Origin of the sequence: Streptomyces tricolor, from assembly GCF_002155905.1 — a bacterium.
Taxonomy (GTDB): domain Bacteria; phylum Actinomycetota; class Actinomycetes; order Streptomycetales; family Streptomycetaceae; genus Streptomyces; species Streptomyces tricolor.
In genome coordinates, this window is sequence record NZ_MUMF01000093.1 from 1 (window position 1) to 54571 (window position 54571).

Below are 54571 nucleotides of genomic sequence, written 5' to 3' on the forward strand. Positions count from 1 at the left end.
CCCCCCGCCCCCTCCGGTTAGGCTCTGGCCAGAACGCCGAAAGATCCGAGGGGAGACCACGGACATGACGCCGGGCCGCACGAGCAGCACCTTCACCCGTCTGCTGCGACACGGCTTCACCGACCCCTCCGCCGCCGAACGCCTCCTGGACGGCCCCGAACTCACGGCCGTCCGCAACGACCCCGTCCTCCTGGAAGCCCTGGGCGCCACCGCCGACCCCGACCTGGCGCTGCACGGCCTGGTCCGCCTCCTGGAGGCCCAGCCCAGCCCCACCACCCGCCGCGAACTGCTGGACACCCTCATCGCGGCCAAACCCCTGCGCGACCGCCTCCTGGGCGTCCTCGGCGCCTCCGCCGCCCTCGCCGACCACCTCGCCCGCCACCCCGGCGACTGGCGCGCCCTGGTCACCTACGAACCCCACGACCTCCACCCGGGCGTCACCGAGTTCGAACAGTGCCTCGCCGACGCCACCGACCCGGTCTCCCTCCGCGTCGCCTACCGCCGCTGCCTGCTCTCCATCGCCGCCCGGGACGTCTGCGGCACCACGGACGTCGCCGAGACCGCCGCGGAACTCGCCGACCTGGCCACCGCCACCCTCCGCACGGCCCTGTCCCTGGCCGAACGCGCGGCCCCCGAGGACGCCGCCGCCTGCCGCCTCGCGGTGATCGCGATGGGCAAGTGCGGCGGCCACGAACTGAACTACGTCTCCGACGTCGACGTGATCTTCGTGGCGGAACCCGCCGAGGACACCCCCGAACACACAGCGCTCAGATCCGCCACCAAACTCGCCTCCCACCTCATGCGGATCTGCTCCGAGACGACCGTCGAGGGCTCCATCTGGCCGGTGGACGCCAACCTCCGCCCCGAGGGCCGCAACGGCCCCCTCGTCCGCACCCTCAGCAGCCACCTCGCCTACTACCAGCGCTGGGCCAAGACCTGGGAGTTCCAGGCCCTCCTCAAGGCCCGCCCGGTAGCCGGCGACACCGCCCTCGGCGAGGCGTACGTCGACGCGCTCGGCCCCCTCGTCTGGCAGGCGGCCGAACGCGAGAACTTCGTCCCCGACGTCCAGAAGATGCGCCGCCGCGTCGTGGAGAACATCCCCGCGGCCGAGATCGACCGCGAACTCAAACTGGGCCCCGGCGGCCTCCGCGACGTCGAATTCGCCGTCCAGCTGCTCCAGCTGGTGCACGGCCGCACGGACCCCGCCCTGCGCAGCGGCACCACCCTGGACGCCCTCCAGGCCCTCGCCGCCGGCGGCTACGTCGGCCGAGAGGACGCCGCCCGCCTGGACGAGGCGTACCGCTTCCTGCGCTCGATGGAGCACCGCATCCAGCTGTACCGCCTGCGCCGCACCCATCTCGTCCCCGAGGCGGAACCGGACCAGCGCCGCCTCGGCCGCTCCCTCGGCCTGCGCACCGACCCGGTGGCCGAGCTGAACCGCGAGTGGAAGCGGCACACCGGCGTCGTACGCCGCCTGCACGAGAAGCTCTTCTACCGCCCGCTGCTCGACGCGGTCGCCCAGCTCGCCCCCGGCGAGGCCCGCCTCAGGCCGGAGGCGGCCCGCGCACGCCTGGAGGCGCTCGGCTACGCCGACCCGGCCGCCGCGCTGCGCCACCTGGAGGCCCTGGCCTCCGGCGTGACCCGCAAGGCGGCGATCCAGCGCACCCTGCTGCCGGTCCTGCTCGGCTGGTTCGCCGACTCCGCCGACCCCGATGCCGGCCTGCTGAACTTCCGCAAGGTCTCCGACGCGCTCGGCAAGACCCCCTGGTACCTGCGGCTGCTGCGCGACGAGGGCGCGGCGGCGGAGAACCTGGCCCGCGTCCTGTCGGCCGGCCGCCTCGCCCCCGACCTGCTGATGCGGGCCCCGGAGGCGGTCGCCCTCCTCGGCGACGGCGACGGCGGCGGCCTCGCCCCGCGGCAGCGCGCCGCCCTGGAGCAGGAGATCCTGGCGGCCGTGGGCCGCGCGGACAACGCCGCGCAGGGCGTCACCGCGGCCCGTGGCGTCCGCCGCCGCGAGCTGTTCCGCATCGCCGCCGCCGACATCGTCGGCTCCTACGGCACCGAGGCCAGCCCCGCCGAGGCCGACCAGGGCGCCCTGGTGGACCGGGTCGGCGCGGCCGTCTCCGACCTGACCGCGGCCACCCTCGCCGGCACCCTGCGCGCGGTCGTCCGGGACGGCTGGGGCGACACCCTGCCCACCCGGTTCGCGATCATCGGGATGGGCCGCTTCGGCGGGCACGAGCTGGGCTACGGCTCCGACGCCGACGTCCTGTTCGTCCACGAACCCCAGGACGGCGTGGACGAGCACGAGGCGTCCGCCGCCGCGAACAAGGTCGTCGCCGAGATGCGCCGGCTGCTCCAGCTGCCCAGCGCCGACCCGCCGCTGCTCATCGACGCCGACCTGCGCCCGGAGGGCAAGTCGGGCCCGCTGGTGCGCACCCTGAAGTCGTACGAGGCGTACTACCGCCGCTGGTCCCTGGTCTGGGAGTCACAGGCGCTGCTGCGGGCCGAGCCGGTCGCCGGCGACGAGGACCTGGGCCGGCGCTTCACGGAACTGATCGACCCGCTGCGCTACCCCCGGCAGGGCCTGCCGGAGGACGCCGTCCGCGAGATCCGCCGGCTGAAGGCCCGGATGGAGTCCGAGCGGCTGCCGCGCGGCGCCGATCCCCGGCTGCACACCAAGCTCGGCCCCGGCGGCCTGTCCGACGTCGAGTGGACCGTCCAGCTGCTCCAGCTGCGCCACGGCCACCGCGTGCCCGGTCTGCGCACCACCCGCACCCGCCAGGCGCTGGCCGCGGCCCGCGAGGCCGGGCTGCTGACCGGCGAGGACACGGAGATCCTGGACGAGGCGTGGGTGCTGGCCACCCGGGTGCGCAACGCGGTCATGCTGGTCCGCGGCCGGGCCGGGGACACCTTCCCCACCGCCCCGCGCGAGCTGGCCGCCGTCGGCCGCTACCTGGGCTACGGCGCCGGACACGCCGGCGACATGCTGGACGCGTACCGTCGTACCACCCGCCGGGCGCGCACGGTGGTCGAGGAGCTGTTCTACGCGGACTGAGACGGCCCCGGAGGAACGGCCCCGGAACGGACGAGCGGCTACGCGGACCGGACGGCCCCGAGCCGGTCGCCCCGGGGCCCCGGCACCACCCGCGGCAGCGCGTACGGCAGGCTGCCGTACCAGGCCCGGGTCACCGCGTATCCGAAGGCCAGGCACAGCAGCCCGCCCACCGCGTCGAGCCAGAAGTGGTTGGCGGTGGCGACGATCACCAGCAGGGTGAGCGTGGGGTACAGCAGCCCCAGCACCCGCACCCACGGCACCGACGCCAGCGCGAAGATCGTCAGCCCGCACCACAGCGACCAGCCGATGTGCATCGACGGCATCGCCGCGTACTGGTTCGACATGTGCTTGAGGTCGCCGGAGGCCATCGAGCCCCAGGTGTGGTGCACCATCACGGTGTCCACGAAGTGCCCGCCGCGCATCAGCCGGGGCGGCGCGAGCGGGAACAGGTAGTAGCCCACCAGGGCCACACCCGTGGTCGCGAACAGCACCAGCCGGGTCGCCGCGTACCGGCCGGGATGCCACCGGTACAGCCACACCAGCACCCCGAGCGTGACGGCGAAGTGCAGCGTGGCGTAGTAGTAGTTCATTCCGACGACCAGCCAAGTCACCGAGTCGACGGCGCGGTTGACGGACTGCTCGACGGCGATGCCCAGGGCGTGCTCGGTGCGCCAGATCCAGTCCGCGTTGCGCAGCGCCGCGGCCCGCTGCTCCGGCACGGCGTTGCGGATGAGCGAGTACGTCCAGTAACTCACCCCGATCAGAAGGATCTCGAACCACAGCCGGGGCCGGCGCGGGCGGCGCAGCCGGCTCGGCGGAGCCTGTCGGTCCTCGCCCGTGACGGCCCGCGGAACGGCCACCTCCTCGCGACCTTCCGGCTGCGTCACGGTCGAGTCACTCATAGGCACAGAGTCTGCCAGAAAAGGCCTCCTCGGCCGATCATCCCAAGGTTGGTTCCGCAGCGCACCTTCTACGACGTACGGAGGACATGCGGGGCCGATGCGGTCGAACCGCGCACCACCAGTTCCGGCATGAACACGAACTCACTGTGCGGCGCCGGTGTCCCGCCGATCTCCTCCAGCAGCGTGCGCACCGCCGCCTGGCCCATCGCGGGGACCGGCTTGCGGACCGTGGTGAGCGGCGGGTCGGTGAAGGCGATCAGCGGGGAGTCGTCGAAGCCGACCACGGACACGTCCCGGGGGACCTCCAGGCCGCGCTGCCGGGCCGCCCGTATCGCGCCCAGCGCCATCATGTCGCTGGCGCAGACCACCGCCGTGCAGTTCCGCTCGATCAGCGCGGTCGCCGCCGCCTGGCCGCCCTCCAGCGTGTACAGGGAGTGCTGGACGAGTTCCGTCTCGACGGTCTGCGCGGCGAGCCCGAGCTGCTCGTGCATCGCCCGGACGAAGCCCTCGATCTTGCGCTGCACGGGCACGAACCGCTTCGGCCCCAGGGCGAGCCCGATCCGGGTGTGCCCCAGCGACGCCAGATGCGTCACCGCGAGCGTCATGGCCGCCCGGTCGTCGGGGGAGATGAACGGCGCCTGCACCTTCGGCGAGAACCCGTCCACCAGGACGAACGGCACGCCCTGTGCGCGCAGCCGCTCGTAGCGCTGCATGTCGGCGGTGGTGTCCGCGTGCAACCCGGAGACGTAGATGATCCCGGCGACCCCGCGGTCCACCAGCATCTCGGTCAGCTCGTCCTCGGTCGACCCGCCCGGGGTCTGCGTGGCGAGCACCGGCGTGTAGCCCTGGCGGGTCAGCGCCTGGCCGATGACCTGGGCCAGGGCCGGGAATATCGGGTTCTCCAGCTCCGGCGTGATCAGGCCCACCAGGCCCTCGCTGCGCTGCCGCAGCCGCACCGGGCGCTCGTAGCCCAGCACGTCGAGCGCGGCCAGCACGGACTGGCGGGTGGTGGCGGCGACGCCCGGTTTCCCGTTGAGGACCCGGCTGACGGTCGCTTCGCTCACCCCCGCCTGCGCAGCGATGTCCGCAAGCCGTGTGGTCACGCCACTGGACTGTACCGGTCGTATCTCCCCTTGCACACCGGCCGGACGCCGGGCGCGGGCGGGCGCACGGCCTGCCGTGGGTTGCTGCGTCATCGCGCTCCCTCGGAATGATGGTGGCAAGAGCTTGCAGAGTCTTGCACAAGTGTCGTCCCCGCCGCTCAGCCCGTCCAGCGCCGGGTTGCGGCGCGGTCGACGGCGGGTCACGGCCGGGTAACCATCGTGTCCTCTTGCACTTTTTTTCTGCAAGGTCTTTCGCAACGCTTACATCGCTGTTACGTTCCGAGTCGCCCGGCCGCGGCAACGGCGCAGTCGGCAAGTCGCAGAGGCGGACGGGACCGCGCTCTGTACCACTCGGGCTTAACCCTCAAGGAGAACTCATGCGGCGTGGCATAGCGGCCTCCGCGCTGGTGGCGTCCCTCGCCCTGACGGCGACGGCGTGCGGCGGGAGCGACAGCGACAGCGGGAAGTCGGACGGCCCGGTCACCATCACCTGGTGGGACACCTCCAACGCCACCAATGAGGCGCCGACGTACAAGGCCCTGGTCCAGCAGTTCGAGGCCGCGAACAAGGACATCAAGGTCAAGTACGTCAACGTCCCCTTCGACCAGGCGCAGAACAAGTTCGACACCGCGGCCGGCGCCACGGGCGCCCCGGACGTGCTGCGCTCGGAGGTGGGCTGGACCCCCGCCTTCGCCAAGAAGAGCTTCTTCCTGCCGCTGGACGGCACCGAGGCCCTCGCCGACCAGGACAAGTTCCAGCCGAACCTGATCAAGCAGGCCCAGTACGAGGGCAAGACCTACGGCGTGCCGTTCGTCACCGACACCCTCGCGCTGGTCTACAACAAGGCCCTGTTCAAGAAGGCCGGCATCACCGAGGCCCCCAAGACCTGGGACGAGCTGAAGTCCGCCGCCGCCAAGATCAAGGACAAGACCGGGGTCGACGGCTACTGGGGCTCCACCCAGGCCTACTACGCCCAGGCCTTCCTCTACGGCGAGGGCACCGACACCGTCGACGTCGACGCCAAGAAGATCACCGTCAACTCGCCGGCCGCCAAGAAGGCCTACGGCACCTGGCTGAGCCTGTTCTCCGGCAAGGGCCTGCACAAGGCCGACGCCACCGCCGACGCGTACGCCCACATCCAGGACGCGTTCGTCAACGGCAAGGTCGCCGCGATCGTCCAGGGCCCCTGGGAGATCACGAACTTCTACAAGGGCAGCGCCTTCAAGGACAAGTCCAACCTCGGCATCGCCCCCGTCCCGGCCGGCTCCACCGGCAAGGCGGGTGCCCCGACCGGCGGCCACAACCTCTCGGTGTACGCCGGCTCGGACAAGGCCCACCAGGAAGCGGCCCTGAAGTTCGTGAAGTTCATGACCTCGGCGCAGGCCCAGGAGACCATCGCGCTGAAGAACTCCACGCTGCCCACCCGCTCCGACGCCTACACCGCGAAGGTCAAGACCGACCCGGGCATCGCCGGCTACCAGGGCGTCCTGTCCGCCGCGCAGCCCCGCCCGGCGCTGCCCGAGTACAGCTCCCTGTGGGGCCCGCTCGACACCGAGCTGCCCAAGGTCGCCAGCGGCAAGGAGTCGCTGGACAAGGGCCTGAGCAACGCCGAGCTGGCCATCTCCAAGCTGGTCGACGGCTACAGCAAGTGAGTCCGCGTGGCCGCCGGATCCTCCCCGCCGCACGGACGGGGACGGGGATCCGGCGGCCACCGCCCTGTGCCCAGCCCAACCCCTTGATCGTTTGAAGGTGTCGAACCATGACAGTCGCCATCGACCGCGCGACCGGCAAGCGCCGCGGTGACCGCGCGCCTCGTCCCGGGCTGGGGCAGCGCGTCCGAAACGGCCTCCAGAAGTACTGGTACGCCTACGCGATGATCGCCCCGGTGGTCGTCGTGCTCGGCGTCCTCGTGGGCTACCCGCTGGCGCGGGGCTTCTACCTCACCCTCACCGACGCCAACAGCCTCAACTCGGCGCGCACGATCGGCGTCAACCACATCGACGCCACCTACGAGTTCATCGGCCTGGACAACTACCAGGACATCCTGTTCGGCCCGACGGCGTACGACCGGTTCTGGTCGCACTTCCTGTGGACCGTCTTCTGGACGGTCGCCTGTGTGGCCCTGCACTACGGCATCGGGCTCGGCCTCGCGCTCATGCTCAACCAGAAGCTGCGCGGCCGTACCGTCTACCGGCTGCTGCTCGTCCTGCCCTGGGCCGTGCCGACCTTCGTCACCGTCTTCTCCTGGCGGATCATGCTCGCCGACTCCGGTGTGCTCAACCAGGTCCTCGGCGCCCTCCACCTGCCCCAGCCCGCGTGGCTGGAGGACACCTTCTGGCAGCGGTTCGCCGCGATCATGGTCAACACCTGGTGCGGTGTGCCGTTCATGATGCTGTCCCTGCTCGGCGGCCTCCAGTCGATCGACTCCTCGCTCTACGAGGCCGCGGAGATGGACGGCGCCACCGCCTGGCAGCGGTTCCGGCACGTCACCCTGCCCGGGCTGCGCTCGGTCAGCTCCACCGTCGTGCTGCTCGGCATCATCTGGACGTTCAACCAGTTCGTCATCATCTTCCTGCTGTTCGGCAAGAACTCCGCCCCGGACGCCCAGATCCTCGTCACCTGGGCCTACCAGCTGGGCTTCGGCCAGCAGCCGCGCGACTTCGCCCAGTCCGCCGCGTACGGCGTGCTGCTGCTGTCGATCCTGACCGTCTTCACCTCCTTCTACTTCCGCTGGCTGAAGCGCAATGACCAGCTCGCCGTCTGACGCCGCAGGAGCCGCCGCCATGAGCACCACCACCCTGGACAAGACCGAGACCGCCCCGGCCCCCGCACCCGCGCCCCGGCGCCGGGCCCGCCGGCGCGGCGAGCGCGGCCCGGCCGGCGCCGCCCTGCTGCACGGCGGCCTCGTCGTGGCGAGCCTGATCGCCGTGGCCCCGGTGGCCTGGCTGTTCTACCTGTCCCTCGGCCCGGACAAGGAGGACTACCTGCACCCGGGCGGCATCGTGGACAAGATGACCCTCTCCAACTACAGCTTCGTGCTGGAGAACACCGGGTTCTTCGACTGGTTCAAGTCGACGATGATCGTGGCGCTCGGCACCACCCTCATCGGCGTCCTGGTCGCCGCCACCACCGGCTACGCGGTCTCCCGCATGCGCTTCCCCGGCTACAAGCAGCTGATGTGGGTCCTGCTGCTGACGCAGGCCTTCCCGATCGCCATCCTGATCGTGCCGATGTACGAGATCTTCAGCGAACTCGGCCTCATCGACACCTACGGGGCGCTCATCGCCGTCAACTGCACCACCGCCGTGCCGTACAGCGCCTGGCTGCTCAAGGGGTACTTCGACACCATCCCCTTCGAGATCGACGAGGCCGGACGGGTGGACGGACTCACCCCCTTCGGCACCTTCTTCCGGCTCATCCTCCCGCTGGCCCGCCCGGGCCTGGCGGTGGCCGCCTTCTACAACTTCATCACCGCCGTCGGCGAGGTCGCCTTCGCCACCACCTTCCTGCTGGACGACTCCAAGTACACCTTCGCCGTCGGCCTGCAGACCTTCGTCAGCGAGCACGACGCCCAGTGGAACTACATGGCCGCCACCGCGGTGCTGATCGCGATACCCGTGACCGTGTTCTTCTACCTCGTGCAGAAGAACCTCGTCACCGGTCTCACCGCCGGCGGCACCAAGGGCTGACGCCCACACCGACCGGGCGGGCCGCGGTGTCGATCCGACCCCGCTGTCACCGCGGCCCGCCTCGCACTCACGGCCCCCGCCCACGCCGCCATGACCCGAACTCCCTTACGCATCAAGGACGCCATGAGCCAGCAGCACCCTGCCGCACCGGCCCGCCACTCCGCCGTCGCCACCGTCGCCGACCGCCGCGACTGGTGGCGGGACGCGGTCATCTACCAGGTCTATCCGCGCAGCTTCGCCGACAGCAACGGCGACGGCATGGGCGACCTGGAGGGCGTACGCTCCCGTCTGCCCTATCTGCGTGACCTCGGCGTCGACGCCGTGTGGCTCAGCCCCTTCTACGCCTCCCCGCAGGCCGACGCCGGCTACGACGTCGCCGACTACCGTGCCGTCGACCCGATGTTCGGCTCCCTGCTGGACGCCGACGCGCTGATCCGCGACGCCCACGCGCACGGCCTGCGCATCATCGTGGACCTCGTCCCCAACCACTCCTCCGACCAGCACGAGTGGTTCAAGCGCGCCCTCGCCGAGGGCCCCGGCTCCCCGCTGCGCGAGCGCTACCACTTCCGCCCCGGCAAGGGGAAGGACGGCGAACTCCCGCCCAACGACTGGGAGTCCATCTTCGGCGGCCCGGCCTGGACGAGGATCACCGAGCCCGACGGCACCCCCGGTGAGTGGTACCTGCACCTCTTCGCCCCCGAGCAGCCCGACTTCAACTGGGACCACCCGGCCGTCGGCGACGAGTTCCGCTCCATCCTGCGCTTCTGGCTGGACATGGGCGTCGACGGCTTCCGCATCGACGTCGCCCACGGCCTGGTCAAGGCGGACGGCCTGCCCGACCTCGGCGCCCACGACCAGCTGAAACTGCTGGGCAACGATGTCATGCCGTTCTTCGACCAGGACGGCGTGCACGCCATCTACCGCCAGTGGCGCACCATCCTCGACGAGTACTCCCCCAAGCACTCCGTGCAGGGGGTACCCCCAGAGCGGATCTTCGTCGCGGAGGCCTGGACCCCGACCGTCGAGCGCACCGCCAACTACGTCCGCCCCGACGAACTCCACCAGGCCTTCAACTTCCAGTACCTGTCGACGGAGTGGGACGCCGAGGAGCTGCGTACGGTCATCGACCGCACCCTGGAGGCCATGCGCCCCGTCGGCGCCCCCGCCACCTGGGTGCTGTCCAACCACGACGTCACCCGGCACGCCACCCGGTTCGCCAACCCGCCCGGCCTCGGCACCCAGATCCGCACCGCGGGCGACCGCGCCCTGGGCCTGCGCCGCGCCCGGGCGGCCACCCTGCTGATGCTGGCCCTGCCCGGCTCGGCCTACATCTACCAGGGCGAGGAGCTGGGCCTGCCGGACGTCGTGGACCTGCCCGACGAGGTGCGCCAGGACCCGGCGTACTTCCGGGGCGCCGGCCAGGACGGCTTCCGCGACGGCTGCCGGGTGCCGATCCCGTGGACCCGCGAGGGCTCCTCGTACGGCTTCGGCAGCGGCGGCAGCTGGCTGCCCCAGCCGCCGGTCTGGGGCGAGCTGAGCGTGGAGGCGCAGACCGGGGTGCCCGGCTCGACGCTGGAGCTGTACCGCGCGGCGCTGCGCCTGCGCCGGTCCCGGCCGGACCTGGGCGCGGGCGACGCCGTGGAGTGGCTGCGCGCGCCCGAGGGCGTCCTGGCCTTCCGCCGGGGCGAGTTCGTGTGCGTCGCGAACACCACGGGCGAGTCGGTGACCACCCCGTCCTACGGCCGTGTGCTGCTGGCCAGCGGTGAGGTGACCGAGGCGGACGGCGAGACGAAGGTGCCCGCCGACACCACCGTGTGGTGGACCGCGGCGGACTGACGCCCGTGCGGACGGGCCGGACTGACGGCCCGTCTGAAAGTTCTTGCATCAAGTTCACAACGGCCCGCTGCCTTTCGGCCAGCGGGCCTTTAGCATCTGCGTCACCGCGAGTTTGCTGAAAGATTTCAGCAAGCGTCTTCAGCGGTCCTTGCCGCCTTCAACGTCGAAGGACCCCACACATGGCACGCAGAACACTCCCCACGGCGGTCGCCCTCACGGCCGCCGCTCTGATTGGCATGACCCCGACGACCGCCGCGGCCTCCCCGCCCGGCACCAAGGACGTCACCGCCGTCCTGTTCGAGTGGAACTACGCCTCGGTGGCCAAGGAGTGCACCAGCACCCTCGGCCCCGCAGGCTACGGCTACGTCCAGGTCTCCCCGCCCGCCGAGCACATACAGGGCGCGCAGTGGTGGACGTCGTACCAGCCGGTGTCGTACAAGATCGCGGGCCGCCTCGGCGACCGCGCGGCGTTCCAGAACATGGTGAACACCTGCCACGCGGCCGGGGTGAAGGTCGTCGTCGACACCGTGATCAACCACATGGCGGCGGGCTCCGGCACCGGCACCGGCGGCTCGTCGTACACGAAGTACGCCTACCCGGGCCTGTACTCGGCCTACGACTTCGACGACTGCACCTCCCAGATAGTGAACTACGCCGACCGCTGGAACGTGCAGCACTGCGAACTCGTCGGCCTGGCCGACCTCGACACCGGCGAGGAGTACGTCCGCAAGGCGATCGCCGGCTATATGAACGACCTGCTCGGCCTCGGTGTCGACGGCTTCCGCATCGACGCCGCCAAGCACATGCCCGCCGCGGACCTGGCGAACATCAAGAGCCGCCTGACCAACCCCGGCGCCTACTGGAAGCAGGAGGTCATCTACGGGTCCGGCGAGGCCGTCCAGCCCTCCGAGTACACCGGCAACGGAGACGTCCAGGAGTTCCGCTACGCCTACGACCTCAAGCGCGTCTTCACCAGCGAGAAGCTGGCCTACCTGAACAACTACGGCGAGGGCTGGGGCTACCTGAGCGGCTCGGCCGCCGGCGTCTTCGTGGACAACCACGACACCGAGCGCAACGGCAGCACCCTGAACTACAAGAACGGCGCCGACTACACCCTGGCCAACGTCTTCATGCTCGCCTGGCCCTACGGCGCCCCCGACGTCCACTCCGGCTACGAGTGGTCGGACGCCGACGCCGGTCCGCCGAGCGGCGGCCAGGTCGGCGCCTGCTGGCAGAACGGCTGGAAGTGCCAGCACGCCTGGCCGGAGATCAAGTCCATGGTCGCCTTCCGTAACGCGACCCGCGGCCAGGCGGTCACCAACTGGTGGGACAACGGCAACGACGCCATCGCGTTCGGCCGGGGCAGCAAGGGCTACGTGGCGATCAACCACGAGTCCTCGTCCCTGACCCGCACCTACCAGACGTCCCTGCCCGCCGGCACCTACTGCAACGTCCAGAACAACACCACGGTGAGCGTGAACTCCAGCGGACAGTTCACCGCCACCCTCGGCTCGAACACGGCCCTGGCGCTCTACGCCGGCAAGTCGAGCTGCTGAACCGCCGCCTGACGGAGCGTGAAACCTCTTGCCGGAGGTTTCACGCGTCTTGCTGCAACTGTCAGCCGAATCCCTAGGAGTCACGACCCGTGATACCGAGATGGCCGGCGCCGCGCACGCGCCGAACGCCGTATCGCAGAAGGGCCGCCGCCGTCACCGGCCTGGCCCTCGCCGCAGCCCTGGTCCAGGCACCGGCCGCCCGGGCCGCCACCCCGCCCGCACCCCCCTCGGACGCGCAGCTCGCCGCCGTACCCGCCCGGCACGACGACACCCGCGAGCAGTTCTACTTCGTCCTGCCGGACCGGTTCGCCAACGGAGACACGTCCAACGACCGGGGCGGCCTGACCGGTACCCGGCTCAGCACCGGCTACGACCCCACCGACAAGGGCTTCTACCAAGGCGGTGACCTCAAGGGCCTGACCAAGAAGCTCGACTACATCAAGGGCCTCGGCACCACCGCCCTCTGGCTCGCCCCGATCTTCAAGAACCGCCCGGTGCAGGGCACCGGCAGCAACGCCTCGGCCGGCTACCACGGCTACTGGATCACCGACTTCACCCGGGTCGACCCGCACTTCGGCACCAACGACGACCTCAAGGCCCTCATCTCCAAGGCGCACGCCAAGGGCATGAAGGTCTTCTTCGACGTCATCACCAACCACACCGCCGACGTCGTGGACTACGAGGAGAAGTCCTACGACTACCTGTCCAAGGGCGCCTTCCCGTACCTCACGAAGGACGGCGAGCCCTTCGACGACGCCGACTACGCGGACGGCGGCAGGACGTTCCCGGCCGTCTCCGGCGCCTCCTTCCCGTACACCCCGAGGGCCACCGGCAAGGGCAAGGTCCCGGCCTGGCTCAACGACCCCACGATGTATCACAACCGGGGCGACTCCACCTACGCCGGCGAGTCCACGACCTACGGCGACTTCTCCGGCCTGGACGACCTGTGGACCGAGCGTCCCGAGGTCGTCCGCGGCATGGAGAAGATCTACCAGCGGTGGGTGAAGGACTTCGCCGTCGACGGCTTCCGGATCGACACCGTCAAGCACGTCAACATGGAGTTCTGGACCCAGTGGGCGACCGCGCTGGACCGGTACGCGGCGGAACGCGGACGGAAGAACTTCTTCATGTTCGGCGAGGTCTACTCCGCCGACACCTCCGTCACCGCCCCGTACGTCACCCAGGGCCGGCTCGACGCCACCCTCGACTTCCCCTTCCAGGAAGCCGCCCGCGCCTACGCCTCCCAGGGCGGCAGCGCGCGGAAGCTGGCGAACGTCTTCGGTGACGACTACAAGTACACGACCGACAAGGCCAACGCCTACGAGCAGGTCACCTTCCTCGGCAACCACGACATGGGCCGCATCGGGACCTTCCTGAAGCAGGACAACCCGAAGGCGACCGACGCCGAGATCCTGGCGAAGGACAAGCTCGCCAACGAGCTGATGTTCCTCAGCCGGGGCAACCCGGTCGTCTACTACGGCGACGAACAGGGCTTCACCGGCTCCGGCGGCGACAAGGACGCCCGCCAGACCATGTTCGCCTCCAAGGTCGCCGACTACCTGGACGACGACGAGATCGGCACCGACCGCACCCACGCGAGCGCCGCCTACGACACCCGGGCCCCGCTGTACCGGCAGATCGCCGCGCTCGCGAAGCTCCGCAAGGCCAACCCTGCCCTGACCGACGGCGTGCAGGAGGAGCGGTACGCGGCCGACGGGCCCGGCGTCTACGCCTTCACGCGCACCGACGCCCGCACGGGCCAGGAGTACGTCGTCGCCTTCAACAACGCCGGCTCCGCGCGGACGGCGACCTTCGCGACCGGCTCCGCGGACATGGCGTACCGCGCCCTGTACGGGACCACCGGCTCGGTGCGCTCCGACGGCGAGCGCAAGGTCACCGTCACCGTCCCGGCCGGCTCCGCCGTCGTCTACAAGGCCGCCGGCCCCCTCGCCGCACCCACCGCCGAGCCGGCGATCACCCTGAAGGCCCCGGCCGGCGGAGCCACCGGGACCGTCACCGTCACCGCCGACGTCGACGGCGGACAGCTCAACCGGGTCGTCTTCGCCGCACAGACGGCAGGCGGCAAGTGGCGGGTCCTCGGCTCCGCCGACCACGCCCCCTACCAGGTCACCCAGACCCTCGGCAGGGACCTGCCCGCCGGTACCGCCCTGCGCTACAAGGCCGTCGTCGTCGACTCGGCCGGGCGCACCGCGAGCGCCCTGGCGAGCAGCACCACCGGCACCCCGCCCGCGCCCGAGGTCCCCACGGCCTCCTCCCGGGACTACGCGATCGTCCACTACAAGCGCACCGACGGCGACTACGCCGACTGGGGCCTGTACGCCTGGGGCGACCTCGCCGACGGCGAGGCCACGAACTGGCCGGACAGCCACCCCTTCACCGGCCGGGACGCCTACGGCGCCTTCGCCTACGTCAAGCTCCGGCCCGGCGCCTCGAACGTCGGCTTCCTGGTCATCGACAAGGACGGCGACAAGGACGTCTCCGCCGACCGGACGATCGACGTCACCCGGACGGGCGAGGTGTGGATCGAGCAGGGCAAGGCGGACGTACGGACCGAACGGCCCGACTACCCGGCCCAGGACAGGACCAAGGCGGTCCTGCACTACCACCGCGCCGACGGCAGCTACGACGGCTGGGGCCTGCACGTCTGGACGGGTGCCGCGCACCCCACCGACTGGTCGAACCCGCTGAAGCCGGTGAAGACTGATGCCTATGGCGCGGTCTTCGAGGTGCCGCTCACCGAGGGTGCCACCAGCCTCAGCTACATCATCCACAAGGGCGACGAGAAGGATCTCCCGGCCGACCAGTCCCTGGACCTCAAGGCCCAGGGCCATGAGGTGTGGCTGTTGAGCGGGCAGCAGAAGTACCTGCTGCCGCAGCCGGCCGGCAGTGCCGCCGCCCTCGACCTGACCACCTCCAAGGCGGTCTGGCTCGACCGGGACACCCTCGCCTGGAACGGCGTCGACGGCGCCGCCTCCACCCAGCTGCTCTCCTCCCGCAACGGCTCGATCGCCGTCAAGGACGCCACGCTGACCAGCGACGACGAGCGCTGGATCCGCCTGGAGAAGACGGCACTGACCGACGCGCAGAAGGCGAGGTTCCCGCACCTGAAGGACTACACCGCCTGGTCCGTGGACCCGCGCGACCGGGACCGGGTCCGCGAGGCGCTCCGCGGCCAGCTCGTGGCCTCGCAGCGCGCCGCCAACGGCGCCGTGCTGGCCGCGACCGGCGTGCAGACCGCCGGCGTGCTGGACGACCTCCACCCCGGCGCCACCCGGGCGAAGCTCGGCCCGGTCTTCCACGACGGCAGGCCCACGCTCTCCGTGTGGGCGCCGACGGCCCAGTCCGTGCACCTCGATCTCGACGGCAAGGCCGTGAGGATGCACCGGAACGCCGCCACCGGCGTCTGGTCCGTCACCGGGCCCGCGTCCTGGAAGGGCAAGCCCTACCGGTACGTCGTGAAGGTGTGGGCGCCCAGCGTCCGCAAGGTGGTCGTCAACAAGGTCACCGACCCCTACTCGGTCGCGCTCACCTCGAACTCCGAGCGCAGCCTGGTCGTGGACCTCGGCGACAGGTCCCTCGCGCCGGCCGGCTGGTCGACGCTGCGCAAGCCGAAGGCCGTACCGCTGAAGGACGCGCAGATCCAGGAGCTGCACATCCGGGACTTCTCCGTCGAGGACCGCACCGCCCGGCACCCGGGCACCTACCTGGCGTTCACCGACAAGAACAGCGACGGCTCCCGGCACCTGCGGGCGCTCGCCGCGGCCGGGACGTCGTACGTGCACCTCCTGCCCGCCTTCGACATCGCCACCATCCCCGAGAAGAAGGCCGACCAGGCGACCCCGGACTGCGACCTGGCCTCCTACCCGGCCGACTCCGACCGGCAGCAGGAGTGCGTGGCGAAGACCGCCGCGAAGGACGCCTACAACTGGGGCTACGACCCGTACCACTACACGGTCCCCGAGGGCTCCTACGCCACCGACCCCGACGGCACCGCCCGTACCGTCCAGTTCCGGAAGATGGTGCAGGCGCTGAACCAGGACGGCCTCAGGGTCGTCATGGACGTCGTCTACAACCACACCGCCGCGAGCGGCCAGGCGGACACCAGCGTCCTGGACCGGATCGTGCCCGGCTACTACCAGCGGCTCCTCGCCGACGGCTCGGTGGCCGACAGCACCTGCTGCGCCAACACCGCGCCGGAGAACGCGATGATGGGCAAGCTGGTGGTGGACTCCCTCGTCACCTGGGCGAAGCAGTACAAGGTCGACGGGTTCCGCTTCGACCTCATGGGCCACCACCCGAAGGCCAACATCCTGGCCGTCCGCAAGGCCCTGGACGCGCTGACCGTCGAGAAGGACGGCGTCGACGGCAAGAAGATCATCCTGTACGGCGAGGGCTGGAACTTCGGCGAGGTCGCGGACGACGCCCGGTTCGTGCAGGCCACCCAGGCGAACATGGCCGGCACCGGCATCGCCACCTTCTCCGACCGCGCCCGTGACGCGGTGCGCGGCGGCGGCCCCTTCGACGAGGACCCCCGCGTCCAGGGCTTCGCGTCCGGGCTGTACACCGACCCCAACACGTCCACGGCCAACGGCTCCAAGGAGGAGCAGAAGGCGCGCCTGCTGCACTACCAGGACCTGATCAAGGTCGGCCTGACCGGCAACCTCGCGAAGTTCCGCTTCACGGACACCGCCGGCAAGGAGGTGACGGGCGCCGAGGTCGACTACAACGGCGCGCCCGCCGGGTACGCGGACGCGCCCGGCGACGCCCTCGCCTACGTGGATGCCCACGACAACGAGTCGCTGTTCGACGCGCTGGCCTACAAGCTGCCCAAGGACACCTCCGCGGCCGACCGGGCCCGGATGCAGGTCCTCGCCATGGCCACGGCCGCCCTCTCCCAGGGCCCGGCCCTCTCCCAGGCCGGCACCGACCTGCTGCGCTCCAAGTCCCTGGACCGCAACTCCTACGACAGCGGGGACTGGTTCAACGCGATCCACTGGAACTGCGCCGACGGCAACGGCTTCGGACGCGGGCTGCCCCCGGCGGCCGACAACCGGTCCAAGTGGGACTACGCCAAGCCGCTGCTGAGCACGGTGAAGGTCGGCTGCCCGCAGATCACCGGGGCCTCGGCCGCCTACCGGGACCTGCTGCGGATCCGCACCACCGAGCAGGCGTTCTCGCTGGGCACGGCCGCCCGGGTGCAGGAGCGGCTCTCCTTCCCGCTGTCCGGCAAGGACGAGACGCCCGGGGTGATCACCATGACCCTCGGTGACCTGGTCGTCGTCTTCAACGCCACGCCCGAGCGGCAGGAGCAGCGGATCCCGGCGCTGGCCGGGGAGCGCTACCGGCTGCACCCGGTGCAGGCGGCCGGTGCCGACGAGGTGGTGAAGACCGCCGCCTACGCGGCCGGGCCGGGCACGTTCACCGTGCCGGCGCGGACCGTGGCGGTGTTCACCCGGGCGGGGAACTAGGGTGAGGCCGTTGCCGTAGAACAGGAGTGCGCATGCCGCAGATCACCATCGACTACTCCGACATCATGGCGGACGCCTTCGACCGCGAGGGCTTCGCCCGGGCGCTGCACCGGGCGACCGTGGAGATCGCGGCGGCGAAGCCGGAGGCCTGCAAGACGCAGTTCCGGCCGAGCGCGTACACCGTGTTCGGGTACGAGGATCCCGGGGCGCGCGGGCACGCCGTCGTGCACGTGACGATCGGGCTCCTCGCCGGCCGCAGCGCCGAGACGAAGGCGCGGCTGACGGAGACGGCCCTGGAGCTGCTCCGCAAGCACGTGGCGGACACGGCGTTCGCCCTGCACGCCTCCGCCGAGGTGCAGGACCTCGACCCGTCGTACCGGAAGTCCGACCGCTAGCGGACGCTCAGGAACCGAGGGCGATGAGCCGGCCGACCAGCTCCGCGAAGGGGCCGTCGGCCGGCTCTTCCTTCACCATCTTGCGCAGCAGCTCGGCCATGTCCTCGTCGTGGGCGGCGCCGACGGCGGCCAGCGCGGCGAAGTCGTGCACGAGCTGGATCTCCAGCTCGGCGCGCGGGATGCGCCGGCCGTCCAGCCAGATCAGCGCCGTGGACTCGGCGAGCGAGATCCAGGAGCGCACCACCAGCTCCAGGCGCGGGGAGGCGTCGGTCACGCCCAGATGGGACAGGATCTGGTCGTAGGCGGCCTGCCGTACGGAGTCGATGAGCGCGTGGGTGGCCGAGACGTGCTCCTTCGAGCGAACTCCGTCCACGGGCACGGCCGGGCCGCCGCGCATCAGCGCCGAGAAACCGGGGCCGTGCTCGTCCACGAAGTCGAAGAAGCGGCCCATCACCCGCAGCAGCCGGGCGCCGAGCGGGCCGTCGTGCGGCTCGGCGAAACGGCTCGCGAGATCCTCCGAGGCGCGCTGCAACGCGGCCTCGTACAGGCTGAGTTTCCCCGGGAAGTAGTGGTAGACGAGCGGGCGTGAGATGCCCGCCGCCGTGGCTATCTCGTCGATCGAGACCTCGTCGGGCGAGCGTCGGCTGAACAGGTCGAGAGCGACACCGATCAGCTGTTGCCGACGCTCCTCGACGCCCATTCTGCGGCGAACCCCGGTAGTCATGCGAACACTTTACCGATCGGTTCCGGCCGCACGGGTTCACATGTCGAGCACCAGACGATCGCTCCGGGCCCGGGACACGCAGATCAGCATCGAGTCGCGCCGCTCCGCGTCCGTCAGCAGCTCGTCCCGGTGATCGATCTCTCCGTCCAGCACCCGCTGTTGGCAGGTCCCGCAGAATCCCTGCTCACAGGAGTAGGCGGTGTCCGGCAGCTCCCGGCGCACGGCGGCCAGCACCGTCGAGTCGGCGGGCACCGTCAGGGTCCGCCCGCTGCGGCGCAGTTCCAGCTCGAACGCGGTGTCCGGGCCCGCCGCCGTACGCGGCGCGAACCGCTCCAGGTGCAGGGCGGCCCCCGCGGGCAGCGCCTCCTCCACCGCCGCCGTCAGGCCCTCCGGACCGCAGCAGTACACCGCCGTGCCCTCGGGGGTGTCCGCGAACAGCGCGGCCAGGTCCGGCCGCCCGTCCTCGTCCTCGGCGACGACCGTCAACCGGTCTCCGGCAAGCTTGCCCACCTCCTCCAGGAACGGCATCGACGCCCGCGTCCGCCCGCCGTACAGCAGCCGCCACTCGGTGCCCTCCGGCAGGGCCCGCAGCATCGGCAGGACCGGGGTGATGCCGATGCCGCCGGCGACGAAGACGTACGCCGGTGCCGCGACCAGGGGGAAACGATTCCTCGGTCCGCGCACCTCCAGCTCCATGCCCTCGGTGAGCTGCTCGTGCACCTCCCGGGAGCCGCCCCGGCCGTCCGCCACCAGCCGGGCGGCGACCGTGTAGGAGGAGGTGTCCTCGGGGTCACCGCACAGGGAGTACTGCCGCACCAGCCCCGACGGCAGCACCAGGTCGAGATGGGCCCCCGGCTCCCAGCGCGGCAGGCCGGAACCCTCCAGGCGGAGCTGTACGACCCCGTCGGCGATCGTCTCGTGCGCGGTGAGCAGCAGCCGCAGGGCCCGCTCGCGCGGCCGACCGGAGACCGGCGGGTCCAGGGCGGGCAGCGGCCACAGCGGGGAGGACCGGACCCGGCGGCGCAGGGCCCGCCGGGTGAGCAGGGCGGCGCCCGCGACGAGCGCGACGGTGAGCGGCTTCGGCATCACGCGGCCCTCCGCTCCGCCGCCGTCGCCGCGGGGGAGGCGGCCAGATAGGCCACGGCCTGGGCGGTGGAGCACTCCTGGGAGGGGTGGTAGGAGCGGCTGAGGTAGCGCGGGACGGACCTCAGCATGTCCCCGGTGCTGGGCAGGGTGCCCTGCCGGCCGCGCACATGGAACTCCCTGAAGGACGCCTTGCCGCCGGTGAGCGTCGGGTCGTTCTCCAGGAAGAAGCGGACCCCGCGCTGCCACAGGAACACCAGCGCCGAGAAGGCCGTCGCCCAGGTCCGCACCCGGCGCCGGTAGCCGCCGTCGACGTGCTGGTACAGGTCGAAGGCGACCGAGCGGTGCTCCACCTCCTCCGCGCCGTGCCAGCGCAGCAGGTCCAGCATGGTCGGGTCGGCGCCGCGCCGGTCCAGCTCGGCCGCGTTCAGCACCCAGTCGCCGAGGAACGCGGTGTAGTGCTCGATGGCCGCGATGAGGGCCACCCGTTCCAGCAGCCACCAGTGGCGGGCCCGGCCCGGCGGCAGGGTGCGGTCGCCGAGCAGCTTCTCGAAGAACCAGTCCACCTGCGCGGTGTACGGCGTGGGGTCGAGGCCCTGCTCGCGCAGGTGCGGCAGCACCTCGTCGTGGGCCTGGGAGTGCATCGCCTCCTGCCCGATGAACCCGACGACGTCCTCGCGGAGCCGGTCGTCCCGGATCAGCGGCAGCGCCTGCTTGTACACGTGCACGAACCACCGCTCACCGGCGGGCAGCAGCAGGTGCAGCACGTTGATGGTGTGCGTGGTGAACGGGTCGCCGGGCACCCAGTGCAGCGGTGTGCCCTCCCACGAGAAGGACACGTTGCGGGCCTTGAGAGGCACGCGCTCGGACTCCACCGGCCGGGCCTGCTTGTGAGACATGGCGTCAATGTACTGACGGGTAGGGCGTCTGAGAAGCCCTGCGCCGCACCTTGTTGACGCTGATGTCAGCTAGTGCAGTCCGCTGATCTCCCGCCCGTCCGCCAGCGTCCCCGTCAAGTCCGCCCGCGCGCCCCGCTCCGCCTTCGCCGCCAGCAACGGCCCCTGCCCGGACGCGGTGACCCCGCCCGTCGCCGAGATCGACGCCGTGCCCTTGCTGCCCGCCGCCAGCAGATACCAGCTCCCGGCCGCCGACTTCCACAGCACCCCGGCCAGCACATGCGGATCCCGCGGCCCGCAGGCCGGCACGTCCGTGCCCTTGGCGACGACCGCCCCGGCCGCCCCGCCCGGGGTACGGAACTGGGCCAGCGCGGCCGTGCCGTCGCCGCGCCAGGTCTCCGCCCGGGTGCACACCCACGCCGCGGACCCGCTGCCGTCGGGCAGCGGCTGCTCGGCGTACGCCCACGCGTTGACGCTGCGGATCCCCGCCGAGCGCTCGGCCGCCAGCGAGCAGGCGAACGGCGCCCAGGTGCGCAGCCCCTCCGGGCCCGACACCTCGGCGGGGGAGCCGGGCCGGCCGGCCGTGAGATGGGCCGGGACCAGCTCACCGAGATCGGTGGTGAGCTGCGTGCCGGAGGCGTCGGTCAGCTGGAGCACGGTCCACGAGGTGCAGCTGCCGGGCCGCAGGGCGGGGCTGGCCAGCGGCGCGGTGACACCGCCGGCGAGGGTGAGCGGCGTCGCCGCCGCGTCCGGCTTCGTCAGGTCCCGCTGGGCGGCCTTCGTCACCCAGGGGGCGGTGAGATAGCGGACGTTGCCGTCGGCGCGGCCCAGCACCAGCGCGCTCGCCCCGGCACCGGTCGCGCCGTCGACCCGGGCGAAATCCAGGGCCGCGCCCTGGGTGCCGCTCTTCGGCTCGGCGTAGCGGGCGACGCGCAGGCCGTCGTAGAGCAGCACCACACGGGCGGCGTCGACCTCGCCCGCGTACAGCAGCTGGGGCGGGCCCGCCGGGCCGCCGGTCTGGGTGCCGGGGGTCGCCGAGACCCGGACCCTCTCCCCGGGGCGGGCCCAGACCGCGAGGGCGCGGCGCAGCAGCGCCTGGTCCCCGGCGAGCGGGCCGCGCGCGGGCCAGACGGAGAAGTCGGTCCGGGCCGAGGTGCGCCAGGCGGTGGGGGAGACCCGGGTCAGCCTGCCGGGGTCGAGGGCGGCCTCGGCGGCGGGGTTCTCGGCGTAGACGGGGGCGGCGGCGCCGTCCGGGCCCCAGCCGCCGCCCGGCAGGGCGACCAGCGTGCCGCACACCGCGAGGGCCGCGGCGGCGGCGAGGACGGCCTTGGTGTGCTGGCGGCGGCGCATCAGATCGGTGGGCCGGGCCTGAAGCGAGCACGGGTCGAACTCGGGGGAGGAGAGCAGCCCCGGCTGCGCGGGGACACCGTTCGCCGAGGCCAGCGCGCCGCCCGGGTCGGCCACCCCGGCGGCCTTCAGCAGCTCGCGGACGTCCGGGTCGGGCAGCTGCTCCAGGCCGCGCAGGACGTAGGCGGCGCGGGCCGGGCCGGACAGCGTGGACAGCCGCTGGTCCAGGGCGAGTTCGTCGGCACCGCCGGAGCGCGGGAACAGCCTGAGGCCCCACACCTGCGGCAGCAGCGGCGGCAGCTGGGAGAGCCGGGGCAGGCCCTTGCGGGGGCGGGCCGCCTCCAGGGCCGCCCGCAGGACCCGCTCGCGCAGACAGGCGTACCCGGGGTCGTCCTCCCGGCCCGAGGTCTGCGCCGGGAGCACCGAGGGCCGCTTGCGGCTCCGGGGCAGGGCGCGCTGGGCGAGGGCGTGTGCGGTCAGTACACGGCGGCTGCGGCCGAGGCCCGGCGGCAGCACCAGGTAGGCGAGCCGGACCAGGCGGGGGTAGTGCTCGACGAGCGCGGCCTCGGCCTGCTCGACGTCGACCGGGCCGGTGCCGCCGGCCGAGGCCGGCGTGTGACGCGGGGATACATCCTGTGACTGCACGTCCCGGAGAACGAGTGAGCCGGTGGTTGGTCACCGCCGGACGAGTGATTCACCCTTCGGGTTCGACCAGGGCGCGTGCGTAGTTCGCCATCGACCGCTGGTAGCGGGGCAGATGCGGGGCGAGCGCGCCGAGTACGAGGGACAGGCCCTCGCGGTCCCGGCCGAGGCTGGACAGGCACAGCGCGAGGGTGGCCCGCACCGCGTCGTCCAACTCGTCCGACGGCGCGTCCAGTTCGGGGGTGAGAAGCTTGACGCCCTCCTCCGGCTGCCCGATGTTCCGCAGCGAGCTGGACAGCTGGATCCTGGCCCGGCGCCCCTTGTATCCGGTCAGGCCGCGGGCCAGTGCCTCCCGGTACAGCGGCACCGCCCGGTCGGAGTGCCCGGTGGAGTCCCAGGCGCAGGCCTGCTCGAAGGGGCCGAGGGGGCTGTCGTCCGGCAGCTCGGCCACGAGCGCGTCGATCAGCGCGCGGAACTCGTGCGCCCGCTCCTGCGGGTAGTCGTCGAAGGAGGCCCAGGCGGCGGCCACGCGGTCTTCCCAGTGCTGGTTCACCGTGCCACCTTCGCACACCCGTGCGCGGCCGGTCACCGGATTTGAGCGCACCGCGCGCGGGAGCCGTATCCGAAGGCGCTGGGGCATGCTCGGCACACCAGGACCGGAGGAACAGATGAGGTTGACAGGACTGCTGCTCGGCGCCGCGGCCGTGGTGACGCTGGCGGGGTGCGGCTCGGGCGGGCACGCCGACACGGTGCCGCCCACCGCGACCGGCAGCCTGGAGCGTCTGGCGGCCGAGGTGAAGTGCAAGCCGAACCTGCAGACCGACGCCGACGAGATCCGCCAGGCCATCTGCCGCAACGGCGACGGCAGGTTCATCCTCGCCACCTTCGCCACCGACCGCGGCCAGCGCGAGTGGATCAACGACGCGAAGGACTACGGCGGTCACTACCTGGTCGGCCGCAAGTGGGTCGCCGTCGGCGACGACGGGGTGGTCAAGGCGCTGCGCGGCACGCTCGGCGGCGACCTGGAGGAAGGCGTCGACCACCACGCGCACACCGGCTGAGCCACGTGCCGGGGCATGACGAAGGCCGGTGACGGGAGGGGGGAGTCGTCACCGGCCTTCTGTCCTGAGCCCGTTACGGGGTCATGCGCAGTTCTGACCGCGGTTGATGCAGTTGGCGATCTTGTTGGCCAGACCGTTCTTCGTGACGTTGATGAAGTCGTCGTGGTCCGTGGCCGCCTTGTGCAGCTGCTCGGGGAAGCCGTCCACCGCGTAGGCGTTCTTCACCTGGCCGTTCTCGATGGTGGGCGGGTCGATGTCGTAGACGAGCCGCATGGTCAGCTGCGGGATCGCCTTGAACCCGTTCGGGCAGACACCGCTCGCCGGGTCGGCGAAGGCCACGTGCGTGCGGTGGTTGGCGCTGTCGATGTTCTGCCCGTCCCAGCAGCTCTGGAAGGCGAACGACCGCACCACCTTGCTGCCCTGCGGGCAGATCGGGTACTGCTCGGTCAGCTGCACCTTGTTCTCGAAGCCGGTGCAGCTCCAGTGCGCGTTGGCGTTGGCGAGGCCGTTGGTGGTGGTCTTGGCGTCACCGGTGATGATGCGCAGGAACTGCGGCATCGGGACCACCTTGCTCGCCGGGCTGCCCACGTACTTGATCTGCGCCTGGACCGGGGTCAGGATCCGGCCCACGTTGCCTTCCTTGCCGCCGCCGTCCCGGTTCTGGTCGAACTCCTGGGTGCCGTCCTGGATGCGGACCACCGGCCAGTAGTACGACGACAGGTCGTTGCGGTTCTGGCAGCTGGTGCCGCCCTGGAGGAACGTGTTGTTGCTGGAGAACGCGTTGATCTTCTGGTTGCCGACGTAGTCGTGCAGGTGGTGCGCGCCGTTGGTGACGCCGGGCGCCACGATCACGTTGTCGGTGTTGAAGTTCTTGTTGGCGTTCACGCCGCAGCGCGAGGTGAACGTACCCGTCGAGGCGTTGCCGGTCCGGCGCGGCTTGCCCTGGACGTTCGGCGCGACCTTGGTGATGTCGACGAAGTCCGCCGCGACCGGGCCGTTGCCGGCCTGCCCGCCGATGTTCCCCTGCTGCCCGTTCTGGCCCTGCTGGCCGCCCTGCTGCTGACCGCCGCCCTGCTGCTGACCGCCGTTCTGCTGCTGGCCGCCGTTCTGCTCGCCGCCGGCGTTCGTCTGGTTGGCGGTGCGCGTCGTGCAGGAGGCGAGCTGCTTGAGCGCGTTGTCGAAGGAACCGCCGGACCGCTGGATGGTGATCCGGATCCGGTCGATCGTCGCCGCCCGCTTCTCCTTGAGGGGGCCGACGATCGCGTTCTGCACGAAGCTCGCGTCCCTCGCCTGGGCGTTCCTGGTGGAGGCGAGCCGGTTGTAGGCCTCGGTGATCTGCTTGTCGAGGTTCGCCAGCTCCGTCGCCACGCCCTGGCGGGCCCGGTTCGGCACGTTCGTCAGCTTCTGGCCGACGTCCGGGCAGGAGATCGTCGCGACCTGCGCCGTCGAGGCCTTGGTCTGGTTGCCTCCCCAGGTCTGGTTGCTCGACTCGTGCGCCGAGGCGTAGAAGTTCGCCCAGATCAGCCCGCCCCCACCGAGCGCTAGGGCCGCCGATGCGGCTATGGCCTTGGTGGCCAGCGGCGTACGGCGTTTTCGTGTGTTGCGTCCCATGGAACTCCTCTGACTTCCTTGCGGGGCAGCATCGAGGCGCCCGACAGGAGTGAAGCGGCGCCCCTACATACGGACGCCGCCCCAGAGGTGTTCACCGGCCTCACAAATTCCAGCCGGAACAAGGGAGTTGGCAGGCCGGCGGTCCCGGCCCGGAGACGCGAGCACGGCCGGCACCCGCCGGTCGTCGTCGTCCGGCAGCCGGTCCCGCCGACCCCTCGGCCCGGTCACCGGGGCGAGGCCCCCCGTCAGGGGGTGGTGCCGGGCGCACCCCCGGTCCGCGCCAGCACCGCCGCCTCCACCTCGGGGTCCAGGCCCTCGGCGGTCCGGTCCGGCCGCCGGGGCGCGCTGCCGTCGAGCGCCGTCAGCCACCGCCAGGTGTCGGCGACGGTCTCGTCCACCGGCCGGCACACCAGCCCCGTGGCGACCGCCCGCGACACGTCCGCGCCGTGCACGGCGTCGTACATCTCGCTGCCCGGCGGCACCCACACCGGCAGCTGGGTCCACGGTTCGATCCCGGCCTGAAGGATCGGCTCGGGGTCGGTCCAGCGCAGCTCCGCGTCCGCGCCGGTGACCCGCAGGCAGGCCTGGAGCAGCTCGCCCATGGTGGTGTGGCCGGGCGGGCTCACCAGGTCGTACGGCCCGGACAGGCCGCGTTCCAGCGCGCCGAGCAGCCACGCGGCGAGGTCCCGCACGTCGACGTACTGCAACGGCAGGTCCCGGGGGCCGGGGGCCAGGACCGGGCCGCCGCGGGCGATCCGGGTCAGCCACCAGGGCAGCCGGCCCACGTTCTCGTACGGGCCGAGGATCAGCCCGGCCCGGACCAGCAGCGAGTCCGCCGCGCCGAAGGCGTCGACGGCGGCCAGTTCGCCGCCGCGCTTGTCCGCCGCGTAGTTCGTCGCCCCGGCGTCCGCGGCGCCCTCGACCAACGGGGCGTCCTCCGTTCCCCCGCGCGGCCAGGGCCAGACGTACACCGAGCGGCTGGAGACGTACGCGTACCGCCCGGCCCGGCCGCGCAGCAGCCGGGCCGCCTCCTGCACGGCACGCGGGGCGGCCGACCAGGTGTCGACCACCGCGTCCCAGCCGGCGCCGCGGTCCGCCGCGAGCGCGGCGAGACCGTCGGGCGCGGTGCGGTCGCCGTGCAGCGACCGCACCCCGTCCGGGGCCGGGTGCCGTCCCCGGTGGAAGACGGTCACCTCCCAGCCGCGTCCGAGCGCGGCCTCCACCACGGCCCGCCCCACGAACTCCGTACCGCCCAGCACCAGAAGTCTCATGCCGGTGATCCTGCCCGGTCCGGGGCCGGAACGGCGGCGTCCTCTGCCGAGGGCAGAACGGTCAGCGGCCGGCCGGCGGGGTGTACTTGTAGCCCACCCGGCGCACCGTCTGGATCGCCTGGCGGTGCCGGTCGCCCAGCTTGCGGCGCAGCCGGGCGATGTGCACGTCGACGGTGCGGCCGTCGCCGACATGGCCGTACCCCCACACCGTGGTGACCAGCTGGTCGCGGGTGTGCACCCGGTGCGGGTGCGCCACCAGGTGCGCGAGCAGCTCGAACTCCAGGTAGGTCAGGTCGAGTTCGCGGCCGTCGACGCTGGCGGTGCGCCGCACGGTGTCGATCCGCACCAGCGCGTCGCCGGCGGACTCCGCCGCGGTCTCCGGCTGGTCCGGGACCGCGACCGGCAGGAACGGGGGCCGCTGGTCGGCGGGGACCAGCACCAGGTAGCCGACCATCGGCGGCCGGCCCGGCAGGGTGGGCAGGGTGTGCTGCGGCGCGGGCAGCCATGTGGCGCCCGGCGGCAGGAAGTCCGCGACGTCGACCACCTCGTCCCGGTCGACGGCGCGCAGCCGGTGCCGGGCGCCGTTCGGGGCGGGGGTGGCGAGGGTGGCGGTGGAGACGGGACGGGAGGTCGCCATGAGAGGTCAGCTCTTTCGCGCGAGAGGTTCGTCGGGAGAAGCGACGGCCGCGACTCGTGGTCGGGCGCGCCGGAGGACGTACGTCGTGTCGCGCTGGCCGAAGGCCGGGGGTTACGGCTTTAGAGGGCCCGCGCGTTCCTCGCGCGGCAACACACACGGTCGAAGTCGTGGTGCTGACGGGAAGGCCAGAACGGCTCAAGGTCGTCGTAGCGACCCGTCGCGGTGATCTGCTGGAAGCTGGCCATGGGCCCATTGAAGCAGAGGCGTGCGCCGGGCAGGACCCTCCTCTCACTGCTTGGACGCTTCCTTGGCGTGAACTTGACGCTGCGTATTCCCGGAATCCCGGCTTTCGGCGCTGCTCAGCGGGGTGTCACGGCCCGGCCGACGGCCGGATCGCCGTCTCACTCCTCGGACAGCGGCACTGGCAGCCGCCCCGGCCCGCGTCCCGCACACGGCATGCGCGAGGGGCGCCCGCCGGCACGGCGGGCGCCCCTCGGTGGAACCGGGCGGATCAGACCTGGCCGGCCTTCTCCAGAGCGGTGCAGCAGGTGTCCACCAGCAGGCGGGTCACCACGTACGGGTCGACGTTGGCGTTCGGGCGGCGGTCCTCGATGTAGCCCTTGCCGTCCTTCTCGACCTGCCACGGGATGCGGACCGAGGCGCCGCGGTCGGAGACGCCGTAGGAGAACTTGTCCCAGGGAGCGGTCTCGTGCAGACCCGTCAGGCGCTCGTCGATGCCGGCGCCGTAGTTCTTCACGTGGTCCAGCGGCTTGGAGCCCTCGCCGAGCGACTCGCACGCGGTGATGATGGCGTCGTAGCCCTCGCGCATCGCCTTGGTGGAGAAGTTGGTGTGCGCGCCCGCGCCGTTCCAGTCGCCCTTGACCGGCTTCGGGTCCAGGGTCGCGGAGATGCCGAAGTCCTCGGCGGTGCGGTACAGCAGCCAGCGGGCCACCCACAGCTGGTCGGAGACCTCCAGCGGGGCGAGCGGGCCGACCTGGAACTCCCACTGGCCGGGCATGACCTCGGCGTTGATGCCGGAGACGCCGAGACCGGCCTTCAGGCAGTTCTCCAGGTGGGCCTCGACGATCTCCCGGCCGAAGATCTCGTCGGCGCCGACACCGCAGTAGTAGCCGCCCTGCGGGGCCGGGAAGCCGCCCTCGGGGAAGCCCAGCGGGCGGGAGCCGTCGAAGAAGGTGTACTCCTGCTCGATGCCGAAGATCGGCTCCTGCGCGGCGAACCGCTCGGCGACCTCGGCCAGCGCGGCACGCGTGTTGGAGGGGTGCGGGGCCATGTCGGTGTCGAGGACCTCGCACAGCACCAGGACGTCGTCGCCGCCGCGGATCGGGTCCGGGCAGGTGAAGACCGGCTTGAGCACGCAGTCCGAGGAGTGGCCCTCGGCCTGGTTGGTGGAGGAGCCGTCGAAGCCCCAGACGGGCAGCGCGTCGAGACCGGCCGGGGCACCCGTGATGATCTTCGTCTTGGAACGCAGCTTGGCCGTCGGCGCGGTGCCGTCGATCCAGATGTACTCAGCCTTGAAGGTCACGGGGCCACATCCTTCGGGGGTGGGTCGGGCGCACTCGCGGGTGCTGCGGCGCTGCGGCACCGGGCGCCGCTCGATCTGCCGGGCAGCCTGTCAACAGGCCGTTTCCCGGCCATTGCTCGCATGTGAACCCCGTGTTACCTGGTGGTTCTGTGGCCGGGCTCACGCGGTGAGGCGCCGTCGCACCGGGCAGGGCGCGCTCACGCGCCGCGGCCAGCCGCTCCCCCGTCCCCGGCGGCGGCCTCCCGCACGCCGGTGAGGAAGCCCCGGATCGCCGCCATCTGGTGTGCGTCGTAGCCCCGCAGCAGCTCCACCGACCGGTCGATCAGCGGACCGAAGAAGGACCGGCCGAGGGCCATGGCGCGCTCCTCCAGCTCCACGACGACCGTCCGCCGGTCCTGCCGCCCGCGCGCCCGGCGCACCAGCCCGGCCCGCTCCAGCCGGTCGACGAGCGCGGTGGCACCCGCCGAATTCAGCCCCAGTACGGCCCCCAGCCGTCCGGCGCTCAGCTCCTGCCGCGCGCGCCGGGCGTCCATGAGCGCGATCAGGGCGCGTACGTCCGTCGGGTGCATGCCGTTGCGCTGCGCGAACCGGGCGCTGTGCAGCCCCAGCTCGACGGTGGTCGCGCGCAACAGGTGGACGATCTCCAGCTCGGGCCCCTGGGCGGGGTCGGAGGAGGTGGACACGAGGGCCCTCCCGGCTATCATCTCGCTCGGCGAATATCTTGCTCAGCGAGATAATAGGGGGCGGTGCCATGACCGGACACGACAGCGACGCGTTCCGGGTTGCGTACGACAGGGTCCTGGCGAAGTGGCCGGCCGGCCGCGAGGCGCTCACGGTCCCCACCCCCTTCGGCGAGACCCGGGTCAACGCCTGCGGCCCGCGCGACGCGCCCCCGCTGCTCCTGCTCCCGGGCGGCGGCGGGGCGACCTCGGCCTCCTGGTACGCCCAGGCCGCCGCCCTCGCCCGGATCCGCCGGGTCCTGGCCGTGGACCTGCCCGGCGCCCCGGGACTGAGCCGGGCCGGCGACCGCCACCCCCGTACGGTCGCCGACCTGGCCGGCTGGCTGGACGCCGTCCTGGCCGGCCTCGGCGTCGCCGCGGCCGACGTCGGCGGGCACTCCTACGGCGCGTGGATCGCCCTGCACCACGCGCTGCGCGCGCCCGCCCGGGTGCGCCGCCTGTTCCTCCTGGACCCGACGCAGTGCTTCGCCGGGTTCAAGGCGGCGTACCTGCTCCGCGCCCTGCCGATGCTGCTGCGGCCCGCGCCCCGCCGGGTCCGCGCCTTCCTGGAGTGGGAGACCGGGGGAGCACGCCTGGATCCCGACTGGCTGCGCCTCCAGGAGGCGGCCGCCGGCTTCCCGTCCGCGCGGCCGGTGACCGGTCCGCGCCCGGCACCAAAGGCGCTGCGCGCCCTGCGGGTGCCGGTCCTGCTGCTCGTGGCCGCGAACAGCAGGACCCATGACCCTCAGGAGGTGAGGGGCAGGGCCGGTGCGCTGCTGCCGCACGCGGAGACCGCCGTGCTGCCGGGCGTGTCCCACCACGCGCTGCCGCAGGCCGGACCCGAGACCCTGACCCGCCACCTCACGGATTTCCTGTCAGCTCCCTAGCCTCACCCCACCTTCTCGATCACGGCACGGCGGATGAGGAACTTGCCCGGCTCGCGGACCTGTTCGAAGGCCGCGTTGTTGAGCAGGACGCAGCTGCCGGAGACGGACGTCACCTTCACCGTCGTCGACTTGTTGTTGTCCAGGTTGGTGACCTTCAGGGTCGTGCCCGCCGGGAACTGGTTGCTGGACGCGGCCGGGGCGCCGCCCTCGCCGGAGAGGGTCACGGTGGAGCCCTTGCAGACCTGCTCGCCGGCGGCCTGCTGACCGCCGCCCTGCTGGGCACCCCCGGCCTGCTCGCCGCCGCCCTGCTGAGCGCCCCCGGCCTGCTGGCCGTTGCCCTGCTGGCCGGCACCCTGCTCCTGGCCGGCACCCTGCTCCTGGCCGGCACCCTGCCCGGCGTTGCCGCCCTGCCCCGCCTGGGAGTCCTGAGCCGACTCCCCAACGGTGCAGCCCGCCGCCTTCTGCTGGACCTTGATCTGCTCGATCACCTTCTCGCGGTTGGCGATCCGGGCCGCCGACTGCGCGTCCGGCTTCGCCTTCTGGTCCGCGATGAACTTCTCGTTGTTGCCGAGGGCCGTGGCCAGCCCCTGGCAGGTGGTCGAGTTCCCGGCCGACAGCGTCTCGGCCTTCTGCGGGCTCTGCGAGGCGTTCGAGGTGGACGCCAGGGCGAAGGCCCCACCGCCCGCCACCGCCGCGGCGCTGACGAGCAGCGCGATCTTCTTCTTCGTGCCGAGAGTTCTCCTGCGCGACATGCGCGCCTCCTGAAGAGGTAGGGGAGCGTACGCCGCTATGTACGAGATACCGAACGGGGTTGCTCAGCCGTTGCGGGAGTCGGCCAAGTAACCTGCGTCACAGGAGACTTGAGTCAATGTCAGCTCTTGCCGCGCGCGAGGGCCTCCCGTACGGCCTCCTCGGTGCGGGCCACCACCGCCGTCCCGTCGTCCGCGGTGATGATCGGGCGCTGGATGAGCTTGGGGTGCTCGGCGAGCGCGGTGATCCACCGGTCCCGCGCGCCCGCGTCCCGCGGCCACTCCTTGAGCCCCAGCTCCTTGGCGACCGCCTCCTGGGTGCGGGTGATGTCCCACGGCTCCAGGTTCAGCCGCTCCAGCACGGCCCTGATCTCGTCCTCGCCCGGCACGTCCTCCAGGTAGCGGCGGACGGTGTAGTCGGCCTGCTCGGCGTCGAGCAGGCTGAGCGCGCTCCGGCACTTGGAACAGGCCGGATTGATCCAGATCTCCATGGGCAACACGGTACTCGGCAGCGGCTCTGTTCGATTTTGCGACACCTCGGCAGCCCCACCGCCACCGCCCGTGACAGCCCCTCAATTCCAGGCGCTACCTGCACCTTTGCCTGCTCCCGCGCACCCCCGATTGTCAGTGCCCGCCGGTAGACTGGAAGCAGTGTTCGAGGACGTCACCGGAACCCCGGGGACTGCCTGACCGCGACAGGAGGATGCCTGTGCCCGCTGCCGCTCTGAAGCCGAAGCCGTTGCCGACCCAGTCCACCGCCCAGCGTTCCGTGCTGTTCGACTCGCCCTACGAGCCCGTGGCGAAGCGACCGCTGCCGGCCGGACGGCCGCGCGAGTGGTACGTCACGCACAACCGGCGCCTGAAGGCCATGCGCCTCGCCATAGCCCTGCTCGACTCCGGGGTCTACCTGCCGGACCAGGCCCGGAACGAGACCATCCGCAGCACGGCCGAGCGGATCGGGATGCACGCCCCGTCCGACACCACGTGCCACATGGTGCGGGCGCTCATGCGCTACTCCCGCTGAACCGTCCGGGCCACCGGGTGCCCCCGCGCCGGCCGGCGCGGAGGCACCCGGTGGCCGCTCCCGTCACGCCGTCGACGCGCGCTCGCGCGCCTGCCCCGCCCGTCCGGCCGTCGGGCCCCCGTCCAGCAGCGCGCGCACGAACTCCCGGCGGTCCTCGGCGTGGTCGCGGAACCACAGGCCCAGCATGTGCTCGGCGTCGGGGAGTTCGAGGCGGGTGCAGCGGGCCCGGGCCGACAGCGCCTCCTCTACGGCGTGCGTCACCTCCGGCGGGACGACCGTGTCGGTGCCCGGTACCGCCAGCACCGCCCGGCCCTCGTACGCGCGGAACGCCTCCAGGGCGGGGGACTGCCGCCAGCTGTCCGGGGTGCGGATCAGCGCGGAGAAGCGGCCGTCGCCGGTGCCGAACGGGACGTCCCAGGCCTCGGGGGTGTAGACGGCCGGCGCGCACAGCCCCACCGACTCCACCCGGCGCCCGTAGTGCCGTACCAGATCCGCGACCGTCTGGCCGCTCATGCTGAAACCGACCAGCACCAGCGGGTCGTCCGCCGGGGCGTGGGCGTCGAGCAGCGCCACCGCCTGCTCGTACCGCCGGCGCAGGCTCAGGTCGGCGAGCGCGCCCGTGCTCTCCCCGTGCCCGGAGAAGTCGAACGCCAGGGCGCGGCAGCCCTGGGCGGCGAAGTCGGCAAGGAACGGCAGGAGCCGTTCCTTGCTGCCGTTGCCGGCGCCGTGCAGCAGGAGCGCCGTGGCCCGGCCGGCCGGGCCCGCGCCGACCGCGCTGAGCCGTTCACCGTCGTACGCGTGGGTGAAAGCGGTGAGTTCGTCCATGCGGGCCATTCACTCACGGCCGCCCCGCGGGCCGGAAAACGGGATGCACCGGCCGTCACCGGCTCCCTACGCTGAACAAAGGGACGCGAAACAGACACGCTCCTCTCTTCCCCCACCCCCACCTCACCCCACGGAGGTCCGTCATGCGTGGAATCCTCGCGACCGGGACCCTCGTCCTGGTGATCCTCGGAATCGGAAACCATCTCTGGTGGCTCGCCGCCGTCGCCCTGCTCTATCTGTACGCCACGCACGGCCGCGGCTCGCCCGGTACGACCCCGCCCGCCGCCTCCGGCGCCCTGCCCGACAGCTACCGGGCCTACCGGGAGCGCCGGGACCGGCAGGCCAGGTGGGAGCGCCGGTACCGCCGTGAGCGGCCCTTCGAGGCCCGCAGGCAGCAGCGGGAGAAGGCGGGCTGAGCCGAGGCGCCGCCGGCCGTCACAGGCCGGGGGCGCCCCACACCGGGAACCAGCGGCCCAGGTCCGGCTCGATCCGCAGGTCGTCCCCGAGCGCCGCCTTCAGCTGGAGTTCCAGCGCGGTGTCCCGCCGCTCGGCGGCACCGGGCAGCGGGGCGAACGGATAGAAGCTGCCGCGCTTGTAGAGGTAGACGAGCGCCAGCTTGCGGTCGCGGTCGTCCGTGAAGGCGGCCAGGGAGCACAGCAGTTGCGGGCCGAAGCCGTCGGCCTCCAGCGAGCTGTTGACCGCGTGCAGATCGTTGACCAGCTCGGGCAGTTGGCCGGGGGAGCGCCGGGACACCAGCCAGGAGTAGCCGTAGCCGTCCCGGCGCAGCTCCACCGGCGGGCCGGTGCGGTCGGTGTCCGCGTCCAGCAGCGCCTGCACCTCGCGGTGCGTCTGCTCGAAGGCCGCGCCCTCGACCGTGGCGAAGCACACCGCTCCGCTCCCGGTGGGCGTGAAGCCGGCCGCCGCCCGGAGGGTCACGGCCGCCGAGGGCAGCGCGAACAGCTGGTCGAGATCGGGCGCGACCGGCTTCGTACGGCCCAGCAGGATGTCCAGCAGCCCCACCGGTCAGCCCGCCTTCCCCGCACCGCCGGCCCCCGCGCCACCGGTCCCCGGCACGGCGGCCTCGCCCAGCTCCGCCGAGATCCGGCCCAGCTGCTCCAGCCGCTGCTCCAGGCTCGGGTGGGTGGAGAAGAACCGCTCGACGCCGGGCTCCTTGCCGGTCGCCGGGGTGAAGTAGAACGCGTTGAACGCCTGGGCCGTGCGCAGGTCCTTGGTCGGGATCCGGGCGATGTCCCCGGAGACCTTGGTGAGGGCCGCCGCCAGCGCCGAGGGCCGGCCGGTCAGCAGCGCCGCCGCGCGGTCGGCCGCCAGCTCCCGGTACCGGGACAGCGCCCGGATCAGCAGGAAGCTGATCGCGTACACGGCCGCCGAGACGCCGATCACGGTGGCGAGGACGACGGCGGTGTTCTGGTCCCGGCGGCCCCCGCCGAAGAGCTGCGAGTAGAAGGCGAACCGTACGACCAGGCCCGCGACCACACCGAGGAAGGACGCCACCGTGATCACGGCGACGTCCTTGTGCGCCACGTGCGACAGCTCGTGCGCGAGCACACCCTCCAGCTCGGCGGGCTCCAGCCGCCGGAGCAGCCCCGTGGTCACACAGACCACGGCGTGATCGGGATCGCGCCCGGTCGCGAACGCGTTCGGCATGTCCATCCCGGACACGGCGACCACCGGCTTCGGCATGTCCGCGATGGCGCACAGCCGGTCCACCACGGCGTGCAGCTCGGGATACTCCGCCCGCTCCACCACCCGGCCGCGCATGGCGAACAGCGCGATCCGGTCGGAGAACCAGAACTGTGCCACGAAGACCGCGCCCACCAGCACCACGACCAGCAGCCAGGACTTGAGCAACACGATCAGCGCGGCGACGAACCCCACGTACAGCAGCCCGAGCAGGAACAGCGTGACCGTCATGCGCAGGGTCAGCCGTCGATCGCTCCGGAAGCGGCTCCGCATCGTGCATCACCCCAGTCAGGCACTCGTCCCGCTGTCCAGTGTGCACCCGCCGATCCCCATGAAACGGTCCGCATCAGCCCTGACCGGGGCAAAGGGTCAGTACGGAGAGCGCATCTGCGCGTACCCCAGCAGCACGATCACCACGGCCACGCAGCCGAGCACCACGGCCGTCGACACCCAGGACGACCGGCGCGGCACCGGGTCCGGGTCGGCACGGAAGGGAGCCGGCTCCGGCGGGTTCTCCTTCCAGCGGGCGGCGAGCATCCGGGCCCGGGCGGAGGGCTCCTTGTGCTCGGCCGAGTTCGCCCACGTGTGATCGAACTCGCGCTCCCAGTCGTCCTGTTCGGGCATCCCCGTTCAACCTCTCTCGTCCGGCAGAGTCCGGGGGCATGATCCCCCGACAATAGGAAGTTTGAGAAGCGGGAAAGGTTGCACAGGACCGGGAGCCGCCCGCCCCGCACGGCCGGAATGACGGAAACGGGAGGCCCGAGTGTCGGGCCGGCCTAGGTCACGGAAACAGTGGCGTATCCGAGGGCGGCCGCAACGATCACCACCACAGCGGCCAGGGCTATGACCGCCGCAACGAGGAGCCCCGTCGCACCGGCTATCGCTGCCCAACCCCATCGCGTCACCCGCTCGGCGCGGCGGACTTCTTCTCTGTAGCCGTCTTCGTACCCACGCTGCTCGCTCATGGCACCCCTGGGCTGAGCCTACCGGGGGCGTGTCTTGCCCCCGTCTGCGGCCGGGACACCCGCACGGGCCGACGGCGCTGTGATCGCCAAGGCGCCGATTCAGTCCCTGACGATCGTCCGCGGCACGGGGCCGAAACAGGCCGTCGGCCGTGCCCTTCCACGGAGGAAGCACACGGCCGACGGCCCACAGACGGCCCGGGGGAGCGGTTACCCGCTCCGACCCGGGGCGCTGTCACACGTCGAAGTACAGCTCGAACTCGTGCGGGTGCGGGCGCAGCTGGAGCGGGGCGATCTCGTTGGTGCGCTTGAAGTCGATCCACGTCTCGATCAGGTCGGACGTGAACACGTCGCCCTGGAGGAGGAACTCGTGGTCCGCCTCGAGGGCGTCGAGGACGGCGTTGAGGGAGGTCGGGACCTGGGCGACGTTCGCGTGCTCCTCGGGAGCCAGCTCGTACAGGTCCTTGTCGATCGGCTCGGCCGGCTCGATCTTGTTCTTGATGCCGTCCAGGCCCGCGAGGAGGAGGGCCGAGAAGGCGAGGTACGGGTTGCCGGAGGAGTCGGGCGCGCGGAACTCGACGCGCTTGGCCTTCGGGTTGGAGCCCGTGATCGGGATACGCATCGCGGCGGAGCGGTTGCGCTGCGAGTACACCAGGTTGATCGGCGCCTCGAAGCCCGGCACCAGACGGTGGTACGAGTTCACCGTCGGGTTGGTGAAGGCCAGCAGCGACGGAGCGTGCTTGAGGATGCCGCCGATGTAGTAGCGGGCGGTGTCCGACAGGCCCGCGTAACCGGCCTCGTCGTAGAACAGCGGGTCGCCGTTGCTCCACAGCGACTGGTGCACGTGCATGCCCGAGCCGTTGTCACCGAAGATCGGCTTCGGCATGAAGGTCGCGGTCTTGCCGTTGCGCCAGGCGACGTTCTTCACGATGTACTTGAAGAGCTGAAGGTCGTCGGCGGCGGCGAGCAGGGTGTTGAACTTGTAGTTGATCTCCGCCTGGCCGGCCGTGCCCACCTCGTGGTGCTGGCGCTCGACCTTCAGGCCGGACCGCTCCAGCTCCAGGGAGATCTCGGCGCGCAGGTCGGCGAAGTGGTCGACCGGGGCCACCGGGAAGTAGCCGCCCTTGTAGCGGACCTTGTACCCGCGGTTGTTCTCCACGGCGCCGGTGTTCCAGGCGCCCGCCTCGGAGTCGATGTGGTAGAAGGACTCGTTCGCCGAGGTGGCGAAGCGCACGCTGTCGAAGACGTAGAACTCGGCCTCGGGTCCGAAGTACGCGGTGTCCGCGATCCCGGTGGAGGCGAGGTAGGCCTCGGCCTTCTTCGCCACGTTGCGCGGGTCACGGGAGTACTGCTCGCCCGTGATCGGGTCGTGGATGAAGAAGTTGATGTTGAGGGTCTTGTCGCGGCGGAACGGGTCCACACGCGCGGTGGACAGGTCGGCACGCAGAGCCATGTCGGACTCGTGGATGGCCTGGAAACCACGGATCGACGATCCGTCGAAGGCCAGCTCCTCGTCCGGGTCGAACGCCTCAACGGGCACCGTGAAGTGCTGCATGACGCCCGGCAGGTCGCAGAAGCGGACGTCGATGAACTTGACGTCCTCGTCCGCGATGAACTTCTTGGCCTCGTCGGCGTTCTGGAACATCCAGCTCCTCCTACTCCCGACCGTCCTCGCCGGGGTGGTAGATCGTTCGTGCGGCCAGTGCGGTGGCACACGCTGGTCTCGACCCTAGGGACGGGTGATTTCTCGGGCGTGACCCGTTTGTTTCGCAGAAGTTAACCGGCCACGTGTCCACGGTAGCCCCGACCCACCCCTGTGCGTAGTGCCCGAAACCGGGCGCAGTACCGTGGACGGGTGGACAACAGGCAGGCAATCGGATCGTGGCTCTCCGGGCCGCGCGCGGCCATGGAAGAGGCGGGTGCCGACTTCGGGTTCCCGGGCGAGCAGCTCGGCCTCCCCAAGGAGGGTCCGAACTCGATCGCACGGCCCGGCAGGCGGCTCGGCGCACTCGCCGTGGACTGGGCACTGTGCGTCCTGATCGCATACGGCCTGATCACGCACGGCTACGGCCCGGCTACCAGCAACTGGGCGCTGGGCATCTTCTTCGTGCTGAGCGTCCTGACCGTCGGCACGGTCGGCTCCACCCCCGGCAAGCGTCTCTTCGGCCTCCGGGTCGTGGCCCTGGAGACCGGCACGGTCAGCCCGGGGCGCGCCCTGCTGCGCACGGTCCTGCTGTGCCTGGCGATCCCCGCGCTGATCTGGGACCGGGACGGGCGCGGTCTGCACGACCGGCTCGCGAAGACCGTCGAAGTCCGGATCTGACCGCACGCGGCCGGACCCCGCCATAGCGGCTCAGGCCTCCCGCCATGGCGGGTCCGGCCCCCCCGCATAGTGGCTCCGGTCCCCGCATAGCGGCTCCGGCCTCCCGCCATAGCGGGTCCGGCTCCCGCCATAGCGGCTCCGGGCCGTCTGCCGGCTGTGGCTCCACCGCGGCCGGTCGCGCCGGTCGCGCCGGTCGCGCCCGCGCGGCGGAGCCGCATGCCGGCACAGCCCCGCGCCCTTCCGGGCGCTCCAGCGGTCATCCCCTCCGCAGCACCGCCCCCAGCACCCGGCGCAGCTCACCCTCCGGATCTCCCACGGCCCCGTCCGCGCGCCACGCCACGAACCCGTCCGGCCGCACCAGCACCGCCCCGTCGGCCGTCGTGCCGTGCACCGCGGCCCAGTCGGTGCCGCCTCCGGGGCCCTCGCCGTCGTAGGTCAGATCGGCGTCCGCCCCCGCGCCGATCCGGTACGCCTCCAGTCGTACGCCGTCCGTGCCCGCGATGCTCCGGGCGGCGGCGTGCCAGGCCCGGCCCGCCGCCGAGCCGGCGTCGCAGAGCAGCACCAGGGACCGCTCGTACAGGTCGACCGTGGAGAGCCGGGCGCCCGCGCGGCGCAGCCACAGGTGCGGGGCCCGGCTGCCCGGGTCCGCGGTCAGCCGCACCTCGTCGGGTACGACCGGGTGGGCGGGGTCGGCGTCCACGACGGCGCCCTCCGGATAGCGGTAGGCGAGGACCACCGGGAGGATGCCGCTGCGCGGCCCGCCGCCGACGCCGGGCATGGGCGCGAAGCCGGGGTGGCTGTGCTCCACCGAGCGGGCCGAGGCCCGGGCGCTGGTGGCCAGGGCGACCGGCCGGCGCTCGGTGTCGTAGGTGTCCAGCAGACCGGGCCCGGCCCAGCCCTCAAGGACGGCGGCCAGCTTCCAGGCCAGGTTGTGGGCGTCCTGGATGCCGGTGTTCGAGCCGAAGGCGCCGGTCGGGGACATCTCGTGGGCGGAGTCGCCGGCGAGCAGGACCCTGCCGGCCGTGTACCGCTCGGCGACGCGTTCCGCGGCGCGCCAGGACGCCTTGCCGGTGATCTCCACATCGAGGTCGGGGACGCCGACGGCCAGCCGGATGTGCCGCTGGAGCCGCTCCTCGGTGAACTCCTCCAGCGTCTCGCCCTGCTCCGGGTGCCAGGGGGCGTGGAAGACCCAGTGCTCCTTGTTGTCGACGGGCAGCAGGGCGCCGTCGGCCTCGGGGCTGGTGAGGTAGCAGCAGATGAAGCGGCGGTCGCCGACCGTGTCGGCGAGCAGCTTGGACCGGAAGGTGACGCTCACGTTGGCGAAGAGGTCGCCGGGCCCGCTCTGCCCGATGTCCAGCCGGCGCCGCACGGGGCTGCGCGGCCCGTCGCAGGCGACCAGGTAGTCCGCCCGGACGGTGTACAGCGTGTCGCTGTCCCGGTCCCGGACGAACGCCGTCACCCCTTCGGGGTCCTGTTCGAAGCCTTCCATCTCGTGGAAGTAGCGCAGGTCCCCGCCGAGTGCGCGGGCCCCCTTCAGCAGCACCGGTTCGAGGTCGTTCTGGCTGCACAGGCACCAGGTCGTGGGGCTGAACCGCGCGAGTCCGCCGCCCGGGTCGATGTGCTTGAACAGCCATTCCCCGGCGTCGCCGACCAGGGTCGGGGTCTGCAGGATGCCGTGGTTGTCCGCGAGGAGCGAGGCCGCCGCCCTGATGTCCGGCTCGATGCCGGCCACCCGGTACAGCTCCATCGTCCGCAGGTTGTTGCCGCGGCCACGCGGGTGGATCGAGGTCCCGGAATGCCGCTCGACGAGCAGGTGCGGTACGCCGAGACGGCCCAGGAACAGGGAGAGGGACAGGCCCACCAGGGAGCCGCCCACGACGAGGACGGGCACCCGGTGATCGGCTTTGTGCTGCATCAAGGCTCCAGAGGCAGGGTCGGGATGTGAGCGCGCTGCTGTTTTCTGTGCCCTCTGGGAGGGCTTTCGCGTGCTCAATCACCCACGTGGTTCACGCGAGTCGCGCACACCGCGGGAAGCGGCACAGGATCAAGAAGCGCTGACGTCGCGTCATCGGCGGCCGGCGTTCGTTCCTGCCCCCGTGAAGGAGATGCGCAGCATGACCACCACCACGTCGGAGAAGCTTTCGGCCCCGTCGGCACGCCAGGTGTCGAAACGGGTCTCCCAGTCCGTGTTCGACGGCTCCCGGCTCCGGGTCGTCCTGCTCGTGGACGTCCACGACGGCGCCCAGCAGCAGTTCCTGGAGGCCTACGAGCAACTGTGCAACCAGGTGGCGCAGGTGCCCGGCCATGTCAGCGACCAGCTGTGCCAGTCGATCGAGAATCCCTCCCAATGGCTCATCACCAGCGAATGGGAGAGCGCCCCGCCGTTCCTCACCTGGGTGAACAGCGAGGAACACGTACGGATGGTGGAACCGCTGCACAGCTGCGTCCGGGACACCCGGTCGCTGCGCTTCCACGTCGTCCGGGAGACGGGCGGCGAGGGAGCCGCCGCCTCCGCGTCGCGGCGCCGGCTCCAGACGTCGCCGCGGATCGGCGACGGGGTGATCCGGCACGCGCTGACCTTCACGGTCAAGCCGGGCAGTGAGGCGGAGGTCAAGCGGATCCTCGCGAACTACGCCTCGCCCCAGGCGCGGGTGGACGAGACCACCCGGCTGTGCCGTACCTCGCTGTTCATGCACGGCAACCGGGTCGTGCGGGCCATCGAGGTGCGCGGCGACCTGCTCGCGGCGCTGCGGCACGTCGCCCGGCAGCCCGAGGTGCGGGCCGTCGAGGAGGCCATCAACCCTTATCTGGAGCAGGAGCGGGACCTGAACGACCAGGAGTCCGCGCGGGTGTTCTTCACCCGGGCGGCGCTGCCCGCCGTGCACCACGTCACCGCGGACGAACTGGCCGAGGGCGAGCGCAGGGCGCTGTACTACCCGGCCCGCCCGGGTGACGGCATGCGGCTGGCGGAGCTGATCGCCCAGCAGGACGAGGCGGCGGCGGAGGACCCGGACAGCCCGGTCCTGCGCAGCACGATCTTCCAGCGCGACGACGTCGTCGTACGGCTGATCGACGTACGCCCCGGCCCCGCCGCCCGGGCCGCCCTGCCGGAGCCCGAGCGGCAGGCCGCGCTGAGCGGCCTGCTGGACGGCGAGCCCGTCGGCATGGACCTCGTCACCGACCGCCGCTCGCCGGACGCCTGACCCGGCAGGCCCAGCACACCAACGGAGGAACGTCGTGATCAAACCCCTTCCGAAGATCGTGGACCTCAGCGAGATCGAGCCCAACACCCGGCGCGGCGGTGATCTGCGCGCCATGCTCACCCCGGCCACGGTGGGCTCCACCAGCGGTTTCATGGGGGTGGCCATCATCAACCCCGGTGACCGCATCGGCGAGCACTACCACCCGTACTCCGAGGAGTTCGTGTACGTCGTCTGCGGCCAGCTGGAGGTGGACCTGGACGGCGAGCCGCACCCGCTGCGGCCCGAGCAGGGGCTGATGATCCCCATCAACATGCGGCACCGCTTCCGCAACGTCGGCAACGTGGAGGCGCGGATCGTCTTCCACCTGGGCCCGCTGGCCCCGCGGCCGGCCCTCGGCCACGTCGACACGGAGGAGACGCAGCAGGCCGTCACCGTCGCCGCCGAGCCGGCCGGCCGGGAACAGGTCCGCTCATGAGCCGGCGCGTGGCGGTCACCGGCATAGGCGTCGTGGCCCCCGGCGGGATCGGCGTACCGGCGTTCTGGGAGCTGCTCGCCGAAGGCCGCACCGCGACGCGGGGCATCACGTTCTTCGACCCGACCGGTCTGAGGTCCCGGATCGCCGCCGAGTGCGATTTCGACCCCACCGCCCACGGCCTGGACGCCGAGCAGGTCGAGCGGGCGGACCGGTACATACAGTTCGCCCTGGTCGCCGGCGCGGAGGCGGTCCGGGACTCGGGCCTCGACCTCGGCCGGGAGGACCCCTGGCGGGTCGGTGTCTCGCTCGGCACCGCCGTGGGCGGCACCACCCGGCTGGAGCACGACTACGTCCTGGTCAGCCATCGCGGGCAGCGCTGGGACGTCGACCACACCGAGGCGGAGCCGCAGCTGCACCGGGCGTTCTCGCCGAGCACCGTGGCCTCCGCGGTGGCGGAACGTTTCGGCGCCCAGGGTCCGGTGCAGACCGTCTCCACCGGCTGCACCTCCGGCCTGGACGCCGTCGGCTACGCCTTCCACACCGTCCAGGAAGGCCGGGCCGACATATGCATCGCGGGGGCGTCGGACTCCCCGATCTCCCCGATCACCATGGCCTGCTTCGACGCGATCAAGGCCACGTCCCCGAACAACGACGACCCCGCGCACGCCTCCCGGCCCTTCGACAACAACCGTGACGGCTTCGTCATGGGCGAGGGCGGCGCGGTGCTCGTCCTGGAGGAACTGGAACACGCCCGGGCCCGCGGTGCCCACGTGTACTGCGAGTTCGGCGGCTACGCCACCTTCGGCAACGCCTACCACATGACCGGCCTGACCAAAGAGGGCCTGGAGATGGCGCGGGCCATAGACACCGCACTCGACCAGGCACGGCTCGACCCCACGGCGATCGACTACGTCAACGCGCACGGCTCCGGCACCCGGCAGAACGACCGCCACGAGACGGCGGCCGTGAAGCGGGCGCTCGGCCACCACGCCTACGACACCCCGATGAGCTCCATCAAGTCCATGGTGGGGCACTCCCTCGGGGCGATCGGCGCCATCGAGCTGGTCGCCTGCGTGCTGGCCCTCGCCAAGCAGGTCGTCCCGCCGACCGCGAACTACGAGATCCCCGACCCCGAGTGCGACCTGGACTACGTCCCGCGCGTCGCCCGCGAACGGAAGCTGACCAGCGTGCTGTCCGTGGGCAGCGGCTTCGGCGGTTTCCAGTCCGCGGTGATCCTGACCCGGCCGAGGGAGTGAGGACACACGATGAGCGAACCGCAGGACCGGCAGGCGGCCATCACCGGTATCGGTGTGGTCGCGCCCAACGGCACCACCACCGGCACCTTCTGGAAGGCCACCCAGGAGGGCCTCAGCGTCCTCGACCGGGTCACCCGCGAGGGCTGTGAGCACCTTCCCCTCAAGGTGGCCGGTGAGGTCCGCGCCTTCGACCCGGCCGCGACGATCGAGGAGCGCTTCCTCGTCCAGACCGACCGGTTCACGCACTACGCCATGGCCGCGGCCGACTTCGCGCTGGACGACGCCCGGCTCGGACCGGCCAGCGTGCCCGACGCGCCGTACTCCATCGGCGTGGTCACCGCGGCCGGCTCCGGCGGCGGCGAGTTCGGCCAGCGCGAACTGCAGCAGCTGTGGGGCAAGGGCAGCCGGTTCGTCGGGCCGTACCAGTCCATCGCCTGGTTCTACGCCGCGAGCACCGGCCAGGTGTCCATCCGCCGCGGCTTCAAGGGACCCTGCTCGGTCGTCGCCTCCGACGAGGCCGGCGGCCTGGACGCCCTCGCCCACGCGGCCCGGGCGGTACGGCGCGGCACCGACGTGATCGTGGCCGGCTCCACCGAGGCGCCCCTCGCGCCGTACTCGATGGTCTGCCAGCTCGGCTACGGGGAACTGAGCCGCGAGACGGACCCGTCCCGGGCGTACCGGCCCTTCACGGACGGGGCCTGCGGGTTCGTGCCGGCCGAGGGCGGCGCGATGCTCGTGGTGGAGGCGGCGGGCACCGCCCGGGCCCGCGGCGCCCGGATCCGGGCCCACATCGCGGGCCACGGGGCCACCTTCACCGGTGCCTCCCGCTGGGACCGGTCCCGGGAGGGACTCGCCCAGGCCGTCCGGAAGGCGCTGCGGGAGGCCGACTGCGCCCCCGAGGAGATCGACGTCGTCTTCGCCGACGCCCTCGGGGTGCCGGAGGCGGACCGGGCCGAGGCGCTGGCCCTCGCCGACGCCCTCGGCGAGCACGGCACCCGGGTGCCGGTCACCGCGCCGAAGACCGGGATCGGCCGCGGGTACTGCGCGGCCCCCGTACTGGACACTGCGGCGGCCGTGCTCGCGATGGAGCACGGACTGATCCCGCCGACGCCGAACGTCTTCGACGTCTGCCACGACCTCGACCTCGTGACCGGCCGCGCCCGCGCCGCCGAACTGCGGACGGCGCTGGTCCTCAGCCGCGGACTCATGGGGTCGAACTCGGCGCTGGTGCTGCGACGCGGCACCGCGCAGTGAGTACAGAGAAGACAGAGAAGGAGGAGAAGCAATGCCCGAGATCACCGTGGAAGAACTCGCCGCGCTGATGAAGAAGGCCGCCGGCGTCACCGTCAGCCCCGAGCAGCTCAAGGAGAAGCCGGACACCGGTTTCGACGTCCTGGGCGTCGACTCGCTCGGCCTGCTCGGCATCGTCGGCGAGCTGGAGAACACGCACGGCACCCCGATGCCGGTCGACGCCGAGCGCTGCAAGACACCCCAGCAGTTCCTCAACCTCGTCAACAGCACCCTGATGGCAGGAGCCTGAACATGGCAGGACACACCCAGAACGAGATCACCATCGCCGCACCGCTGGACCTGGTCTGGGACATGACCAACGACCTGGAACGCTGGCCGCAGCTGTTCAGCGAGTACGCGTCGGTGGAGATCCTCAAGCGGGAGGGCGAGAAGACCACCTTCCGGCTCACCATGCACCCGGACGAGAACGGCACCGTCTGGAGCTGGGTCTCCGAGCGCGAACCGGACCGCGCCACCCGCACCGTCAAGGCGCGCCGGGTGGAGACCGGGCCCTTCGCCTACATGAACATCCACTGGCGGTACGAGGAGGTCCCCGCCGGCACCCGGATGGTCTGGACCCAGGACTTCGAGATGAAGCCGGACGCGCCCGTCGACGACGACTGGATGACCGACAACATCAACAGGAACTCCAAGATCCAGCTGGAGCTGATCCGGGAGAAGATCGAGAAGGCGGCGTCCGGTCAGCGGCCCGCCCCGGCCCTGGCCGACTGAGCCGGACGACAGGAGACGACCGTGCACCAGGCCCTGATCGTCGCCCGCATGGCCCCGGGCTCCGCCCCCGACATCGCCAAGGTGTTCGAGGAGTCCGACCGGGGAGAGCTGCCGCACCTCGTCGGCGTCGTCCGGCGCAGCCTCTTCCAGTTCGGCGATGTGTACATGCACCTCATCGAGTCCGACCGCGAGCCCGGACCGGCCATCGCCAAGGTCACCTCGCACCCCGAGTTCAGGGAGGTCAGCGAGCGGCTGTCGGCGTACGTCAGCGCGTACGATCCCGAGACCTGGCGGTCCCCGAAGGACGCCATGGCACAGCGCTTCTACGTGTGGGAGCGCGACCGAGGCGTCTGATCCTCCGGCCGGACCACCGGTGCCGGGCCCGCGTGCGACGCGGACCCGGCACCGGTGTGCGCACGGAGACAGGCGCTCACGCGGGGACGATGCAGTCGAACGCGTGCAGGAAGGGGTTGACCGGGCGGATCTCGCCGACGGCCAGGCCCGCCGCCTCCAGCCGGCCGACCATGCTGTCGGTGGTGTGCTTGGCCCCGCCGACGTTCAGGAGCAGCAGCAGGTCCATGGCGGTGCTGAACCGCATCGAGGGGGTGTCGTCCACCAGGTTCTCGATGACGATGACCCGGGTGCCGGGGCCGCCCGCCTCGACGACGTTGCACAGCAGCCGGGCCGTGCTGTCGTCGTCCCACTCCAGGATGTTCTTGATGATGTAGACGTCCGCCTCGACCGGGACCGCGTCCCGGACGTCGCCCGGCACGATCCGCACCCGGTCGGCGAGGTCGCCGCCCGGGCGCAGCCGCGGCAGGGCGTTCTCGACCACCCGGGGCAGGTCGAGCAGGCTGCCCTGCATCGCCGGGTACTTGTCCAGGAGGCACGCCACCACATGCCCCTGGCCGCCGCCGATGTCCGCGACCGAGCGGCTGCCGGACAGGTCCAGCAGGGCCGCCACCTCCCGCGCCGACTGCTCGCTGGAGCGGGTCATCGCGCGGTTGAAGACGTCCGCCGACTCGGGGGCGTCCTCGTTGAGGTAGGTGAAGAACTCCTTGCCGTACAGGTCCTCCACGACGTTCCGGCCGGTGCGCACCGCCTGGTCCAGCAGCGGCCAGGCGTCCCAGGTCCACGGCTCGGTGCACCACATGGCGATGGCCCGCAGGCTGTTCGGGTCGTCCTCGCGCAGCAGCCGGGACATCTCGGTGTGGGCGAACGTTCCGTCGGGCCGCTCGGCGAAGACGCCGTAGCAGGACAGGGCGCGCAGCAGCCGGCGCAGCGGCCCCGGCTCGGTGCGCACCGCGGTCGCCAGGGTCTCCACGGTCACGGGGGCGTCCCCGAGCGCGTCGGCGACGCCCAGCCGGGCGGCGGCGCGGACCGCGGCGGCGCAGGCCGCTCCGAAGGCCAGCTCGCGCAGCCGCATCGACGGCGGAGGGGAGGGGGGTGCCCCCGGCTCCGGGGGAGCCGAGAGCCCGCGGGATGGTGCGGTCATGTGCCGCCTTCCTTCCTTGCGAGGGTGGGGTACGGCCGTCCGGTCAGCACAGGCCCGCGGGCTTGGAGGCCCGGCAGGAGTTGCCGTCGAAGGCGTTGCCCCGCTTGGTGGCTTCCTGGTTGACGAGGTCCGCCGGGGAGTTGTCCGCCAGCCGGTTGCCGGTGATCCGGTTCTTCTCGCTCGTGGCGCCCACGAAGCTCTTGAACAGGACGATCCCGCCCGACAGCGGGGACTTGCCCGAGTGGCCGGTGACCCGGTTCCGCGTCACCAGGGTCTTCTCGGTGCCGGTCAGCACGATGCCGGAGCCCTTCAGGTAGGGCAGCCGGGCGGTCTTCGGGCAGTACTTGTTGTTCCGCTCGACCAGGTTGTCGCTGACGGTCAGATCGCCCGTCCGCGGCTTGTTCTCGTCGCCGACGACGAACACGCCCGCGCAGTTGCCGAGGACGTAGTTGCGCGTGACGGCGAGGTTGCGCAGCCGGCGGACGGTGATGCCGATCCGGTTGTCCTCCAGCCGGTTGTGGTCGACCACCGCGCCCTTGCTGTCCGTGGCGCCCTGCTCGGCCTTCACGTTGTTCGCGAGGAACACGCCCGCGTCCCCGTTGCCGCGGGCGGTGTTGTTCCGGAGCACTCCACGGGTGAAGTGCTGCTGGGCGATGCCCCACTGGCCGTTGTGCTCGGCGATCACCCGCTTCACGGTCAGCCGGTCGGTCCCCATGGCGAACAGGCCGTTCTTGGCGAAGCCGGTCACTTTCAGATCGGCGACGGTGACGTCCCGCAGGGGCTTGTCCTTGCCGCCGATCACACAGATGCCGTTGCCGTCCGAGAGACAGGTGACGGCGGCCTTCTTGCCGTGCGGCGCGGGCTTGGTCTTCTTCGCGGGGGGCTGGATCACGGTGCCGGGGCCCGCGCCGCGCAGGGTCAGGCCCGCCGTCTTCACCGTGACGCTCTCGCGGTAGGTGCCGGCGAGCACGAACACGGTGTCGCCGGCCTTGGCGGCGTTGACCGCCTTCTGGATCGACTGACCCGGATGCACCACGAGGATCCGGTGGGCGGCGGACGCCGGGGTGGCGCCGACGAACGCGCCGACGAGGGTCGTGGTGCATGCCAGGTACGCAATGTGTCGTTTTGTCACATTCCGAAGGCTAGGAGCGCATGACCCGATTACCGGCCGGATGCTCCGTTCGGTGGCGTGTCAGGGTTCGGTGGCGTGTCAGGGGGGAGGGGTCCTTCGCCGCACAGCACCGCGGCCCCGCACCCGTACGGGTGCGGGGCCGCGGCCGGGATCGACGGCGGTCAGCGACCTCGCGGTCCGCCCTTCGGCAGCTTCATGCCCTTCGGCATGGGACCCTTCGGCAGCGGCATGTTGCTCATCAGGTCGCCCAGGGCCCGCAGCCGGTCGTTGGTGGTCGTCACCTGGGGGCCGGTCAGCACGCGCGGCAGCTTCAGCATGGTCGTGCGGAGCTTCTTCAGCTCGACCTGGCCCTCGCCGGTGCCGACGATCAGGTCGTGCACCGGCACGTCCGCGACGATGCGGTTCATCTTCTTCTTCTCGGCGGCCAGCAGGCTCTTCACCCGGTTCGGGTTGCCCTCGGCGACCAGCACGATGCCGGCCTTGCCGACGGCCCGGTGCACCACGTCCTGGCTGCGGTTCATCGCCACCGCCGGCGTCGTCGTCCAGCCCCGGCCGATGTTGTCCAGCACGGCCGCGGCGGCGCCCGGCTGGCCCTCCATCTGACCGAAGGCGGCCCGCTCGGCCCGGCGGCCGAACACGATCGCCGTCGCCAGCAGGGCGATCAGCAGACCGAAGATGCCCAGGTAGATCGGGTGGCCGATCAGGAAGCCGATCGCGAGGAAGACACCGAGGGTGCCGATGCCGACGGCCGCGAGTACAAGACCGATCTTCTTGTCGGCCTTGCGGGTCATCTTGTACGTGAGGGCGATCTGCTTCAGTCGCCCTGCGTTCGCGGCGTCCGCCGCGGTTTCCTTCCTCGCCATGCCACGAAGTCTACGTGCCCCCGGGAGCGCGGACGACGGCAGTGCCCGGCGGGGCGGGCGCGCGGTGCGCGGCGGGGTCAGGGGCGGGTGGCGGCCTGCTCCAGGACCCGCTGGGCCTCGACCCGGTCCTTGGCGCGGCGGCGGTCCTCCAGGACGGAGTTCCAGGCGTTGCGGCGGGCGGTGCGCTGACCGCCGCTCATGAGCAGGGACTCGACGGCACGGAGGGCGTCGGTGAAGGACGGGATGGCGGTGGCGCGGACGGGTGCGGCCTGCATGAGCGAGGTCCTCCCTCATGGCAGTGGTGATACGGGGTGTGATACCAGAGTCACTGATTGGTGTTACCAGCGCGTGACCGGCCGGTCAAACGCCCATGAAGCCTTGACGCAGCGAGCCGGAACGCCGACGCGGCCCCGGCACCGCCCTCATCAGCGAGGACGGCAGGGACCGCGTCGACTCGGCCATTACTGGCCGGTAGCCGCTTGTGCGCGACTTCACACGCTCGGCTCACACCGCCTGGGCGGCGATGTACGTACCACGCTTCTCGACCGCCATCTGGTAAAGGCGCCCGGCGCGGTAGGAGGAGCGCACCAGCGGGCCGGACATCACGCCGGAGAAGCCGATCTGCTCGGCCTCCTCCTTCAGCTCCACGAACTCCTGCGGCTTCACCCAGCGTTCCACCGGGTGGTGCCGGACGGAGGGGCGCAGGTACTGGGTGATGGTGACCAGCTCGCAGCCCGCGTCGTGCAGCTGCCGCAGCGCCTCGCTGACCTCCTCGCGGGTCTCGCCCATGCCGAGGATCAGGTTCGACTTGGTGACCAGGCCGTAGTCACGGGCCTCGGTGATGACCTTCAGGGAGCGCTCGTAGCGGAAGCCGGGGCGGATCCGCTTGAAGATCCGGGGGACCGTCTCGACGTTGTGCGCGAACACCTCGGGGCGCGAGGCGAAGACCTCCGCCAGCTGCTCGGGGACCGCGTTGAAGTCGGGGGCCAGCAGCTCCACCTTGGTCCGGCCGCCCTCGCGGTCCGCCGTCTGCTGGTGGATCTGGCGCACGGTCTCGGCGTACAGCCAGGCGCCGCCGTCCGCCAGGTCGTCGCGGGCGACGCCGGTGATGGTGGCGTAGTTCAGGTCCATGGTGACCACGGACTCGCCCACGCGGCGCGGCTCGTCGCGGTCGAGCGCCTCGGGCTTGCCGGTGTCGATCTGGCAGAAGTCACAGCGCCGGGTGCACTGGTCGCCGCCGATGAGGAAGGTCGCCTCGCGGTCCTCCCAGCACTCGTAGATGTTCGGACAGCCGGCTTCCTGGCACACCGTGTGCAGCCCCTCGCTCTTCACGAGGTTCTGCATCTTCGTGTATTCGGGGCCCATTTTCGCCCGGGTCTTGATCCACTCGGGCTTGCGCTCGATGGGGGTCTGGCTGTTGCGGACCTCCAGGCGCAGCATCTTGCGTCCGTCGGGTGCGACTGCGGACACGACCGGCTCCCTGTGACTTCGATTCTTCGGCGTACACCAGGGTACGCCCGTGCTGTGTGCGCCCTGCCGCTCAGGCCAACCCCGCTGTCGCAGGGCGCATTCCCCGAACGGAGGATCAGGCGGACGCCTTCTCGATCACCCGCGGCTTCAGGTCGGCGTTCTCCAGGATGTCCCGCAGGTGCTTCTCGACCACCGGCAGCACCTCCTCGATCGTGATGTCCCGGCCCAGCTCGTTCGCGAGCGAGGTGACCCCCGCGTCGCGGATGCCGCACGGGATGATCCGGTCGAACCAGGCGTTGTCCGGGTTCACGTTGAAGGAGAAGCCGTGCATCGTGACGCCCTTGGCGACCCGGATGCCGATCGCGGCGATCTTGCGGTCCTCGCGCCGCTGGCCCGCGTTGGAGGGGGCGTACTCCGGCCCGTTCAGCCGGGGGTCGAACTCCTCGTCGTGCAGCCGCGGGTCGAAGTCCAGCGAGAGCCCTCCGAGCGCGGGCCGCTGCTCGACCGGGTCGCCGAGCACCCACACGCCGCTGCGGCCCTCCACCCGGGTGGTCTCCAGGCCGAAGTCGGCGCAGGAGCGGATGATCGCCTCCTCCAGCCGCCGCACGTGCGCGACCACGTCCACCGGGCGGGGCAGCTTCTGGATCGGGTAGCCCACCAGCTGGCCCGGGCCGTGCCAGGTGATCTTGCCGCCGCGGTCCACGTCGATGACCGGGGTGCCGTCCAGCGGGCGCTCGCTGTCCTCGGTGCGCCGGCCCGCCGTGTACACCGGGGGGTGCTCCAGCAGGAGCACGGTGTCGGGGACCTCGTCGGCGAACCGGGCCGCGTGCACCCGGCGCTGCTCGTCCCAGGCCTGCTGGTAATCGACGGCATCCGCACCGAATCCCATGCGGACGAACCGCAACTCACTCACGGCAAGCGCCTCCCTCGGCGACTGGGTGTGTCAGGCATGTATCGCGCCCACGCCACTGTACGTCCGACCGGCGTACGTCAGCCCTGCGGGCGTTCCTCACACGATCGGATGAATGCCGGGCGGAATGTGCTACCGACTGCTCACTCTCCGCTACATTCGCGCCGTTCGTGAGGCCATAAGGGCTGCTCAAAGGCAATCCGGGCACTTCGACAGGCCCGGAAGGCAGGAGACCGCACCGCAGATGACGGACCGACCCGCGCAGCGCACCCCCAACCGCCAGCTCGCCGCGCTCATCGCAGAAGCGGGGTTCTCCAACGCGGGTCTGGCCCGTCGTGTCGACCAGCTCGGGCTGGAGCACGGGCTGGATCTCAGATACGACAAGACATCGGTCACCCGCTGGCTGCGCGGACAGCAGCCGCGCGGCACGACCCCGGCCCTCATCGCCGAGGTGTTCACCCGCCGGCTGGGGCGCCGGCTCACCGCGCAGGACCTCGGCCTGGACGCCTGCGCGCCGGTCTACGCCGGGCTGGAGTTCGCGGCCACCCCGGAGGAGGCCGTCGACATCGTCAGCGGGCTGTGGCGCAAGGACTCCGGCAGCCACGCCGAGCTGCGCAAGATCGCCTTCACCCCGGCGGGGCTCGTGGTGCCCAGCCGGGACTGGCTGATCGGCAAGGCCGACGACCGGGTGGCCCGGGAACCGGCACCCCGGGTGCCGCCGCAGGGCCGGCCCGGCGCGGCCAAACCCCAGCCGCTGGTGCCGCCGCGGATGCGCGGCCAGGCCGAGCGCGCCCCCGGGCACAAGGTCAGCGGCGGGGACATCGCCGCGCTGCGCTCGGTCGGCGAGCTGTTCCGCACCCTCGACGACCGCTTCGGCGGCGGCCACGCCCGGCAGGCGCTGGTGCGCTACCTGGAGCACGAGTGCGAGCCGATGCTGCGCGGCTCCTACGACGAGCAGACCGGCCGCCGGCTGTTCGGCGCCGCCGCCGACCTGACCCGGCTCGCGGGCTGGACCTCGTACGACATCGCCGCGCACGGGCTCGCCCAGCGCTACTTCGTGCAGGCCCTGCGGCTCGCCCAGGCGGCCGGAGACCGGGCCTACGGCTCCTACGTGCTGGTCACCATGAGCCGGCAGGCCGTCTATCTCGGCCACGGCAGGGAGGCGGTGCAGCTGGCGCGGGTCGCCCAGCAGGGCGTCGGCACGGGTGCCGTGCCGGTCGTCCAGGCGCTGCTGCACGCCTCCGAGGCGCGGGCGCACGCCGTCCTCGGCGAGGTGCGGGCGTGCACCGCGGCGCTGGTGCGGGCCGAGCGCGCGCTGGAGGCGGCCCGGCCCGGGGACGAGGTGCCGTACTGGGCCGCGTTCTTCGACGAGGCGCAGCTCGCCGACGAGTTCGGGCACTGCCACCGGGATCTGCAGCAGTACCGGGCCGCCGCGCAGCACGCCGAGCGCTCGCTCCAGCTGCGGGCGCCGACCTATGCCCGCAGCCGGCTGTTCTGCCGGGTCGTCCTCGCCACCGCCCGGCTCGGCCTCGGCGAACTCGACCAGGCGTGCGCGCTGGCGGCGGAGGCCGCGGGGCAGGCCGCGGAGATGCGGTCCGCTCGCGCGGTGGAGTACGTGAAGGAGTTCGAACGCCGCCTGGAGCCCTACCGGGACGCGGCGCCGGTCCGGAGCTATCGGGAGAGGGTGGCGGCTTTGGGGTAGCGCCGTTGTCGGTGACGGTCGTCCGCCGGGTACCGCGCCGTTGTGGTTGATCGCGCAGTTCCCCGCGCCCCTTTCGGGGCGCTCACGCGGCCCTCGGCAGCGTGGGGACCGGGTCCGCGCTGTGCGCCGAAGCGCCTGCGCCCAGGTCCGCCAGGATGGCCGCCGCGGCCCGGTGGGCGGAGTGCAGGGCGCCCTGGACGGTGCTGGTGTCGCGGTGGTCGCCGCAGACGTACAGGCCGGCCAGGAGCCGTACCGGGCGGCGCAGGTCGTGCGGGGGGCGCATGGCGGGGACCGCCTCCGGGGTGTGGTGCACGGCCAGCGTCTCCCAGCGGCGCGTGGAGGTGCCGTAGAGGCGGGCGAGGTGGATGCGGACGGCCGTGTCGACGCCCTCGGGCGGCGGGCCCAGCACCGTCGACGAGATCAGCACCCGGCCGCCCGGCGCCCGGCTCGGGTCCACGTTGCTGAGCACCGCCGTGTGCGCCACCGGCCCGCCCCGGTCGGCGTCCAGCAGCAGCGAGGTACCCGTCGCGAAGGCCGCCGCCGGGTCGTCCGTGGTGTGGTGGACGACCGTCACCGGGTGGAAGTCCGGCACCCTGAGCCCCGGCAGCAGTTCGGCCGCGGCGCGCGCGTCCGTCGCCAGCAGCACCGCCCGGCAGCGCAGCTCCCCGTGCTCGGCGGTCGTCACCGAGGTCGTGGACACCGAGGTGACCCGCACCCCGGTGTGCACGGTGCCCGGCGGCAGCGTGCGGGCCAGCAGCTCCGGCAGTACCTCCGCGCCGCCCTCCGGCACGCACAGCCGGCCGCTCGCGAAGGCGCGCAGCGCCAGGTCGGCGCACCTGCTGGAGGTGGTCAGCCCGGGGTCGCACAGCAGCGTGGCGAGCAGCGGGCGCAGGAAGCCGTCGACCGTGCGGGCCGGCACCCCGCGCTGGGCGAGCGCCTGGGCGGCCGGCATCTCGGGGCGGGCGAGGATCCGCTCGACGGGGGTCGCCGCGATCCGGCCGAGCGCGGTGCCCAGCCGGGCCTGGTCCACCGCGCCGCCCACCGGAGCGCCGGGCGTGACCGCCGTCCCCCTGGGGGCGCCGGCGAGGGCGCGCACCACATGGAGCGCGCCCCGTGCGCCCCGTGCGCTCCCTCCGGCCGCCGGCGCGCCCGCGCGCTGGGTGCGGCCGTCGCGGTGCAGCAGGACGCCCGGCGCGAACCGGCGCAGGGTCAGGGCGCCCAGGCCCGGGGTCAGGCGGAGTTCGGGGTAGGACGTGGACAGCAGCTGCCCGATGCGGTCGAGCCGGAAGCCGTCGACCTTCTCGGTCGACATCCGTCCCCCGACGTACGGGGCGGCCTCCAGGACCGCGGTGGTGATTCCTGCACTGGTCAGCCGATGAGCCGCTGAGAGGCCGGCGATTCCGGCTCCCACGATGACGACGTCCACCTGGTACGCGGGCTCAAGCACGAGGCCCCTCCTGTGGTTGCGCGGCCGGTGGAGACGTGATGCCCCCAACTGGCGCCGCGGATACCCGAGTTCGGGTCGAGGGTAGGGCCGTGATCGGTCAGTAACAGTCGCGCATCAACAGGGCACGGTCGCATGGAGGTCGCATACGGTCACTTTCGTTCGCCGGTGTTGTCTGCCGGCTCATTCCGGGGCGCTCACCCCGCCGCGCGGATCGCCTCGTCGATACCCGGGAACGCGAACCGGAACCCCGACTCCAGCAACCGCCTCGGCACCACCCGCTGGCTGCCCAGCACGTCCCCGGCCATCTCCCCGAGCACCGCCCGCAGCACCGGAGCGGGCACCGCGCACACGGCCGGCCGGTGCAGCACCCGCCCCATGGCCGCGGTGATCTCACGGTTCGTCAGCGGCTGCGGAGCCGTCAGATTGAACGGTCCGGACAGGTCGGCGCGGTCCAGGAGATGCCGGAGCGCGGCGACCTCGTCGTGCAGCGCGATGTACGACCAGTACTGCCGCCCGTCGCCCAGCCGCCCCCCGAGCCCCGCCCGGAACAGCGGGAACAGCCG

The 54571-nt window shown here is 72.0% G+C and carries 49 protein-coding genes; 21 read left to right on the forward strand and 28 right to left on the reverse strand.

The window, feature by feature from the left end; all coding sequences use genetic code 11:
• Positions 1-64 precede the first annotated feature (64 nt).
• Entirely contained in the window at positions 65-3058 is a 2994-nt protein-coding gene (locus CCN44_RS07860; RefSeq protein WP_086697211.1) for a bifunctional [glutamine synthetase] adenylyltransferase/[glutamine synthetase]-adenylyl-L-tyrosine phosphorylase, read from the forward strand.
• Positions 3059-3096: 38 nt separating this feature from the next.
• Here the strand turns inward: CCN44_RS07860 and CCN44_RS07865 are convergent, their stop codons facing one another.
• Together CCN44_RS07865 and CCN44_RS07870 are read right to left on the reverse strand one after the other, a co-directional pair.
• Positions 3097-3960 carry a phosphatase PAP2 family protein gene (locus CCN44_RS07865; protein WP_086697212.1) on the reverse strand — a complete coding sequence of 288 codons (864 nt, stop codon included), beginning with the start codon at positions 3958-3960 and terminating at the stop codon, positions 3097-3099.
• A 68-nt stretch (positions 3961-4028) separates the two neighbouring features.
• Entirely contained in the window at positions 4029-5063 is a 1035-nt protein-coding gene (locus CCN44_RS07870) for a LacI family DNA-binding transcriptional regulator (RefSeq protein WP_059248974.1), read from the reverse strand.
• Between the two features lie 377 nt (positions 5064-5440).
• Here CCN44_RS07870 and CCN44_RS07875 point away from each other — a divergent pair, with 377 nt between their 5' ends.
• From CCN44_RS07875 to CCN44_RS07905, 7 genes are all read left to right on the forward strand, one after another.
• Positions 5441-6715 carry an extracellular solute-binding protein gene (locus CCN44_RS07875; protein ID WP_059248973.1) on the forward strand — a complete coding sequence of 425 codons (1275 nt, stop codon included), beginning with the start codon at positions 5441-5443 and terminating at the stop codon, positions 6713-6715.
• A 107-nt stretch (positions 6716-6822) separates the two neighbouring features.
• Entirely contained in the window at positions 6823-7827 is a 1005-nt protein-coding gene (locus tag CCN44_RS07880) for a carbohydrate ABC transporter permease (RefSeq protein WP_059248972.1), read from the forward strand.
• Between the two features lie 19 nt (positions 7828-7846).
• Complete coding sequence (locus tag CCN44_RS07885) at positions 7847-8752, forward strand: sugar ABC transporter permease (RefSeq protein WP_086697213.1); 906 nt, start codon at positions 7847-7849, stop codon at positions 8750-8752.
• 123 nt (positions 8753-8875) lie between these two features.
• Positions 8876-10588, forward strand: a complete 1713-nt coding sequence (locus tag CCN44_RS07890; RefSeq protein WP_059248970.1) for a glycoside hydrolase family 13 protein — start codon at positions 8876-8878, stop codon at positions 10586-10588.
• A 179-nt stretch (positions 10589-10767) separates the two neighbouring features.
• Positions 10768-12144 carry an alpha-amylase gene (locus CCN44_RS07895; RefSeq protein WP_189397236.1) on the forward strand — a complete coding sequence of 459 codons (1377 nt, stop codon included), beginning with the start codon at positions 10768-10770 and terminating at the stop codon, positions 12142-12144.
• Between the two features lie 89 nt (positions 12145-12233).
• A complete protein-coding gene (gene pulA / locus CCN44_RS07900) occupies positions 12234-17633 on the forward strand; it encodes a pullulanase-type alpha-1,6-glucosidase (RefSeq protein ID WP_086697214.1) in 5400 nt (1799 codons plus the stop codon).
• A 32-nt stretch (positions 17634-17665) separates the two neighbouring features.
• Positions 17666-18028, forward strand: a complete 363-nt coding sequence (locus CCN44_RS07905; protein ID WP_059248968.1) for a 5-carboxymethyl-2-hydroxymuconate Delta-isomerase — start codon at positions 17666-17668, stop codon at positions 18026-18028.
• Between the two features lie 7 nt (positions 18029-18035).
• On the opposite strand, the gene CCN44_RS07910 is transcribed toward CCN44_RS07905, so the two are convergent.
• The 5 genes from CCN44_RS07910 to CCN44_RS07930 form a co-directional block, all read right to left on the reverse strand.
• On the reverse strand, positions 18036-18752 hold the full coding sequence (locus tag CCN44_RS07910; protein ID WP_086697215.1) for a TetR/AcrR family transcriptional regulator: 717 nt from the start codon (positions 18750-18752) through the stop codon (positions 18036-18038).
• A gap of 36 nt (positions 18753-18788) precedes the next feature.
• A complete protein-coding gene (locus CCN44_RS07915; protein WP_086697216.1) occupies positions 18789-19838 on the reverse strand; it encodes a PDR/VanB family oxidoreductase in 1050 nt (349 codons plus the stop codon).
• Positions 19838-20734 (reverse strand): metal-dependent hydrolase, encoded by an 897-nt coding sequence (locus CCN44_RS07920; protein ID WP_059248965.1) that lies wholly within the window; start codon positions 20732-20734, stop codon positions 19838-19840. The genes CCN44_RS07915 and CCN44_RS07920 overlap by 1 nt, the downstream gene beginning before the upstream one ends.
• Positions 20735-20803: 69 nt before the next feature.
• Positions 20804-22723 carry a hypothetical protein gene (locus tag CCN44_RS07925; RefSeq protein WP_059248964.1) on the reverse strand — a complete coding sequence of 640 codons (1920 nt, stop codon included), beginning with the start codon at positions 22721-22723 and terminating at the stop codon, positions 20804-20806.
• A 49-nt stretch (positions 22724-22772) separates the two neighbouring features.
• Positions 22773-23273: a tetratricopeptide repeat protein gene (locus tag CCN44_RS07930; protein ID WP_223283918.1), complete on the reverse strand. Its 501-nt coding sequence runs from the start codon at positions 23271-23273 to the stop codon at positions 22773-22775.
• Between the two features lie 115 nt (positions 23274-23388).
• On the opposite strand from CCN44_RS07930, the gene CCN44_RS07935 reads away from it, so the two are divergent.
• On the forward strand, positions 23389-23781 hold the full coding sequence (locus tag CCN44_RS07935) for a hypothetical protein (protein ID WP_189397237.1): 393 nt from the start codon (positions 23389-23391) through the stop codon (positions 23779-23781).
• A gap of 81 nt (positions 23782-23862) precedes the next feature.
• Here CCN44_RS07935 and CCN44_RS07940 read toward each other — a convergent pair whose 3' ends face one another.
• The 5 genes from CCN44_RS07940 to CCN44_RS07965 form a co-directional block, all read right to left on the reverse strand.
• Entirely contained in the window at positions 23863-25392 is a 1530-nt protein-coding gene (locus tag CCN44_RS07940) for a DUF1996 domain-containing protein (RefSeq protein ID WP_059248962.1), read from the reverse strand.
• Positions 25393-25637: 245 nt separating this feature from the next.
• Positions 25638-26663 carry an NAD-dependent epimerase/dehydratase family protein gene (locus tag CCN44_RS07945; protein ID WP_208639732.1) on the reverse strand — a complete coding sequence of 342 codons (1026 nt, stop codon included), beginning with the start codon at positions 26661-26663 and terminating at the stop codon, positions 25638-25640.
• Positions 26664-26724: 61 nt separating this feature from the next.
• Positions 26725-27300: a winged helix-turn-helix domain-containing protein gene (locus tag CCN44_RS07950; protein WP_059248960.1), complete on the reverse strand. Its 576-nt coding sequence runs from the start codon at positions 27298-27300 to the stop codon at positions 26725-26727.
• Positions 27301-27811: 511 nt separating this feature from the next.
• On the reverse strand, positions 27812-28843 hold the full coding sequence (gene glnII / locus CCN44_RS07960; protein ID WP_059248959.1) for a glutamine synthetase: 1032 nt from the start codon (positions 28841-28843) through the stop codon (positions 27812-27814).
• Between the two features lie 197 nt (positions 28844-29040).
• Positions 29041-29547: a MarR family winged helix-turn-helix transcriptional regulator gene (locus CCN44_RS07965; RefSeq protein ID WP_086697219.1), complete on the reverse strand. Its 507-nt coding sequence runs from the start codon at positions 29545-29547 to the stop codon at positions 29041-29043.
• A gap of 47 nt (positions 29548-29594) precedes the next feature.
• On the opposite strand from CCN44_RS07965, the gene CCN44_RS07970 reads away from it, so the two are divergent.
• The gene (locus tag CCN44_RS07970) at positions 29595-30449 is read left to right on the forward strand and encodes an alpha/beta fold hydrolase (RefSeq protein WP_059248957.1); all 855 of its coding nucleotides are present in this window, start codon (positions 29595-29597) and stop codon (positions 30447-30449) included.
• A gap of 2 nt (positions 30450-30451) precedes the next feature.
• On the opposite strand, the gene CCN44_RS07975 is transcribed toward CCN44_RS07970, so the two are convergent.
• Entirely contained in the window at positions 30452-31201 is a 750-nt protein-coding gene (locus tag CCN44_RS07975; protein ID WP_086697220.1) for an RlpA-like double-psi beta-barrel domain-containing protein, read from the reverse strand.
• A gap of 119 nt (positions 31202-31320) precedes the next feature.
• The gene (locus CCN44_RS07980) at positions 31321-31689 is read right to left on the reverse strand and encodes an ArsC/Spx/MgsR family protein (protein ID WP_059248955.1); all 369 of its coding nucleotides are present in this window, start codon (positions 31687-31689) and stop codon (positions 31321-31323) included.
• A 218-nt stretch (positions 31690-31907) separates the two neighbouring features.
• Between CCN44_RS07980 and CCN44_RS07985 the strand changes: the two genes are divergently transcribed.
• On the forward strand, positions 31908-32222 hold the full coding sequence (locus CCN44_RS07985) for a hypothetical protein (RefSeq protein ID WP_059248954.1): 315 nt from the start codon (positions 31908-31910) through the stop codon (positions 32220-32222).
• Positions 32223-32285: 63 nt separating this feature from the next.
• On the opposite strand, the gene CCN44_RS07990 is transcribed toward CCN44_RS07985, so the two are convergent.
• Positions 32286-33047, reverse strand: coding sequence for an alpha/beta hydrolase (locus tag CCN44_RS07990; protein WP_237481158.1), 762 nt, complete (start codon positions 33045-33047; stop codon positions 32286-32288).
• 143 nt (positions 33048-33190) lie between these two features.
• Between CCN44_RS07990 and CCN44_RS07995 the strand changes: the two genes are divergently transcribed.
• The gene (locus tag CCN44_RS07995) at positions 33191-33463 is read left to right on the forward strand and encodes a hypothetical protein (protein WP_059248952.1); all 273 of its coding nucleotides are present in this window, start codon (positions 33191-33193) and stop codon (positions 33461-33463) included.
• Positions 33464-33482: 19 nt separating this feature from the next.
• Here CCN44_RS07995 and pspAB read toward each other — a convergent pair whose 3' ends face one another.
• The 4 genes from pspAB to glnA form a co-directional block, all read right to left on the reverse strand.
• Positions 33483-34067: a PspA-associated protein PspAB gene (gene pspAB / locus CCN44_RS08000; protein ID WP_059248951.1), complete on the reverse strand. Its 585-nt coding sequence runs from the start codon at positions 34065-34067 to the stop codon at positions 33483-33485.
• 3 nt (positions 34068-34070) lie between these two features.
• The gene (gene htpX / locus CCN44_RS08005) at positions 34071-35021 is read right to left on the reverse strand and encodes a zinc metalloprotease HtpX (protein WP_086697223.1); all 951 of its coding nucleotides are present in this window, start codon (positions 35019-35021) and stop codon (positions 34071-34073) included.
• 96 nt (positions 35022-35117) lie between these two features.
• The gene (locus CCN44_RS08010) at positions 35118-35372 is read right to left on the reverse strand and encodes an SCO2583/SCO2584 N-terminal domain-containing protein (protein ID WP_059248949.1); all 255 of its coding nucleotides are present in this window, start codon (positions 35370-35372) and stop codon (positions 35118-35120) included.
• Positions 35373-35945: 573 nt separating this feature from the next.
• The gene (gene glnA / locus CCN44_RS08020; RefSeq protein WP_059248948.1) at positions 35946-37355 is read right to left on the reverse strand and encodes a type I glutamate--ammonia ligase; all 1410 of its coding nucleotides are present in this window, start codon (positions 37353-37355) and stop codon (positions 35946-35948) included.
• A gap of 210 nt (positions 37356-37565) precedes the next feature.
• On the opposite strand from glnA, the gene CCN44_RS08025 reads away from it, so the two are divergent.
• The gene (locus CCN44_RS08025) at positions 37566-38033 is read left to right on the forward strand and encodes an RDD family protein (protein ID WP_059248947.1); all 468 of its coding nucleotides are present in this window, start codon (positions 37566-37568) and stop codon (positions 38031-38033) included.
• 256 nt (positions 38034-38289) lie between these two features.
• Here CCN44_RS08025 and CCN44_RS08030 read toward each other — a convergent pair whose 3' ends face one another.
• Positions 38290-39948 (reverse strand): FAD-dependent oxidoreductase, encoded by a 1659-nt coding sequence (locus tag CCN44_RS08030; RefSeq protein WP_059248946.1) that lies wholly within the window; start codon positions 39946-39948, stop codon positions 38290-38292.
• Between the two features lie 190 nt (positions 39949-40138).
• Between CCN44_RS08030 and CCN44_RS08035 the strand changes: the two genes are divergently transcribed.
• The 7 genes from CCN44_RS08035 to CCN44_RS08065 are packed head-to-tail and all read left to right on the forward strand — an operon-like array spanning position 40139 to position 45343.
• Positions 40139-41236, forward strand: coding sequence for a SchA/CurD-like domain-containing protein (locus tag CCN44_RS08035; RefSeq protein WP_189397240.1), 1098 nt, complete (start codon positions 40139-40141; stop codon positions 41234-41236).
• Positions 41237-41270: 34 nt separating this feature from the next.
• Positions 41271-41711, forward strand: a complete 441-nt coding sequence (locus tag CCN44_RS08040) for a cupin domain-containing protein (RefSeq protein WP_059248944.1) — start codon at positions 41271-41273, stop codon at positions 41709-41711.
• Positions 41708-42967: a beta-ketoacyl-[acyl-carrier-protein] synthase family protein gene (locus CCN44_RS08045; protein ID WP_059248943.1), complete on the forward strand. Its 1260-nt coding sequence runs from the start codon at positions 41708-41710 to the stop codon at positions 42965-42967. Before CCN44_RS08040 ends, CCN44_RS08045 begins: the two co-directional genes overlap by 4 nt.
• A 9-nt stretch (positions 42968-42976) precedes the next feature.
• The gene (locus CCN44_RS08050) at positions 42977-44221 is read left to right on the forward strand and encodes a beta-ketoacyl synthase N-terminal-like domain-containing protein (RefSeq protein ID WP_059248942.1); all 1245 of its coding nucleotides are present in this window, start codon (positions 42977-42979) and stop codon (positions 44219-44221) included.
• A 31-nt stretch (positions 44222-44252) separates the two neighbouring features.
• Complete coding sequence (locus CCN44_RS08055) at positions 44253-44507, forward strand: acyl carrier protein (RefSeq protein WP_059248941.1); 255 nt, start codon at positions 44253-44255, stop codon at positions 44505-44507.
• Positions 44508-44509: 2 nt separating this feature from the next.
• Positions 44510-44989: an SRPBCC family protein gene (locus CCN44_RS08060; protein ID WP_059248940.1), complete on the forward strand. Its 480-nt coding sequence runs from the start codon at positions 44510-44512 to the stop codon at positions 44987-44989.
• Positions 44990-45010: 21 nt separating this feature from the next.
• Complete coding sequence (locus CCN44_RS08065; protein WP_086697225.1) at positions 45011-45343, forward strand: TcmI family type II polyketide cyclase; 333 nt, start codon at positions 45011-45013, stop codon at positions 45341-45343.
• Positions 45344-45419: 76 nt separating this feature from the next.
• On the opposite strand, the gene CCN44_RS08070 is transcribed toward CCN44_RS08065, so the two are convergent.
• From CCN44_RS08070 to lipB, 6 genes are all read right to left on the reverse strand, one after another.
• Positions 45420-46484 (reverse strand): methyltransferase, encoded by a 1065-nt coding sequence (locus CCN44_RS08070; RefSeq protein WP_223283921.1) that lies wholly within the window; start codon positions 46482-46484, stop codon positions 45420-45422.
• Positions 46485-46527: 43 nt separating this feature from the next.
• Positions 46528-47616 (reverse strand): right-handed parallel beta-helix repeat-containing protein, encoded by a 1089-nt coding sequence (locus CCN44_RS08075; RefSeq protein ID WP_086697226.1) that lies wholly within the window; start codon positions 47614-47616, stop codon positions 46528-46530.
• Positions 47617-47777: 161 nt separating this feature from the next.
• Complete coding sequence (locus tag CCN44_RS08080; protein ID WP_059248936.1) at positions 47778-48479, reverse strand: DUF4191 domain-containing protein; 702 nt, start codon at positions 48477-48479, stop codon at positions 47778-47780.
• 77 nt (positions 48480-48556) lie between these two features.
• A complete protein-coding gene (locus tag CCN44_RS08085) occupies positions 48557-48754 on the reverse strand; it encodes an SCO2195 family GlnR-regulated protein (protein WP_059248935.1) in 198 nt (65 codons plus the stop codon).
• A gap of 229 nt (positions 48755-48983) precedes the next feature.
• Positions 48984-49949 (reverse strand): lipoyl synthase, encoded by a 966-nt coding sequence (gene lipA / locus CCN44_RS08090; RefSeq protein ID WP_059248934.1) that lies wholly within the window; start codon positions 49947-49949, stop codon positions 48984-48986.
• A 115-nt stretch (positions 49950-50064) separates the two neighbouring features.
• Entirely contained in the window at positions 50065-50862 is a 798-nt protein-coding gene (gene lipB / locus CCN44_RS08095; RefSeq protein WP_059248933.1) for a lipoyl(octanoyl) transferase LipB, read from the reverse strand.
• A gap of 241 nt (positions 50863-51103) precedes the next feature.
• Between lipB and CCN44_RS08100 the strand changes: the two genes are divergently transcribed.
• A complete protein-coding gene (locus CCN44_RS08100; RefSeq protein WP_059248932.1) occupies positions 51104-52561 on the forward strand; it encodes a hypothetical protein in 1458 nt (485 codons plus the stop codon).
• An 82-nt stretch (positions 52562-52643) separates the two neighbouring features.
• On the opposite strand, the gene CCN44_RS08105 is transcribed toward CCN44_RS08100, so the two are convergent.
• Both CCN44_RS08105 and CCN44_RS08110 read right to left on the reverse strand, forming a co-directional pair.
• A complete protein-coding gene (locus CCN44_RS08105) occupies positions 52644-54008 on the reverse strand; it encodes an NAD(P)/FAD-dependent oxidoreductase (RefSeq protein WP_059248931.1) in 1365 nt (454 codons plus the stop codon).
• A 194-nt stretch (positions 54009-54202) separates the two neighbouring features.
• Positions 54203-54571: DUF1731 domain-containing protein (locus tag CCN44_RS08110; protein ID WP_143649648.1), on the reverse strand; the 369-nt coding region annotated here is incomplete at its 5' end.

Excerpts from the sequence above, each read along its gene's own strand:
- CCN44_RS07860 (WP_086697211.1), top strand. The coding sequence starts at position 65 with ATGACGCCGGGCCGCACGAGCAGCACCTTCACCCGTCTGCTGCGACAC.
- CCN44_RS07865 (WP_086697212.1), bottom strand. The coding sequence starts at position 3,960 with ATGAGTGACTCGACCGTGACGCAGCCGGAAGGTCGCGAGGAGGTGGCC.
- CCN44_RS07875 (WP_059248973.1), top strand. The coding sequence starts at position 5,441 with ATGCGGCGTGGCATAGCGGCCTCCGCGCTGGTGGCGTCCCTCGCCCTG.
- CCN44_RS07880 (WP_059248972.1), top strand. The coding sequence starts at position 6,823 with ATGACAGTCGCCATCGACCGCGCGACCGGCAAGCGCCGCGGTGACCGC.
- CCN44_RS07885 (WP_086697213.1), top strand. The coding sequence starts at position 7,847 with ATGAGCACCACCACCCTGGACAAGACCGAGACCGCCCCGGCCCCCGCA.
- CCN44_RS07890 (WP_059248970.1), top strand. The coding sequence starts at position 8,876 with ATGAGCCAGCAGCACCCTGCCGCACCGGCCCGCCACTCCGCCGTCGCC.
- CCN44_RS07895 (WP_189397236.1), top strand. The coding sequence starts at position 10,768 with ATGGCACGCAGAACACTCCCCACGGCGGTCGCCCTCACGGCCGCCGCT.
- CCN44_RS07905 (WP_059248968.1), top strand. The coding sequence starts at position 17,666 with ATGCCGCAGATCACCATCGACTACTCCGACATCATGGCGGACGCCTTC.
- CCN44_RS07910 (WP_086697215.1), bottom strand. The coding sequence starts at position 18,752 with ATGACTACCGGGGTTCGCCGCAGAATGGGCGTCGAGGAGCGTCGGCAA.
- CCN44_RS07915 (WP_086697216.1), bottom strand. The coding sequence starts at position 19,838 with ATGCCGAAGCCGCTCACCGTCGCGCTCGTCGCGGGCGCCGCCCTGCTC.
- CCN44_RS07920 (WP_059248965.1), bottom strand. The coding sequence starts at position 20,734 with ATGTCTCACAAGCAGGCCCGGCCGGTGGAGTCCGAGCGCGTGCCTCTC.
- CCN44_RS07935 (WP_189397237.1), top strand. The coding sequence starts at position 23,389 with ATGAGGTTGACAGGACTGCTGCTCGGCGCCGCGGCCGTGGTGACGCTG.
- CCN44_RS07940 (WP_059248962.1), bottom strand. The coding sequence starts at position 25,392 with ATGGGACGCAACACACGAAAACGCCGTACGCCGCTGGCCACCAAGGCC.
- CCN44_RS07945 (WP_208639732.1), bottom strand. The coding sequence starts at position 26,663 with ATGAGACTTCTGGTGCTGGGCGGTACGGAGTTCGTGGGGCGGGCCGTG.
- CCN44_RS07950 (WP_059248960.1), bottom strand. The coding sequence starts at position 27,300 with ATGGCGACCTCCCGTCCCGTCTCCACCGCCACCCTCGCCACCCCCGCC.
- CCN44_RS07965 (WP_086697219.1), bottom strand. The coding sequence starts at position 29,547 with ATGATAGCCGGGAGGGCCCTCGTGTCCACCTCCTCCGACCCCGCCCAG.
- CCN44_RS07970 (WP_059248957.1), top strand. The coding sequence starts at position 29,595 with ATGACCGGACACGACAGCGACGCGTTCCGGGTTGCGTACGACAGGGTC.
- CCN44_RS07975 (WP_086697220.1), bottom strand. The coding sequence starts at position 31,201 with ATGTCGCGCAGGAGAACTCTCGGCACGAAGAAGAAGATCGCGCTGCTC.
- CCN44_RS07980 (WP_059248955.1), bottom strand. The coding sequence starts at position 31,689 with ATGGAGATCTGGATCAATCCGGCCTGTTCCAAGTGCCGGAGCGCGCTC.
- CCN44_RS07990 (WP_237481158.1), bottom strand. The coding sequence starts at position 33,047 with ATGGACGAACTCACCGCTTTCACCCACGCGTACGACGGTGAACGGCTC.
- CCN44_RS07995 (WP_059248952.1), top strand. The coding sequence starts at position 33,191 with ATGCGTGGAATCCTCGCGACCGGGACCCTCGTCCTGGTGATCCTCGGA.
- htpX (WP_086697223.1), bottom strand. The coding sequence starts at position 35,021 with ATGCGGAGCCGCTTCCGGAGCGATCGACGGCTGACCCTGCGCATGACG.
- CCN44_RS08010 (WP_059248949.1), bottom strand. The coding sequence starts at position 35,372 with ATGCCCGAACAGGACGACTGGGAGCGCGAGTTCGATCACACGTGGGCG.
- glnA (WP_059248948.1), bottom strand. The coding sequence starts at position 37,355 with ATGTTCCAGAACGCCGACGAGGCCAAGAAGTTCATCGCGGACGAGGAC.
- CCN44_RS08030 (WP_059248946.1), bottom strand. The coding sequence starts at position 39,948 with ATGCAGCACAAAGCCGATCACCGGGTGCCCGTCCTCGTCGTGGGCGGC.
- CCN44_RS08035 (WP_189397240.1), top strand. The coding sequence starts at position 40,139 with ATGCGCAGCATGACCACCACCACGTCGGAGAAGCTTTCGGCCCCGTCG.
- CCN44_RS08045 (WP_059248943.1), top strand. The coding sequence starts at position 41,708 with ATGAGCCGGCGCGTGGCGGTCACCGGCATAGGCGTCGTGGCCCCCGGC.
- CCN44_RS08050 (WP_059248942.1), top strand. The coding sequence starts at position 42,977 with ATGAGCGAACCGCAGGACCGGCAGGCGGCCATCACCGGTATCGGTGTG.
- CCN44_RS08055 (WP_059248941.1), top strand. The coding sequence starts at position 44,253 with ATGCCCGAGATCACCGTGGAAGAACTCGCCGCGCTGATGAAGAAGGCC.
- CCN44_RS08060 (WP_059248940.1), top strand. The coding sequence starts at position 44,510 with ATGGCAGGACACACCCAGAACGAGATCACCATCGCCGCACCGCTGGAC.
- CCN44_RS08070 (WP_223283921.1), bottom strand. The coding sequence starts at position 46,484 with ATGACCGCACCATCCCGCGGGCTCTCGGCTCCCCCGGAGCCGGGGGCA.
- CCN44_RS08080 (WP_059248936.1), bottom strand. The coding sequence starts at position 48,479 with ATGGCGAGGAAGGAAACCGCGGCGGACGCCGCGAACGCAGGGCGACTG.
- CCN44_RS08085 (WP_059248935.1), bottom strand. The coding sequence starts at position 48,754 with ATGCAGGCCGCACCCGTCCGCGCCACCGCCATCCCGTCCTTCACCGAC.
- CCN44_RS08100 (WP_059248932.1), top strand. The coding sequence starts at position 51,104 with ATGACGGACCGACCCGCGCAGCGCACCCCCAACCGCCAGCTCGCCGCG.